This window comes from Micromonospora sp. DT81.3 (genome assembly GCF_049847225.1).
GTDB lineage: Bacteria > Actinomycetota > Actinomycetes > Actinomycetales > Microbacteriaceae > Microbacterium.
Genome location: NZ_JBNCNY010000013.1, coordinates 4,885 through 62,555 on the forward strand (window position 1 = coordinate 4,885; position 57,671 = coordinate 62,555).

Here is a 57,671-nt window from a genome sequence, read left to right on the forward strand (position 1 = left end):
GTTCGGAGCACCGCCGTTCGTGATGTCCCAGTTCCCGTCGCCGCGCGCGAACGCCACCGGGATCGTCCCCCAGCCCGCCTGCTGACGCACCAGCGCGATGTCGGTCAGACCGTTCCCGTTGAAGTCACCGGTCACCACCCGCACACCCGGAGTGTTCGCCCAGGCACCGATGAAGTTCGGAGCACCGCCGTTCGTGATGTCCCAGTTCCCGTCGCCGCGCGCGAACGCCACCGGGATCGTCCCCCAGCCCGGCAACTGACGCACCAGCGCGATATCGGTCAGACCGTTCCCGTTGAAGTCACCGGTCACCACCTGCACACCCGGAGTGTTCGCCCAGGACCCGATGAACGTCGCGGCAGCACCGTTGGTGATGTCCCAGTTCCCGTCGCCGCGGGCGAATGCCACCGGGATCGTCCCCCAGCCCGGCGTCTGACGCACCAGCGCGATGGCGTTGTCCTGGGCGTGAGCCACCACGGCGGGAGTGGCGAGGATCGCGGCATTGGCGTCGATCCGCCCGTGTCCCATTTCAGCATTCCAGGTGCCGTTGGCGTGGCCGGGTGTCTCGGCATACGGAACAGTCCCGACTCGTGCAGCCGTGGTCTCGATGATGGCGCGCACCTCGGTGTTGGTGAGAGAGGGGTTCCTGGACAGAATCAGGGCCGCCAGACCCGCCACATGAGGCGTGGCGGCTGATGTGCCGTTGAACGTCATGGTGTAGTCGTCGCCGGTGTAGCCATCGGAACCGGAGCGATCCGGAGCCGGGCACAGCACTCCCGGTGCCACGACGGACACCTCTGGCCCCCAATTGGACCCCCACCCTTCCCCGTCGGGGCTCGACGGGGACTTTCGATTGTCCGCTTGATCGCTGGCTCCGATGGCCATGACGAGCGGGTTGGTCGCCGGATACGTCACGCCGTTCTCCGTGTTGTGGTTGTGCGTCGCGACGCACATGACCAATCCGGCGTCGTGGGCCTCGGTGATGGCGGGATCGATCACCGCATGGTCCCAGAGATCCCAGCCGAAGCTCATCGAGATCACGCGTGCGCCCTGACCTGTGGCGTGCCGGATTCCTGCTGCCACCTCTACGTCGGTCCAATTCTGGAAGGCGAGGGGAAGGATCAATGCTCCTCCGCCTACACCGGCCGTACCCGTGGAGTTGTTGAGAGGCGCGCTGGCGATGCCGGCACACGGCGTCCCATGGTTGCCTGTGGGAGCGCCGGTGCCCGACATGCTGCCGAGGTTGATGCCGTTATTGAGGAACGCGCCCACGAGGTCGGGGTGGCCGAGATCCACGCCCTCGTCCAGAACCGCCACTGTGATGGTGGCTGAACCCTGCTGCACATCCCACGCGGTGGTCCCTCCTCCACCGGCGCCGATCTGCACCATGTCCCACTGTTGCGCGAACAAGGGGTCATCAGGCTGGAACGCCACTGGTGTGACGAGGGGCACGAACTCCAGCCGGACTTCCGCGCCGAGCCGTGCGGACAGCTCGTCACGGATGTCGTAGGCCGCAGGATTCTCGGACGAGATCTCGTAGACGTCGAAGGGGCCCAGCAGGGCGCTGCGGGCGTCATTGCGGACGAGGCCGTACTCTTCGAGCACCGGCTTCGCGCTCTGATCCTCAGCGACAGCCGACGGAATGATGAGGCTGTTGGCCAAGGGAGCCAGCATCTCCTCGTGACCGCGGACCTCGGCGCGATAGACAGGGGCGGTCCACTCCACGCCGGAGCTCGCTGCGACCACATCGCGGTCGACACTCCTGCCGTCGCGAGCACTGGCGAAGCGGAGATCCGCGCTTTCGTTCACGACGGCATGAGGCAGGTCCGTGCCGGGAACCGACCGAGCAGAAGAATCTGCGGTCGGACCCGACTGAAGGGGAACAAGCCCCGCTTCGTCGAGGACGTCGCTCGTGGACGCCGCCCGTCCTGGGACGACCTTGACGAGCACCATCTCCGGAACGAGAGCGAGCTGAGCTCCTGAGGGGTGCGCGATGGAGTCGGGGTAGGTTGCCATTAGTGGTGCCTCCGGATTCTGACGGAATTTGCTGACCTAACAGTGAGCCGGGCGTCCGTCCGTGCTCAGTTCAAAAGTGGCCTCGTGCCCCGAAGAGGCAGGCGTTCTTGATCCCTTTTGGGCGACGCCAAACAGCCCTCGAGAATCCGGGACGCACTTGCCTTGTGGATGGCGAGCTAGCGAGGAGGGCTTTCCCCAGGCATCAGGCCGCGCACGCTCCGCGCTGGCGACTGCGCATTGGCAATGACGCCTCGAAGGGGTTCCCACTCGAGCCAGGTCATAGCCGTTCCTCTCGCCGACGAGATGCGAGCTCGGCTGCACTGGAACCTGCATCAGAAACAGTCGAGCGACGTGCTATGAGGTCAGGCACACTCGCTTTCCGTCGATCCCCCAATCGAGCAGGGTCCGGCCTCGTGACGGATCATTCCATGAGCGATACGCCCTGTCAATATTGTGTGCCAAGGTGCCTGCTCGAACCCAGCAGCGCAAACCGCTTCCGCGCGAGGACTGCGACGAGACCGATGAGCGCACGAAGAGGTATTGCGATCATTTCGCTCGAGGAGTAGACCCAGAGCATCGGTAATCAGCTACCCAGGGCGGTTGACCATGCCTGATTTGCGGCGTCGCGACTGCCGGCCGCGGCAGCCCCCCGCGCCGGCCGTCACTACCCACGAAACAGCGGTGTACAAGAGGCATTCACGCGCAACCTGACCCAGGAGGCAATCGAGCCGCTCACTCCGACGGGTACGAACTCGTCCCCGCATTCACTCCGGTCGGTGCACCCCCTCGGGTGCGAGGGTTCATCAATGTGGTTGAGGCCCCATCAGCGTTGGCCGCTCCACGTGTCACGCCTCGTCATTCGCTGAGGAGGAATGTTGTGAACAGATCCAAGAGTCCCTGGTGTGTCAGTGGCTCGAGGAAGAGAAATTGGCCTTGTGGGTTGACCTCGAACCACACCAGTTCGCCGTCCGGGGTGATCTTGAGGTCCATGATGCCCATTGCCAGGCCCAGCGTTTCAAGCAGCAACAGGAGCTGCTTCTGCACATCAGGTCCTAAGGTGTAAGGCGTCACCGGGACGTTGATGTTCGGCCGCCAATCCAGCTCCTCTGTATCTATGGAAGCGGTGCGAATGTTTGTGCCGAAGCAATTCACCCGTAGATGACGTGTTCCCGGAATACGCTCCTGATACATGCTCGGAACGACAGCGAGTTGCTCGTTCGTGACGTCCTCAACATGGAACTCGCGAGTGGCAAGAAATCTGCGACCAGTGTTATGGGGCGCTTTGACGATGACGTTCCGATCGTGAAAGTCGTAGAAACGCTGAACGGCGACTGGATCGCACGAAATCAGAGTGTCCGGGACACGCAAACCGCATTGCGATGCGCATCTGAGCTGGAACAATTTGTCTGATGCGCGTTCGGTAGCGTCAGGCGCGGATATCCATCTGCCGTTGAAATGGTTGACGAGCGTCGAGCGCAGAGTCACCTTCGAGTTGGAGTTGATGTAGTCATCCTGCACGTCACCGTGGCGCTCTTGAAGAACTGTCTGCGCCAGGGACGGACGACGCCACCAAATGGTTGATATCTCGTCTACAACGACTCGCTCATCACCGATGCAGAAGTGCGCGTCTCCAGAAAGAAGGCTCGTAAGTCGCGTGTTCGAGATTTCATCGGAAGGCAGCAAGTACGCACGCTGCCCCCGTTTCTCGACCTCGCGCTGCACTGCTCGCCCGTGAAGGTCGCTTGAGCCCGTAACGATGAGTACTGGCGATGCAGACATCACTGAATAGAGCGCGAGAAACTGCCGAGGGCTCAGGCGCCTCTAGTCTTCGCCGCTATCGCCGTCCTTCGTTGTTGTCCCGGCCGTGCGGAGTTGCACATCGCCGAGTTCGATACCAAACTGCGCCGCGAGGTCCGCTTCGTAAGCGTCAACTTTGGGATTTGACTCGCCGCTCTCTGTGACTGGTTGGAGCGCGAACAGGGCCGGCGCAACAGTTGTTGATGATTGCATGATCGGTCTCCTTCTATTGGCGGGTCACGACAGTCGTGAGACCCGCGGGTGATGCACATGGAGCCGCAGCCACCTCACAGCGCATGACCCCTGGGTACGTAATAGCCTCTGCCAGTCGCCATGTCAATACCGCAACGAGCTTCGGCACAGCGCTCGCCGTCAACGTGGCGACTCATCCGATTGGCGGTCGCGGACCCACTGCGCCTTTCCCTCACCGTCGAGGGCGGGCATTGCCGTGAATCGCCCAGCACCCGTCTAGGGTTCCCTTCGGCGCATCCCGGGCGGCAATCCGCGTGTCACTCCTGATGGCGTGGATGCACGACAGCTGCGTCGCGGAAAGCCTGCCAGGACGCGCGCGAGAAGAGGTTGTCACATCGCGTCGCTGCGTCCCCGCCCGGATGGTTGGGCGGCGTCGAGCAGCTCGGCGGCGAGCGTCTCGGTGAGCCAGGCGCACCACGTCGAGACAGTGCGCCAGTGGTCAGCGATGACGTCGTACGCGTCGGGCGTCCACATCCAATCGGCTGGAGGCTCTCGCCTGCCGACCGCCAGCCGTTTGAGCTGCAGCAGCGGCAGGCGCGGGTGGTCGGCGCGGTAGCCGCGAGGCGCGGTCTTGAGTGCATCGTCGCGGAGGAGCTCAAAGCCGGCGCTGCCGAGCTCCGCGAGCAGCTCGTCCAGGTCCTCGGCGCTGCGCGGATCGTCGACGGCTTCGCGGAAGCGCGCCAGCGCCGCGGACGGCAGCTCATACATCCCGCCACCCAACATCAGACCGTCCTCGCTCAGCTGTAGATAGTGCTTCACGGTGGTCTGCGTGAGCATGCCGATGTGCAGCTTGTAGGGCGTCTTGTCGGCGCTGAAGCGGACGTCGCGATACGGGCGGAAGATCTTGACCGCGCCGAACTCGGGCTCCAGTTCCGCACCGAGCGCCTCGAACGGTTCGCGAACGGCCGAGTTGTAGCGAGCCTTGTTGGCCGTCCACCACGTCTTCGTGTTGGCGGCGCGGAGCTCGGCGTAGAACGAGACGGCGTCGCGATCGAGTCCTTGGAATCCCCCCACGACGTCCATGCTCGCAGGTCGACCATCGAGCCGCACGCTGCGGGATCTCTGACCGCGACAGCCCGAGACGCACAAGCGGATCGGTCTCCCGCACTCACTGGCGGATCTCGGCCCGGCTTCTAGTCGCCGAACCCGGCCTCGGTTTCAAGCGGCGTGGGTTCGAACGCCCCCCTCGATGTCGCAAGCTCGCCTTCCTCGAAATAGAGCTCACGTATCTGGCCGAACTCGAGGGTGAGGAACTGGTGCGCGCCCGTGACGTGCCCACGGGCCGTTGTCCTCTCCCCGGTCCTCAGTCTCGCCTCCGCCGTGTTGGCACGACCCATGAACGCGACCTGGATACCGGCCTCCAGGTCTTCATCGTCCGGGTGCGGACCTGCCAGCTCGACCGACAGGATCTGGTCGAAGTCAGGAGGCTCGCTGATCACGTGGGCGAGGAACATTTCGCGGTTTCGTCCCACCAGCAGATATGTGAGGTCATCCGGCCTGCCACGCTTGTCGAATTTGCGGGCATAGACAATGTCGGTGATGCGGACGTTCACATCAGACAGCTCCGGGATGGGTACGCCACCCCGCTCGAGGTGGCCGCGGAAAAATCTCGCACGAAAGGAGTCCCGCTCTGGCGGATCCGTCGCGTACAGAGTGGCAAGCGCGAACAGCTCAGGCATCACCGTGTAGAGGTGCTCGTCTGGGTGGTCCGCACGCTCCCTCGACCAGGCCTCGGTGAGACTGCTTCCGTCCCTTTCCAAGGTCACCTCGAGCAGGAGTTGCGCGTCGTGCGGCAGCATGAACATCGGGAGGTGGGAGAGGAATACCGTGTCCCGTCCGAACGCGAACATGTTGTGGCGACCGAAATCGGGCGGCGGTTCGGCGCTTGTATCGCTGCTCATCGCTTCAGGAGAACTCATCATCGATCTACTCCTCTTCTCTTTCTCGTGCTGCAATCGCAAGCCGGTGGGTGGTGTCCCCGTTCTACAGACGTTGCCGGCGACGAGGAACCGCGACGCGACTCTCCTGCCGGTTCGGGCGCCGGCATCCGGTCGGACCGCTCCCCGACACGGACCTGCTGAGGATGGCGGACGCAGCCAGGTTGGCTGCACCGACTGCCGCCACTTCCGCCGAGTACACTGCTCAGCCTCCTGCGAGTCTCGGGAGGCTCGATTGGCCCCGTGGTATTCCGACTCGTCCCCTTGATGGTCCACCCGATCACTCCGCGAATCAAGTGGTCGGCGCCGCGCCGTCCCCGGGGAGGTGTATCAGCTTGGCCAGATTGCGTTCTTCTACGAGGAGGGCACTCTTGCCCTACCTGTCGGTGCACGGGGATTCGAGGAGGTAGTCATGGTGCAGCAGAGCATCCGGATTGCGTCGTACAACGTGGAGAATCTGTTCTCCCGGCCACGCGCGATGAATCAGCCCGAGGACGTCGCCGGAAAGGTGTTGCGGGCCCATGCGCGCGTGAACGAGCTCTTCGAGCGAGAGGTATACACACCCGACGTGAAGGCCGAGATCCTGGTGCTGCTGAAAGAGCTGAAGCTGCTCCGTGACGACGGCGACGTGACCCGAAGGTCAACGTTCGCGATCCTCCGACGCATCCGAGGGCGGCTGCTCCGACGGCCCCAGAACGATCCAGACGGGTCTGAGGTCACCGTGGTCGCGAGCGGGCGGGGCGCTTGGACCGGTTGGGTGGAACTGATCACAGACCGCATCGAGGAGAAGGCGATCAGCAATACAGCCCGTGTCATCCGCGAGGTGGGGGCGGACATCGTGGGAATCATCGAGGCTGAAGACCGCATCACCCTCGCGCGGTTCACCGACTCGCTCTTGTTGCATCCGGTCGAGTCAGAACCGCTCTACCCGAACGTCATGCTGATCGACGGGAACGATCCTCGTGGCATCGATGTCGGCATCCTCTCGACCGGCGCCTACCCGCTCGGTGTGATGCGGTCGCACACCACCGACGGCCCGTTCGGTGATCGAGTGTTCAGCCGGGATTGCCCGGAATACTGGTTCACCTTCCCGGCCGGGTCCGCGCTGGCCGGGCAGCGGCTTGTCGTGCTCGTCAACCACTTCAAGAGCAAGTTCGGCGGCAATGATCCCGCGAGCATCGCACGGCGCAAGCGGCAGGCGAAACAGGTGGCCGACATCTACGACGATCTGCGCGCCGCGGGCGTCGACCATGTCGTCGTCCTCGGGGACCTCAACGACACGCCCGATAGCGAAGCACTGCAGCCGCTGCTCGCGGACACCGACCTGACCGATATCGCGTCCGTGCGACCGTTCGACGATGGCGATCCGGACGAGGACCGGCCCGGCACGTTCGGCAACGGCACCAAGTCCAGCAAGATCGACTATCTGCTGCTCTCACCCAGTCTGCTTGCCCGGGCCACCGGCGCCGGCATCTTCCGCAAGGGCGTGTGGGGCGGCGTCAACGGCACTCTCTTCCCCCACTTCGAAACCATCGAAGCCGACCATGAGGCCGCATCCGACCACGCCGCACTCTACGTCGACATCACCCTCGACTAGTACCGGGCACAAGAAGCCCGACATGGAACGGCGCCCGTACCAACGCTAGAGATCCGGCCGCGGACATTCTCAAGTGCCGATCGTCGAGACCAGCACGCCGCCCTCGGTCGGCACCACCCGCCAGACGCTGCCCTTGCCCTCGACCCTGAGCGCCCCATCGCCCACGATCAGGGCCGTGCGCTCGTCGACGCCGAGCCCGCCCGCGACCAGCCCCGACTCCACGGCGGCGACCAGTCGGGACAGCATGCCGCGCTCGGCCACGTGCACCTCGATGGCCACGTCGACGAGGCCAATGCCGGCCTCGATCTCCAGCTCGTCGCCCGCTTCGCCCGGGTCCTCGGGTGAGACGACCACGCCGCCGATGCGCGAGCCGCTTCCGAGCGAGCCCTCCGCCGCGATCATCGCGCCGGCCGAGACGCCGAGGTAGGGCACACCGTCTGCCACCTGCCGGCGCAACTCGCCGAACACCGGCTCCAGCCCGGCGCGCACGTCCTCGACGACGCCGCCCCCCACCGCGATGCCGTCCACATCGGCGATCGCGCCGAGCCCGATCGGCTCGCCGGGCCGCCCCGCGGTCAGGTGTACCTCGATTCCGGGTCCCGATCCGGCCTCGGCCAGAAGCTCGCCAAGCGCCGCCGCCTTCTCCTCGGCCTCGGGGTGCAGTGAGATCACGGCGACGCGCGGCCGCGTGCGGCCCGCGTGGCGCGCTCGCAGCGCCGCTTCGGCGACGAACGGCGCGTAGAGGGGGGCATCCGCACCCGTGGTCGCCCCGCCGCCGATGAGGTGCACGCTCACGCGGCATCATCCCCAGCTGCGACGGCGGGCGATGGTGCCGCATCGCCGAACTGATCCCAAACGAGGATCTCGCGGCGGATTCCGTCGATGCCGGTGTCCGCGTTGTTCGCATCGAAGGCCATCCGACGAGCCTACGCGCGTTGGAATCCAGGCGGTGCCCGCGCCTTCCCAGGGTCGGTGCCTACGTGTAGAAGCCGCCGCAGTTCTGGCCGAGCTGGTCGGCCCACGGCACACGTGTGACGTCGGGGCCTTGATCGAGGCGCGTGGCCCTCATGCCTGGCGCGGGGAGGAACTCTTCGCAGGGTGAAATTGACGCTTCAGTAACCGACTAACACCGTCAAACCGCGGAAATCACACACTCCAAACACTCCAGACTTCGCCAGGATCGGCATTCTCAGGGCGCTCGGGGTCACCTCGGGGTCACCTGGGGGTCGGGCGATGTTATGAGTTGAATGCGACGGCGCGTCGGCGACGAGGAGCGCCTCTTGGCGGTGCCGCAGGCAGCACCCAGCGCTGGACGGTCTCTGGCTGATCGCGATCGCGCAGTTTGCGAAGAGTTCCGCCGATCGAGTTGTCAGTTGGGCCGTTCAACGAGACGAGCCTGGTCCCCGGGCGCGCCCTACTCGAAGTTGCGATGCCTCGCCACGAGGTCCTCGAACCGGGCGCCGGTCCGGCGGACGAGCATGAGGTAGAGAACATCCCAGAAGATCCAGAGGGATTGTTCGAAGAGACTCCCCATCGCCTGGATCGTGTCAACCACGTCGCCCTCGGCGCCGTAAGTCCTCGCAGGAATGGTCAGGACGATATCCGCGATCTGCGCCGTCTCGCCATCCGGCACCGCCGTGGCGACAAGCAGCGTCGCACCGGTCTCCTTCACCTTCTGCGCGATGTAGTGCAGGTGCGGGATGTTCGCTGGACCGGTGGGCATGATGAAGAGGTCATCCGATGTGACGGCGGGAGTGGTGTCGTCCCAACCCCAGTGCACCGTCTTTCCGAAGTGGGTGAGGCGCATCGCGAAGGCCTTCGACCCGAGGCCCTCGCGGCCGATGCCCAGTACGAAGATGCGCTGATGGCTCTCGAGCGCGTCGAGCGCGGCCTCGATGTGGTCGAGGGGAACTCGGCGGAACACCTCGTCCAATTCGGCGACGACGGTTGAGCTGATGTCTCTGAACTCGGACATGCGTTGTCCTTTCGATGTCGTGGCGGTTGTCAACGTCGGGTGCGTGCGCCCCAGCGCCCGACCAGCAGGGCGAGCAGGATGACGGCGCCGTAGACCGCGTTGATCCAGAATGTCGGAACTCCCGCGAGCGTCAGCACATTCGTGAGAGTGCCGAGCAGCAGCACTCCGAGGAGGGCACCGATGATGCGCCCCTGCCCGCCCGTGAGCTGCACACCGCCGATCACTGCTGCGGCGAGCGCGCTGAAGATCAGGTTCTCGCCCATGCCACTCGTGACCGAGGCAAGGCGACCGGCGAGCATGAGCCCCGCGAAGGCGGCGAGCGTGCTGGCGACGACGAACGCGCTCATCACGATGAAGTCGACACGGATGCCGGCGGCACGGGCGGCTTCGGCATTGCCGCCGATCGCGTAGAGCGCCCGCCCCCACGAGGTGTAGCGGAGTACGAGACCCGCGATCAGGAAGAGGATGGCGGTCACCCAGATCGCAGCCGGAATTCCCAGCCAGCGCGCCGAGCCGATGTAGCGGAACGAGTCGGGGAGACCCGCCAGGGTCTTCCCTTCGCTGATGCCGAGTGTGATCCCTCGAAGGAGAATCAGCATGGCGAGCGTCACGATGAATGGATCGAGCCCGAGCTTCACCACGAGGAACCCGTTGAAGAGACCAACGGCGAAACCGATGGAGAGGGCGACGAGGATCGCGAAGAACGGGTTGATCTCGGTGCCGAGCCCGCCGACCGCGAAAGGCACCAGCAGCCAGGCCGCGACCATCGGCGCGAGGCCCACCGTGGACTCGAGCGAGATGTCGAGCTTGCCGGTGAGCAGGATGAAGGTCAGGCCGATCACCACGATTCCGAGCTCGGCGGACTGCCGCAGGATTAGGGTGAGGTTCGCCGCCGTGAGGAATGCGGGGCTGACGATCGCGCCGATGACGATGACGATCAGCAGCCCGGGCAGCACACTCAGCTCGCGGACGTTCTGTATCAGTCCCCGGCCGAAGCCGCCTTTTTTCGCAGTCGTAGAGATAGCGGTCGTTCGGTCAATGGTCATGTTCACGATGGTCACTCCATGCCTTCGATGGCTCTGACGATGTCTTCTTCGGTGGGATCGGTGAGCTCTGCGCCGATCTGCCCCTCGCGCATGATGAGCACCCGCTTGCTGACGAGCAGCTCCTCGATGTCGTCTGAGATCAGCACGACGGCGACCCCGTCATCGAGTGCGCGGAGGATGAGTGCGTAGATCGCGTCTTTCGCGGCGATATCGACGCCGGCGGTGGGCGAGATGAGCACGAGCACGCGGGGATGGCGGGCGAGGGCTCGAGCGAGCACCACCTTCTGCTGATTGCCGCCGCTGAGGCCGGACACCGCGAGTCTGGGATCCGGCGGCACCAGGGCCACGTCCTTGATGAGACTCTCGGCCATGCTCGTCTGGCGACGGAGGGACAGGAGGCCGGCGGGGGCGAGCTGGTCCATCACCCCCATCGTCATGTTCTCGGCGACGCTGAGCTGCGGCACGTATCCGTCGCGGTGGCGGTCGGCGGGCACGAAGCCCACGCCGGCGCGCTGGCTCGCCTTGACGTTCCCGGCTTTCACCGCAGCACCGGTCACGCGCACCTGGCCCGAGTCGAGGCGGCGCAGGCCCGCGATCGCTTCTCCCACCGAATACTTGCCCGAGCCGCCCACACCGCCGATGGCGAGCAGCTCTCCTGGTGCGATCTTGAACGAGACGTCGGTGAACGCGCCGGCCTTGTCGGTGATGGACGCCACCTCGAGGGCGACCTCACTGGTCGGTTCGGCGGTCTCTTCGACCCGATGCCGACGCTGCTCCTGGCCGGCGAGCAGCGACTCGACGAGGTCATCCGACCGGATCTCGTCACCCAGTCGCGACCACAGCACCTGACCGTCGCGCAACACGGTAGCCGAGTCGCAGATCTCGTTCACCTCGCGCAGGAAGTGGGAGACGAACACGAACGTGACGCCGGCATCCTGCAGTTCTCGCACCTTGTCGAAGAGTCGGCGGATCGCCGCGCCTTCGAGCTGTACCGTCGGCTCGTCGAGCAGCACGATTCTCGTGCCGGCGCTGAGGGCCTTGGCGATCGTGAGCATCTGCCGCTCTTCGATGGGTGCGTCGGAAAGCAGGCTCCGCGGATCGAGTTGGATGTTCCACTCACCGAGGATGCGGTCGGCTTCATCCCGCATCTGCCGCCACGAGACACGGCCGCCGTTCTGCGGCAGCCTGCCTGCAAAGAGGTTCTCGGCGATGGTGAGGTTGCCGAACACCGATGGCCGCTGGTAGACGCACGCGACCCGGTGCTGCCATGCCTTCGGGTCGGAAGCTGGTGGAGCGTCCTCTCCGAAGAACTGCACTGCCCCGACATCCGGATGTTCGAGACCCGTGATGATGCGCAGCAGAGTCGACTTGCCGGCGCCGTTTCGTCCGATCAGCCCGTGCACCTGCCCGGGCAGGATCGAGACGGAGACATCCTGTAGAGCTCGCGTCGCCCCGTAGGTCTTGCTGACGCCCTGAACTTTGATGGCGGGTACAAGTTTCGTGAGGGTGGTGCTCATCGACATCTCCGTCTCGATCTGTTGCGACTGGCCGTGTGCTGTCTGCGCGAGCTGTTACTTGGTGGCGCCGAAGGCCTCGAGGGCGAATTCCTTGTTGCCCCAGAGCTCGGGATCCTCGACGTTGTCGATCGTGACCACGGGGGTGGGCAGCAGGTCGACGAGGTTGCCGTTGCGCTCTTCCACGACGCTGTCGTGGTCGGTGTCGCCGGCCTTGAAAGTCTCGCCTGCGATCGCGCGGGTGAGGTAGTCGACGCCGTAGTCGATGTAGTCGGTCATCGGCTGAGCGATGGCGGCATCGAGCCACCCGTCGCGGATGGCGGTCATCGCCATCGGACTGGCATCCACGGACACCTGCACGATGTGACCGTCGTCACCGACCGGGGTGAGCTTGCCCAGCGAGTCGAGGGTGTCGAGGATCGTGGGGAAGAACGTGGCGTCGCTCTGGTTGTAGATGCCGGCGACGTTGTCGTACTGGTTCATCGCGGTCTCGATACCGGCGGCGGCCTTCGCCGGGTCCCACTCGGTGGCGACGTTCACGAGTTCGACGTCGGGGTAGTTCTCGGCCATGCAGTCGTTGAAGCCGTTGGTGCGGTCGCGTCCGTTCGAGGTGACAGGGTCTCCGTCGAGGGTGATCACGGCGCTGCCGGCTTCGACGCGGGAGCCCATCTCCTCGCACGCCAGCTCGCCCATGTGGACGTTGTCGGCTCGGACGATCATGGCGATCTTTCCGGAGGCGGGTGCCTCGTCGATTGCGACGATCGGGACGCTGGACTCGTTCGCGAACTCGATGGCAGGCACGATCGCGTCGGCGTCGCCGACAGAGATCACGAGGCCTTTCGCGCCCTTGTTGATAAGGGTCTGGATGTCGGTGATCTGCTGCGCCGCATCGCGGTCCGCGTTGGTCGCAGGGATCGTGGCGTAGCCGAGTTCCGCGAACTTCTCCATCGAGCCGACGTTCTCCGCGTTCTGGAACGGGTCGGTGTGCGGCTGGGAGTAGCTCAGTGAGATGTCGGCGGGAGCGGCTGATTCGCCGTCAGCGGGAGTGTCACCGGCGCCTGCCGCGCAACCTGCGAGGAGCATCGCGCCCGCCCCGAGGAGCACTGCTCCCTTGATAGCTGTGTGTCGCATTTCAACTTCCCCTCTGAAGTGGCAGGACATGCCATCTGCATCGATGATCGTACGGCTAGTACGTCTTGTACGTACAGACAGTACCGTATTGGGCGCCAAAGTAAAGACGGAGCGCAAGATTCTCATCCGCGACGGCCTCGGGGTCTAGGCGGCTTCCGCGCGCGAGTGCGAAACGTCAGCACTCTCGGAGTGCTTCATGGTCCCATCCGGGGCGTTCGATGAGAACCCTTGACCGATCGGCCGGCTCGCGGCGGCCGCCTGCCGGAGAACGCAGCGACTAGAGCGAGTCGTCCAACCAGCGCTCCGCGAGGTGGTCGGCGATCACGCGCCGGATCGTGCCGGAATGAGAACGCAGCACGATGCTCTCGGTCCTGATGATGTGCCCGCGGCGACGAACGCCGCTGACCAGGTTTCCATCGGTGACGCCGGTGGCCACGAAGAAGGTGTTGTCGCTCGTCACGAGCTCATCCGCTTCATATACGTGATCGAACTTGAGCCCGGCGTCGAGGCCGCGCTGGCGCTCCTCGTCCGACTGCGGTGCGAGCCTGGTTTGGATGACGCCACCCAGAGCCTTGATCGCGCATGCGGTGGCGACTCCCTCCGGGCTGCCGCCGGTGCCGACGCAGAGGTCGAAGAGACCTTCCATGCTGGCGGCATCGATGCCGCCGGCGACATCGCCGTCCAGCAGCAGGCGCGTGCCCGCGCCTGCGGCCCGGATGTCCCGAACGAGATCCGCATGCCTCGGCCGATCGAGCACCGCCACCTGCAGTTCCGAGACCCTTTTGCCACGCGTTGCCGCGATCGCCCGCAGATTCTCACCGATCGGCAGCCGGATGTCGACGACGCCCACCAGGTCCGCACCCGCTACAAGCTTCTCCATGTAGAAGACCGTCGACGCGTCGAGCATCGACCCCCGGTCGGCGGCCGCGATCATCGAGATGGCGTTGCGCCTGCCGGCGGCGGTGAGAGATGTGCCGTCGATGGGATCGACGGCGATATCGCACGCAGGACCGCGACTGTTGCCCACCACCTCGCCGTTGAAAAGCATGGGCGCCTCATCCTTCTCGCCCTCGCCGATCACGACGGTGCCGGAGAAGTTGACGGTGCCGAGAAACTTGCGCATCGCGTCCACGGCGGCCCCGTCCGCGCCGTTTTTGTCGCCATGCCCGATGAAGGGTGTGGCTCGGATCGCAGCAGCCTCGGTCGCACGCACCAGCTCGAGCGCGAGGTTGCGGTCGGGATTCTCGAGGAGGGGCGCGTGCTCAGTCATGGGAATTGTCCTTTGTCGCCAGTGACGCTCGTGGCCAAGGTATCGCGAATGTGAAGGATTGTCGATACTGTACGTACAGTCGGCCTTGTCGCAACCGGGCGTGCAAGTTGTACGATGGCCGCCAGAGGGAGTGTGGCAGTGTCGCAGACAATCGAACGGGTATCGCCCGTCCCCTACTACGAGCAGTTGTTCACGATCCTCCGAGACCAGATCGTCGGGGGTGACATTCCCCCTGACGAACGCCTGCCGAGCGAACTCGAGCTGTGCCGTGAATTCGGACTGTCCCGAGCCACGGTCCGCCAGACGCTGTCGAAGCTCGAAAGCGAAGGGTACGCCCGCCGCGTCGCCCGGCGTGGAGTGTTCGCGTCAGCCCCGGAGCTGTCGACCGGCTGGATCGTGCAGGACACGGCGGGCTTTCTCGATTCGCAGCTGAGTCACGGGCGTACGGGGATCGAGACGACCGTGATCGATGCACAGTTCATCGCGCCACCTCAGCACGTCTCCGAGGCGCTGCGTGTCGGACCCGACGAGGAGGTCTTCGCCCTGCGAAGGCTGCGGTCGCTCGACGGCAAGATCGCCGTGTTCAGTACGAACTGGTTCTCCAGCGAGGCAGGCAAGACGGTGGCCGGCGCCAACGATGTGCTCGACGGCACCGGCTCGCTGAACAGCACGCTCCTCCGCGCCGGGTTCGTCACGGCCGGCGCCCGCCGGGTCATCCGCGCGATGCATCCGCCGGAAGGTGTCGCCACACACCTGCAGATCGGTCGCGACGATGCCGTGCTGCGGGTTCGCTCGCTCTCATGGGATCAGCACGAAGCACCGTTCGACTACTACGAGACGTGGGTGCTCACGGATGTCGTCCCGCTCGAAGTGAACGTGACCGCGAGCTGATCGCGGCACCGGCGTCGCATCCTCCTACCTCACCGCATCACTCCGACAGCCGATCCGCTCAGCGCTTGCGCGGGATCCGGCTCCCACCCGCGGGCCTGTGCGGCGAGCAGGGCAGCGCCGACGGCGGTGACCTCGGGTTCCAGGATCGGCGCCGGAGCGTAACCGTTGACGGCCGACTTGATCGCGAGCCAGCCCGGCGAGCGCACCCATCCCCCGGCCAGCCAGACTCCGCTGCGTCCACCCGCGCGCTCGCTCACTGCGTCGACGGCCTGACGGCCCGCGACCGCGAGGGCTCCGAGCACGGCCGACGCGAGCGCGCGCGGGTCGACCGGAGCGTCCGAGGCATACCGGGGTATGCCTCCCCCACGCCGGCCAGGGACGAAGTAGCCGGAGTTCAGCACGGGCTCCGGTGCGATGGTCCCGTCGAGGAGACCGGCGATGTGCCGCGCGACAGCTGGATCCTGCGCGGCCCATGTGACATTGCGCGCCAGCTCCTCGACGCGCAGCAGCGTAAGGCCGCTGGATCGGATGCCCGGCGACACATCCACGTAGGCAGGTCGTCCGGTCGATGGTCGGGCCGACTGCGCCACGACGACCTCGGCGGTGCCCATCGAGTCGAGCACGGCACCGTGCTCGATCTGTTCCACTCCCCACCCGCCGATCGGATGGTCATGACCGCCTGCGACGGCGATGGCATCCGTGGCAATGACGCCCGCCGACCGCAGGCTCGGCGAGTCGACGTGTCCGACGGTCTCGCCCGCCGACACGACGGGCGGAAGCAGCTCAACCGACCCGAGCGTCAGTTCGACCCGCTCTTGCACCCACTGCCGGTCACTCGAGCGCCACGCCGCCGTTCGCGACGCGAGGGTGTCGCTGATGAACGTCCGGCCGGTCCAATAGACGCCCGCGAGATCGGTGAGGGCCACCCAGCTGTGCGCAGCCCCGGCAGTTGCCTGCCGCCGTGACCACTCCCAACCGACGAGCGTGCGGACGGGGTCGCTGTCGACGTCGAATGTATCGTCGTCGTGCAACCGGGGTCGAAGAGCCCGGAAGATCTGCTGCCGGCGCGGGTCGAACCAGGCGAGCGCCTTGGTGAGAGGCCGGAGTCGGTCGTCAACGAGGACGCCATCCTCACCGACACCCGCCGCGCTGACGGCGTGCACTTCGAATCGATCGCCGCACACTTCGCGCACCATCTCTTCAATAGTCCCGAGCAGCGCCATCGCGTCGATGGAGAGGCCATCCGCGTCGCGGGGAGTCGGGCACGACGCCCGGGCGACGACCGTCCCCTCCGCCGTGAGCGCGACGACTTTGACGTTGGTGCTGCCGATGTCGACACCGCACGCGACGGGGGTGCGTTGGCTGTTGCGCACGACGGCCACCCCTCCGGTGCTCGATCACACACCACATAGCCGGAACGGGGTCCGGGCGCCGGCGTTCGAACGCTTCCAACCTACTCGCAGCGGCGAGGGAAGCGATCGCTGGCCGGCGTCCGCCGGTGCCTGAATCAGCCGGTGCTGTACCCGAGAAGGGCCTTGGCCGCCGTATGCTGCTCTCCGATGCGCGGCTCGAGCGCGGCGCCGGGCAACTCGGTGCTGGTCACCGACCACGACGGGAACGACCCGGTGAGAGCGGCTCCGGCCTGCATGCCCGCTCCCTTAGCCACGTACTCGTCGAGGACAGGAACGAGGACGGGAACGTCCACCAACTGCGGGAGGATCGTCTGCACTGCGGCGCTCTGAGCCGCGCCGCCGATGAGCAGCAGCCTCCTCACGGTGACGTCGCACGCCCGCAGAGCATCGAGCATGACGACCTGGCTGGCGAGGGTTCCCTCGATGACCGCGCGGGCGAAGTTCGGACGCGTGAAGTTCGTCAGGGAGGCGTGATGCAGCGAGCCTCGCGCTGCGGGGAGGTCGGGCGTCCGCTCGCCCACGAAGTAGGGCAGCAGAGTGAGGCCCTCGGCTCCGGGCGGCGACTGCAGAGCGAGTTCGGAGAGCTCCTCGTGGGTGACGCCGAGCACCGTGCCACCGATGTCGAGGTTGCGCGCGGCATTCAGCGTGGCCACCAAGGGAAGATGGTCGCCGGTGGCATCGGCGTAGCTGCACACATAGCCCGCGTAGTCGTGGACCGGCGCCGATGCCCGGGTGTATACGACTCCCGAGGTGCCCATCGAGAGAACGGCATCGCCTTCGCCCAACCCCAGCGCCAGCGCCGCGGCCGCATTGTCTCCGCTGCCCACGCCGATCGCGATTCCGGCGGGAACGCCGGGGATGCCGGCGCCCGTCACCCCCGCTTGCTCGAGGGGGTCGAGGATCGTCGGCAGGACCGCGGACTTTCCGAACGCATGCTCGAACAGGTCCAGGCAGTAGTCGCCGGTCTCCCCCGACCAGTACGCCGTACCGCTCGCCTCCGACCGGTCCGTGGTCAGCCGATCGATGCCGCCGACGCCCGGGCCGAAGCCCATCAGTCGCCAGGTCAGCCAATCGTGCACCACCGCGACCGCAGCCGTACGCCGCACCGCGTCGGCATCCACCTCTTGCAGCCACCTGAGCTTCGTGACCGTGTCGGAGAGGGTCAGCGGCAGCCCGGTGCGACGGATCCACTCGTCTCTGCCCAGTTCGCTGTTGAGGTCGACCATCTGCGCGTGGGATCCGGTGTCATTCCACAATGGTGAGTCGCAGACCACCTGGCCGTGCGCGTCCAGGAAGACCGGCGTGTGCTGCTGACCACTGACCGAGACGGCGGCAACGTCATCCAGCCCTCCCGCGCGATCCACCGCGGTGAGCAGCGCGCCCCACCAGGCGTTCGGATCTACGATCGTGCCGGGCGGATGTGAGGCCTTGCCCTCTCGGATCGAGGCGCCCGTGGAGAGATCTCGCACCGTCACCTTGCAGGCCTGCGTCGACGAGTCGATCCCCGCGACGAGCGTCATGCCGGCACATCCTTGAGGTACTCCCATTGCGGCCGGATGTCGTCGCGCCACTCGGAGAGCATCGCGTGACGGCCAGGGTCGACGAGCACATCCGCGGGTTCGCACGAGTCCCAGTCGCCTTGCTCACCTGATGCCAGCGACTGCGCTCCCCGGGAGACGACCTCGGGAAACCGCGACGCGCTGAGTGGTATGCCGAGCAGGTCGGCCTTCAGCTGAAGCCAGAGCGGATTCGCGCTTGCGGGTCCGATGACCTTGAGACGGTCTGGCCGCGTTCGAAAGAGTTCGAATACGTCCTCGAACTGCAAGGCGAGCCCCAGGAAGCAGCCGAAGACGATGTCTTCGCAGGTCGTGTCGGGCCGCAGGTTCGCGATCACCCCGCGCGCCGATGCGCGCTTCGTAGGCGGCGGGCTGCCACGGAACTGCGGCAGCACGAGCGGGATGTCGCGCAGATCAACCGCTCCGGCGAGATAGCGCTCGTGAAGGAGCGAGATGCAGTCCGACAGCTGCGAGGCCGTTATCCCCAGCATGCTCTGCAGGGTCGCGAACGCCGAGCCACCGGTGGGTATTGAAGCGAACAACGTGAAGTCCGAGCCGGCACACGAAATCCCGTTCGACAGCTTCGATCCCTCGGAGTGCTCGTCGACGCTGGGCATGTCGCGAAGGAACAGCAGACCCTCTGTGGTGCCGGTGGAGTTCAGCAGCTCGCCACGGCTCAGCTCGGCACCGACCGCGCCGACCATGTGATCGTGCCCTGCGACATGGACCTGGAGGTCTCTCGGCAGTCCCACTTCGCGGGCGAACTCCGCCGTGATCGCGAAGCCGTCGACCGCTGTGCGCAACGGCGGAAAGACGTCGACGTCGAGACCGACAAGCGCGCAGATCTCGGGCGACCATGCCCTTCCGTCGAGGTCCAGTGCCATGGTGCGGCTCGCCAGGGAGTATTCCGACCACCGACGGCCCGTCATCCTGGCCGCCAGGTATTCGGCGATGTTCAGCCACTGCGCACCCTCGGCAGCATCCGCATTCGCGACCGCCCACGCGACCTTCGACAGGCCGTAGTTGGCGTTCACCGGCAGACCGGTGACCTGATAGATCTCCTGGCGCTCGATCGCGGTCAGATGGGCCAGATAGTCCGCGCCCCGGTGATCGTGCCAGAGGATCATCGGCGAGGCGAGTGAAAGATCGGAGCGGACCAGACCCCCCGACTCGCCCACGCCCGTGATCGCGATGCGCTGCGCAACAGCGCGGTGTTTCGGGTCGAGACCTCTGATGAAGCCTTCGATCGCAGCCGTCAGCGCGTCCATGTCGTAGACGTCACCCCAGGCATCGGTCTGGGTGGGAGTGGAGATACGCGCCGACGCTCTGAGACTGCCACCGGCATCGAACATGCAGAGCTTGACGCTGGTGGTGCCGACGTCGACAGTGATCGTGGGGAGCACCGGGATACCTCGGCTATGCGACGGACGGATTGAACACGCGGATGCGGCGCTCGACGACATCTGCGATAGCTGCAACGGCGTCCTTCGAGACGCGGATCAGCGACACCTCGTTGGAGTTCGCCGCGTACGCCTCTCCGAACGTGCGGATCATGGCGTTGCGCAGATCGCTCGCGACGTTGACCTTCACCACGCCGAACTCGTGCAGTCGCCCGAGCTGCTCCTCAGGCAGTCCTGACCCACCGTGGATCACCAGTGGAACGGGGCTGGCATGGCGCACCTGGTCTAGCAGGTCGAAGTCGATCCGCGCATTCGGCACGTACCCGTGCGCGTTGCCCACCGAGACGGCGAGCATGTCGCAGCCCACAGCATCGACGAAATGGGCGACCTGGTTCGGATCCGTGGTGTCGGCGTGATCCGGGCCCACTTCGTCCTCCTTGCCGCCGATGCTCCCCAGCTCCGCCTCGAGGGCGATCTCGGACGCGCACAGTCGCCGCGCATGAGCGGAGGTCGCGATGTTCTCGTCAAAGGAGTACTCCGAGGCGTCGATCATGATCGACGTGAACTTGGCCGCCAGCGCGTCTTCGACGGAGGCGATGGTCTTGCCGTGATCGAGATGCAGCGCGACCCGGACATCGGTGTGCGCCAGCCGCCGGCTCACCATGTCGTATATGTACTCATATCCCGAGAGCGCGACATTGGTGGGGGCGACTTGGATGAAGGTCGGCACTCCGACCCGCTCGATCGCTTCGACGATGCCCATCGTCGTCTCGATGTTTGTGGTGTTGAACGCTCCGGCGACGAGGCCGCGCGCGGCGCATTCGTTCACTACATCGATGCCGCTGACCAAACCCATGAGGCGTCCTTTCGAACTGGAGAACCTGAAATCGCGGGGACTCACTCGCCCCGAGCCGATTCGGAAAGTGCGCTCAACGTGAGTTGCCCCTGAAGCGCTGAGAATTTCGGTGCGTTATGCGATGCGCCGCTTCCCCGCTCCGGCGGTCGCGCCCCGAATCGTGTCCCCATCATATCCGATTCCGTACGTATTGTCTAGTCTGTACGTACAAGCAAGCGGTCGGCACCGGGCCTGCGAAGTGCGAGCGGCGGGATGGCGCGATGGAAAGCGGGGGGACACCTCGGGGTCACTTGGCCCCAAAAGCGCCGACAGACACTTGGTCAGGCAGGAGCACACAGCCGAACGGAAATCTCATCCGTCCGAATCGGGGCCCCGATCCGCGCCAAACAGAGATGCTCGAAGTCCTTCAACCGGACGCAATTGAGACGCAAGCACTTCACCGGGGCGCATCCTGCGTGCGTAGCGCTTCTGGGCCTGCGCAAAGGCGTCGGCAACATCGTGCATAGGCGGCGTCCGTATCAACGTAGGCATGGATGCCACGGAACACACCGCAGACCCCACTCCACCCCGCAGCCGCCGTCGGCTGCGCAACAGCCTAGTCGCGGGCGGCCTCGTCGTCGTGCTCGCCGCGGGAGGCGGGGGCGCATGGGCTGCCGACCGCTTTCTCGTCGAGCATGTCGAGATCACCGATGTCAGCGCCTATGAAGCCGCCAACTCGACGGCCCCGGCCGAGGACTCGTCCGACGCCACCGATAGCGCATCGGACGCGACGACGGATGCCGGCGCCGTGCTCACCGACTCCAGCTATGTCGACGGCGAGACCTCCGTCACAGTGACTCAGGTGGTCACTGGGTCAGGCGACGACACGGTGACCTATTACGTCGCGGACGTCCTGCTCGACGATGCCACGACACTCCGCTCCGCTTTCGCCAAGGACCAGTTCGGCCAGAACATCACCGAGACGACGAGCTCGATCGCCGCGGCGAACGGCGCTGTCTTCGCCATCAACGGGGACTACTACGGGTTCCGCCACACCGGCATCGTCATCCGCAACGGCGTGATCTATCGCGACGCGCCCGCGCGCACGGGTCTCGCCTTCTACACCGACGGCACCGTCGAGGTCTACGACGAGACCATGACGTCCGCGGCGGATCTCCTGGCGAACGGAGTCTGGAACACCCTGTCGTTCGGGCCTGCGATCATCGAAGACGGCGCGGCGATCGCCGGCATCGAGGACCTCGAGGTCGACACGAACTTCGGCAACCACTCCATCCAGGGCGAGCAGCCGCGCACGGCGGTCGGGCTCATCGACGAGAACCACCTCGTGTTCGTCGTCGTCGACGGGCGCGCGACCGGCTACAGCCGGGGGGTCACGCTGACGGAGCTGGCCGACATCATGTTGAGCCTCGGCGCGACGACCGCCTACAACCTCGACGGCGGCGGTTCCTCCACGATGTACTTCGGGGGCGAGGTCGTCAATCAGCCGTCCAACGGCGGCGAGCGTGGTACCAGCGACATCCTCTACGTGGCGGGATGACCGGCGATGATCATCGTCATCCCGGCCTACGAACCCGGCGAACGGCTTCCGCAACTGGTCGGGCAGCTCAGTCGGGTGCCTGAGACCACCGTCCTGGTCGTCGACGACGGTAGCGGTGAGCCCTTCGACCGACACTTCAGGCGCGCGAGGGAGCTCGGGGCGCAAGTTGTGCGGCACGAGCGCAATCGCGGAAAAGGAGCAGCGCTGAAAACCGCGTTCCGGCACGTGGCCACCAACCACCCGGGTGCCGCTGTGGTGACAGCGGATGCGGATGGGCAGCACACAGTCGGCGACATCTTGGCCGTGGCGGACGAGCTGAGAGCGGATGCCGCGGCCGGCCGCCGCGAACTCGTGCTCGGGTGTCGTTCCTTCTCCGGCGATGTGCCGGTGCGGAGCCGGTTCGGCAACACCGTCTCCAGGGCGCTCTTCCGTTCGGCCGCGGGGTGGAGGCTCTGCGACACGCAGACCGGTCTTCGTGGGGTGCCCGCCGAAATGCTGCCGTGGCTGCTCGACGTGCCCGGGGACCGATTCGAGTACGAACTGCAGATGCTGCTGCGATTGCACGGCGCCGGGTTCTCCGCTCGCGAGCTGCCGATCCAGACGGTCTACCTCGAAGGGAACGCGTCGAGCCACTTCCGGCCCATCGTCGACTCGGTGCGGGTCACCCTGCCGCTCGCGGTCTTCGCGGGATCTTCATTCCTGGCCTTCCTCGTCGACGCCGCGGTCCTGTTCCTTCTCACGTGGCTGACGGGCTGGCTCACGGCATCCATCATCGGGGCACGCGCCGTCAGCGCGAGCGTCAACTTCGCAATCAATCGCCGGTACGTGTTCGGAAATCACACCGAACCAGGCGACTCCGCGGTCCGCGCACAGGCGGTGCGATACGCCGTGCTCGCGCTCGCGCTGCTCGCCTCGAACATCGTCTGGCTGAGCGCGCTGACCTCCTTCGGGGTGCCGCTGGTGCCCGCGAAGATCGTCACCGAGGTCGTGCTGTTCGTCACGAGCTACAACGTGCAGCGCACCTTCGTGTTCGGTGCGGGGCAGAGGAATGCGCGACCCGCGCAAATCGTAAGAGGCGCACACGCCTCGCATAGCAGACGCATAGCGACGCCGATTGGGATGGAATCCAGCCCACGAAACCCCAGGAGCTCCACATGACATTCACCCTCATCGCGATCGACCTCGCCGCCGCATTGATCCTCAGCCTCGCCCTCTACTACCGTCGGCACCGCCGTCGCGACCTCGTCGTCGCGTTCCTCGGCGTCAACGTCGGCGTGCTGGCCGTCGCCACGTCCCTCGGCTCGGCGGAGGTGGCGCTCGGCCTTGGACTCGGACTGTTCGGGGTGCTCTCGATCATCCGGCTGCGCTCCTCGGAGATCTCGCAGCGCGAGGTGGCGTACTACTTCTCCGCCCTCGCGATCGGCCTGGTGGCCGGGCTCCCCGCGGCGGACCCGCTGATCGCGGGCGGCCTCATCGCGCTCATCCTCGCCGTGATGTGGGGCGCTGACCACCCCCGCGTCCTCTCCCGGAGCCGGCACCAGACGGTGCTCGTCGACCGGGCGATCGCCGACGAGCGAGAGCTGCAGGAGGAGCTCGGCGCGCGGCTCGGCGGCGCGACCATCACCTCCTGCACCATCCAGCACCTCGACATGGTGAATGACACCACGCTGGTGGATGTCCGCTACCGCGCGGCCCCTCCGTCGACCCCCTCGCCATCGCGGCGGGCCACGGCGTCGGCCGCGCTCGCGGGGAGCGTGCGCTGATGCGGCCGCCGTCGCTGGACCGGTTCGCCCCCATCGGGCTCGAAGAGCTCGTCGCAGAGTCCGCCCTGCTGACCCGGGTCGACCGCAAGTACGTCGTTCCGCTGGCAGAGGCGTCGATGCTCCTCGAGCGGCTGAATGACGGCATGCGCGTGCTCGAGCTCGGCGGGCTCCGCGACTTCGCGTACGAGTCGATCTACTTCGACACCCCCGACCTGCTGAGCTTCCGGATGGCCGCGCAGCCGCGGCGGCGCCGGTTCAAGCTGCGCACGCGCACCTACCTCGACACGCAGGCATCATTCCTCGAGGTCAAGACCCGCGGGGCTCGCAGCGCGACCGTCAAGGACCGCATCCCGTACGAGCTCTCCGTGCGCGATCGGCTCACGGGCGACGCGCGCGACTACGCCGCCGACGCCCTCGCCGCCATCGGCGTCGAGCCCCGACGAGCCTCCGGCCTGGGCGCCACCATGACGACCCGCTACCGCCGCGCAACACTCGTGACCGCCGACGGCTCGGCCCGCGCGACGGTCGACACCGGCCTGCGATGGGACGACGCGTCCGGTGCGACCCTGTCGCTGCCGGCCCTCGCGATCATCGAGACCAAATCCGGTGCCCGCGCCTCCGAGGTGGACCGCGTGCTGTGGCGCGCCGGTCACCGCCCCGCGACCGTCAGCAAGTACGCGACAGGGCTCGCGGCCCTGCATCCCGATCTCCCCCGCAACCGCTGGTCGCGTCTGCTGCGCGGACCGTTCTCGGATGCCGCGGCATCCACGCCACCCGCATCCACTGCACACCCCACCTCCCTCCACCAGCCCGCACCCCACCCCGAGGAGTCCTCATGCGTCGCCGTCTGATCCTGTCCGCCACCCCGCTCGTTCTCGCCGCCGTCGTGCTCGCCGGGTGCGCGACCACCGCCATCCCCGCGCCGGCGTCGACCGCGACGACCTCCGCCGAATCGACGCAGACCGAGGTCGTCGCCGCGATCGACACCGAACTGACATCGGCCGCCGTTCTCGCGGCCAACGAGGACGCCACGGTCGTCCGCGACGACGAATGGTCGGATGCCGACGCCGTCGACATCGCCCTCAGCGGGTCATCGGCCACGACCGATGCCGAAGGCGTCACCGTCAACGGATCGACCGTCACGATCACCGCGGCCGGCGTCTACCGGCTGTCGGGGTCGCTCGAAGGTCAGGTTGTCGTCGCCGCCCCCGATGACGCCCTGGTCGTGTTGCTGCTCGACGGTGTCGACATCGCGAACACCGATGGCGCGGCCATCGAGGTGCAGACGGCGGACGATGTCGCGATCGCACTTGCAGAGGACAGCGTGAACGCGCTGTCGGACGCGTCGGCCTACGCCGAGGACGCTGACGTGAACGGCGCCCTCTTCAGCGAGGCCGACCTCACGATCACCGGCACCGGCCGGCTCACCGTCACCGGCAACGGAAACGACGGCATCACCAGTGAGGATGACCTCGTCGTCCTCTCCGGCGACATCACGGTCGAGGCCGTCAATGACGCCCTGCGCGGCAAGGACTCGCTCACCGTCGAGGGCGGCACGCTCGGGCTCACCGCCGGCGGAGATGCGCTGAAGAGTGACGAGGACGAGGACGCGACGCGCGGGTACATCGCCGTCTCCGGGGGCACCATCACAGCGGATGCCGGCGATGACGCGCTGTCGGCGACGACCGACGTGCTACTGACCGACGGATCCCTCGAGCTCACCGCGGGCTCGGGGACGACCACCTCGGCCGACGCGTCACCCAAGGCCGTGTCGGCCGGCATCGTGATCGTCGTCGAAGGCGGGTCCATCACCGCCGACGCGACCGACGACACGCTGCACTCCGACGGGTCCATCGGCATCTCCGGCGGCGAGCTGATGCTCGGCTCCGGCGACGACGGCGTGCACGCCGAAGCCGCCCTCCAGATCGGCGGCGGCACCCTCACCGTGACCGAGTCGGTCGAGGCGCTCGAGGCCACCGACATCACCATCAGCGGCGGCGATATCGACGTCACCTCCAGCGACGACGGCGTGAACGCCTCCGGCCCGAGCGCGACAGCCGAGGGCGGCGGATTGGGCGGCGGCGGCATGCAGGACAGCGGCGAGACACTGGTCATCACCGGCGGCACCCTTGTGGTGGATGCCGGCGGCGACGGACTCGACTCGAACGGCTCCGTGACGATCAGCGGCGGCGACAGCACGGTGTACGGCCCGACGAACGAGGGGAACGGCGCGCTGGACGCGAACGGCGAGTTCACCGTCACGGGCGGCACCGTGCTCGCGATCGGCAGCGCCGGGATGGCAGTCTCCCCCGGTGCGTCCTCGACGCAGCAGTGGATATCGGCGACGGCATCCGGAGCGGCCGGGGACGACGTGGAGATCACGGATGCCGCAGGCCAGGTCGTCGCGTCGTTCACCTCGCCGGAGGCATTCGCATCGGTCGTGTTCTCGTCGCCCGCCGTCACGGACGGCGCTCAGTACTCGGTCGCCGTCGGAGGCGCCGTCGTGGCCACCGTGACGGAGGGAACCGCGACCGCTGGTAGCGGCATGGGTGGCGGCGGCGGGGGCCGCCGCCCGTAGCCTCCCCACCGGCAGCGAGCCCGCTCGAGATGTCCGCGCAGCGGCCTATCCGAGTGTGAGAGAAGCCCCGGGTTCCCAGCGTTGCGTGGGATCTCGGGGCTTCCACGATCCAGACGCGCGTCAGTGGCGGACCGACGCGCGGTCGACCCTCACCTATGAACCTGCTGAGCGTCGCGGAATCTTGGACTCAGCTTGGAACGTGCCGCGAACAGTGAAGGCATGGCAAATCACGACTCGCACCCGACCGACCCTGACAGCACGCCCACGGGACCGTCCGACGGAGGACAATCGCAGGGCATTCCCACCTCGCCCACCGATCCAAACCACCAGTCGACGGTGCCGGCGGCGGCGCCACCGACCTCTCCGGTTTCGACCGCTGCCCCTGCCGCGGTCGCTGAGCCCACGCGTCCGGAAGAGCGCCCCTTCCTCCAGCGCACTTGGGTCCGCATCGCGGCAGCGGTTCTCGCGGCACTGATCCTGCTCGGCGCCGGATACGGCATCGGCTGGGCCGCGTCGCAGGGGTCCGATGGCTCCGACCGCTCGGGGACGGACGGCGACCGCCGGTCGAGCGAGCGTCACGGTGACGGCTCGAGCGACCAGCGCGAGCGCCGAGACCGTGAGGAGGCTGACGAGGACACGAACTCGACACCCACACCCACACCGACGCCGACGCCGTCCTCCACGAGCACCTCCTGAGCGGCCTGGGACATGCCGCACGAACTCGCAGCGCCCTCGGAAGACTCCGGCGTGGCACGCCGCGGACGGGGCACACATCGCACACCCCACAGGGGGCTGTGGGGGATGATCTCCGCGATGACATCCGTCTCCCTCGTGGTGGGCGCCGTCGTGTACGGAGTGACCCTCGGGAGCAATGGGCCCGCCCTATCGCCTGTCTCGGCACCCGCAGCCGAAGCGCCTCCATTGCGCGTGCCTGCTGAGACAACGACTCCGCCGACGGACAACAGACGTGATCGGAGCGAGCACGGACACGGGGACGGGCGCATACATGGCCGTGGCTGAGGCGGCGCCCCCGCGCGCCAGCCTCCCACGCTCCCGGCCCCTCGCGCCGACGACGACACCCCACCTGCTCACGACACGGATCGTTCTCGCCGTGTTCGGGCTCGGTGCTGCGGCCGTCATCGGGTTGGCCGTCGCGCACGCCCCGCAACCTGTCATCCTCAACCTGCCCCTTACGGCGCATATCGCCGGTCTTCTGGCCGGGTACGCGGTGACCGCGATGATCCTGATGATTGCGCGCACGCCGCTCCTCGAGCACAACATCGGCGCCGACAGGATGTCGCGCTGGCACGGCATCCTCGGCCGATGGACGATCGCACTCATCGTCGTTCACGCGGTCGCCGCCACGCTGGGTTGGGCGGAGGCACGGAACCTTCCCATCACCCTCGCAACAGGCCAGGTGCTTCAGATGCCGGGACTCCCGGCCGCGGCCGTGTCGACCGCACTGTTCCTGATCGTCGGAATCGCCTCCGCTCGCAGCGCGCGCCGTCGACTCCGCTACGAGACGTGGCATGCCATCCACCTGCTCACCTACGTGGCCATCGCGCTCGCGTTCGCGCACGAGCTCGCCGGTCCCGACCTCGCCGGTCACCCGGAGATTCAGATCGCGTGGAGCATTGCGTACACCCTAAGCTTCGCGCTGCTCATCCGCTACCGGGTCCTCGCACCACTTCTTCATGCGGCCCGGCACCGACTGCGTGTCACCGCCGTCGTTCCCGAGGGCGAGGGGGTGGTGAGCATCTTCATCAGCGGTGTCGCCCTGAGGGATCTCGACGCTCAGCCGGGTCAGTTCTTCCGCTGGCGATTCGTCACCCCCCGCACCTGGTTGACAGCACATCCGTTCTCGCTCTCGGCTCCCCCCGCTGATGGCAGCCTCCGCCTCACCGTCAAAGCTGTGGGCGACGGGACTCGCGCCCTGCGCTTCTTGAGACCGGGGACCTTCGTTGTGGCTGAAGGTCCCTACGGTGCCATGACCGAGCGTCGGCGTACACGACGGGGAGTGCTGCTCATCGCAGGTGGCGTCGGCATCACCCCCATGCGAGCCCTCTTCGAGTCGCTGTCGCACCGCGGTGGACCGCTGACTCTCATCTATCGCGCACCCACGATCGAGGACATCCTGTTCCGTCGGGAGCTCGAAGCGATTGCCCGGCAGCGTGGGGCGGCGCTGATCTATTGGACAGGTCGGTCCGCCGACCCTCGCAGCGCCGTCACGCCCGCGAATCTGCTCGCGCAGGTGCCGGACCTCGCGGGCCGGGATGTCTATCTCTGCGCCGGCCCGGCGCTGACCGCAGCGACGACTTCGGCGCTGCGCGCTGCGGGACTGCCTCGCCGCCACCTGCACTGCGAAGAATTCAGCTTCTGAGCCCCGGCGAGGGGGGAGATCTGCCGCTCGCTAGGCGTAGCCTATGAGCTCGCCGTGATGGGTCGATTCTTAGCCGTCCCTCAGAGCGCTGCGTCGACGATCGGGTCATGACCACCTTCGCTCCTGGCACCCGGCCGGTCGGCCCGAGTCCGACGACACCGACCGTACCCACACCGGCGTTCGGAGAGCGCGGCGCTCGAACCGCGCTGTGGCACGCCGCGGCGACGACCGTCATCTGGCTCACGAGCCTGTTCGTCGTGGCGCTCTGGGTGGCGGGCGGCGGGGTGACCGCCACGCTCGGCGTGAACGCCGAAACGCTGACGACCCTGGGCCGCCTGACGGGTCTGGTGTCGGCGAACCTGCTGCTGTATCAGGTGCTGCTGATGGGGCGCATCCCCCTGTTCGAGCGCGGGTTCGGCCGCGATGCGATGACCCGCATGCACCGATTCGTCGGGTTCTGGTCCTTCTGGCTGCTGGTCGCCCACATCGTGCTGCTCGTGCTCGGCTACGCGGCAACGGCCGCGATCAACCCGTTCGTGCAGCTGTGGGAGTTCATCTGGAACTACCCCGGCATGCTGCTCGCCGCCGCCGGCACCCTTCTGATCGTGCTGGTCGTCGCGACCTCGATCCGTCGTGCGCGCAAGAAGCTGTGCTACGAGTCGTGGCATCTGCTGCACCTCTACGCCTACCTCGGCGTTGGCCTGGCCCTCCCCCACCAGCTGTGGACGGGCGCAGACTTCCTGTCCTCACCAGTGGCCACCGCCTACTGGTGGATCGTGTGGGCGGCGGCAGCGGCATCCGTCCTCGTCTTCCGCATCGGCGTGCCGCTGGTGCGTTCGGCTCGCCACGGGATCCGAGTGACCGCGATCGAGCCCGATGGTGACAGCGGGGTGACGGTGCGAATGTCGGGGCGCGCGCTGCACCGACTCGGCGCGCGCGCCGGCCAGTTCTTCGTCTGGCGGTTCGTCGACGGCGCCGGCTGGACCCGCGGCCACCCGTTCTCCCTCTCGAGCGCACCCACGGGTCGCGGCCTCACCGTCGCCGCCAGGATCGGCGGCGACGGCACCCAACGGCTCACGACGCTGCGCCCGGGCACACGCGTGCTGATCGAAGGACCTTACGGACACATGACAGGTGCCGCGCGGAAGGGCACCAAACTGCTCATGATCGGCGCCGGCGCCGGAGTGGCACCGCTGGTCGCCCTCTTGGAGGAACAGGCCTACGCTCCCGGCGACGCAACGCTCGTGACACGGGATCACACCGAGGCCGCCGCCCTCCGGCAGGACGCGATCCGGCACCTCGCCATCCACCGGGGCCTGCGTCACGTCGACCTGTCGGGCCCCCGGGCCCGCACCGCCTCACCGTGGCTGTCTGCGAGCCACAGCGCCTGGCGCGGGCCCGACGTGATCCGTTACCTCGCACCGGATCTCGACACGTACGACGTGTACTTGTGCGGGCCGGTCGCCTGGATGAAGGCCGTCGACAAGGACCTGCGGACAGCGGGCGTCGCGGGCGACCGCATCCATTCCGAAGCGTTCACCATCTGAATCCCAGGAGTCGTGAGAAGCCACCATGAAGAAGATCGTCTACGCCCTGCTCGCAACAATCAGCGGGATCGTGCTGCTGTTCAGCTATCGCACCTCTCTCGAAGCGGTCGAGCCGATCGCCTCGACCGGACCAGCAACCTCGAGTGACGCGACGACGACCGCTCCCGTAACCCCCGACGACTCATCGTCTGACGGCACATCCACCGGCTCGTCCTCCACCGGATCAGCGACGGAATCATCTGACGGGGCGTCGAGCGACACGACATCCGAAACCACGTCCGGCCTGGTCGACGGGACCTATACGGGGGCCGCGGCCGACACCCGCTATGGGCCGGTCCAGGTCGCGATCACGGTGTCCGCGGGTCAGATCAGCGACGTGCAGGTCGTCGACTACCCGAACAGCGACCGGCGCGACCAGCAGATCAACCAGCGAGCCATCCCGATCCTCGTCTCCGAAACGACGCAGACCCAGAGCGCTCAAATCGATATGGTCTCGGGTGCGACCTACACGAGCGATGGGTACATCGCGTCATTGCAGAGCGCGATCGATCAGGCGCAGAGCTGATGCGCAGCCTCGCGGCCCGGCTTCCCCGAACACGGCCCACTCGGTTCGTGCGCATAGAGGAGATGATGGGGATGCCGATCAGCATCCATGTTCTCTCGCACGCCGACGAGCTCGGTCCGGTCTCGGAAGACGCGATCGCCGCCTGCTTCGCCGAACTGAGCGAGATCGACCGCGTCTTCTCGACCTACCGCGACCACTCCGACATCCGCCGCATCGCGCGAGGCGAACTCCGGCTGGTCGATGCGGATCCCCGAGTCGGGGAGGTCGAGGCCGCGTGCCGCAGCGCTGCGGTCCAGACCCGGGGGCTGTTCTCGGCGATGTGGCGGGGCTGGTTCGACCCCACCGGCTACGTCAAAGGGTGGTCCGTCGAGACCGCCGCCCGCCGGCACCTCGCGCCGCTCCTCGGCCGGGATCGGGTCGCGGGCACCGGGATCGGCCCCATCGCCGTCGGCATCAACGCGGGCGGAGACATGCAGCTGTTCACGGTCCGTGGCACGGGGTGGCGCTGGAATGTCGGGATCGCCGACCCCCGGCGCCCCGGCGAAATCATCGCCAGCCTCCAGATAGAGAACGGGGCGGTCGCCACCTCCGGCACCGCCGAGCGGGGCTCCCACGTCATCGACCCCCGCACCGGCGAACCCGCGCGGGGCGTCGTCAGCGCGACGGTCGCGGCCGACAGTCTCACCCATGCCGACCTGTGGGCCACCGCGGCCGTCATCGGAGGCCTCGACGACCGATCGTGGCTCCCCGGTGTCGGCGAGAGTACGGGCCTCCTGATCGCCGACGACGGCCGAGTGACCCGGTGGCTCGACGGCGTCTCGATCGACGTCGTCGACGAGGACGACACCTGGACCGGGCTCTCACACGGCGATCGGCAGCCTCAGCAGGAACGTCGTTCCTTCTGACGAGGTGCTCTCCACCTCGACGCTGCCACCGGCGCGGACGGCGACATCCCGCACCAGGGAGAGCCCGAGCCCGAATCCGCGTCGCCTCCCGCTCTCGGACGATCGGGCGAACCGCTCGAAGACGGCGTCGTGAGCGATCCCGTGGATGCCCGACCCACGATCTCCGACCCGGATCGCCACCTGACCGGCCTCCACGTCGACACGTACCGTCACGGGCGAGTTGCTCGGCGAATGCTGCACCGCGTTGTCGACAAGTGCGACGACGAGCCGCACGAGCGTGACGGAGGGCAGCAGCACAACGGCATCCCGGCGGACATCGACAGCGAGCGGGACCCCGGCTTCGTCGGCGAGCGGCCGGAAGGACTCCACCGCGATCCGCACGGCTCCCGCGACCGACGTCGGCTCCCCCGCAGTTCCGGCCCCACCCTCGGCCGCGAGCAGCAGGTCGTTCAGCACGTCGTTCATCATGGCGGCATCCGCCCGCAGATCGACGATCGTGTCATCGATCGGTTCGCCGCGCTCTTTCCTCCGCTGCAGCAGCTGGATGCGACTGCTCAGCGTCGTGAGCGGCGTGCGCAGTTCGTGGGATGCATCGGCGACGAAGTTGCGCTGCAACCTCAGCGCCTCGCCGAGCGGACGCACCGATCGCCGCGCTGCCAGCCATGCGACCAGTGCCAGCAGCAGCACACCGACGATCCCGAGCACGATCACGAGCGGCAGCACCCGATCGGCGTCTATCACTAAAGCGTCGCCCGATGCTCGGCCCTGGCGGGTCTCCCCACCGCGCCCGCCCCCCTCTGGTCGCCTGCCGATCAGGATCACCGCGATGAGGATGCCGACCCCCGCGGCGATGACGATCGCCGACGCGGTGGCGACGTAAAGGCCGATCGAAAGCGCCGCCCGCTGCACGCGGCGCTGGTCCTCCGCGTCGCTCACGAAGGATTCCCGGCTCGGTAGCCACGCGCACGCACGGTCTCGATCATGTCCCGTGTGGACTTGCGCCGCACGTAGTGCACGTACGTGTCGACGGAGCTGGTCGTCTCACCTTCCCGGAACACCGCCTTCAAGATCTCCTCGCGACTGAACACGTGCTCGGGGCTGCCGCTGAGCAACTCGAGCAACGCGTTCTCCGTCGCCGTCAGCGCAATGCGATAGCCGCTCGGGTCGTACAGCGCCTGCGAATCGGGAGCGTAGGCCCACTCACCGAGCCAGCGTCGCCCGGCATCGGCCCGGAACGCTCGCCGAAGCGCCCGCAGCCGCGCGAGCAGCTCGTCGAAGTCGAACGGCTTCACAAGGTAGTCATTGGCTCCGCCGTCGAGGCCCGAGACGCGATCGCTGACCGCACCGAGCGCGGTGAGCATGAGGATCGGCGTAGTGATGCGGGCGGTGCGCACGGCGCGGACGAACTGCACGCCGTCCATGCCCGGCAATCGGCGGTCGACCACCATGGCGTCGTAGCGGCCGCCCAGCGCGAGCCGCAGGCCGGCCTCGCCGGTCGGCGCGTGATCGACGTCGTAGAACTCGGAGAGCACCTGCACCGTCATGGCCGCGATGCCGGCGTCGTCTTCGACGTAGAGCAGCATGCCGCGCGCCAGGTCACCACTGTCAGACACCGTCTTCTCCCCCGTCGTTGTCCGGGCGAGCTTACGGCGACACCTTTTGCGTGACCTGGATGCGGCATCCTCCCGCCGCACCGCCCCCGACTGCGGTCCAGCTACGGGGTGACGGTGACCCGCGCCCGCACGATGTTCTGCACGCGCGCGTGCGGGTCAGAGGCATCGCCGCCGGTCTGCGCACTGACGCGCACGGCGATGAAGTGGGTGCCGGGGGCGTCGAACGTGCGCTGCTGCTCGAACACGACGGAGCCCGCCGGAGCGAGGACCATCGGCTCACCGAGCCGCTCTTCGCCGCCGATTTCGGTCACGACATCGACCAGCTCGACGATGACACCCCCCGCCGTGGCGTCCGCCTCAACCCGCACCGACACCGGTTCGCCGACGCGCACGGATGCGCTCGATGACCCGTTGACAGTGAGCGTCGCGACGGGCTGCACGCCGCGACGCTCCGCTGCGCCTTCTGGGACGACGACCTGGCCGTCGACAATCTCATAGGCAGTGGTGGGCGAGGGCTCGACGCCGTCCTCGACCCAGGCGGCGAGCTGACGCAGCGCGGTCTCGAGCGCACCGACGTAGGCGACGCTGCGGGCGGGGAACTCCTGCGGATCGTCGTCCCCGTGCAGCGCATTGTCGACGTACCACAGGCGGAAACTGTCATCGACGGCGTCACCGAGGTGCCCGGTGACCCGTGCCCGGTACCAGTCCGCCTGCCACGGGAACGCCTCGCGGTCGAGCAGGCACGCGACGACGATCATCTTGCCGGTGATCCGCCCCGACGGGACGGTTCCGGACGCGCCCTGGGTCATCAGGGGCCCGAGCAGCATCGGCCGCTGCGGAAGAGCCAGGGCTCCATCGGCATCCCGGAACTGGTCCCAGGCGGCGTACTCGGGACCCGGAACCTGGTGTCGGTGATAAGTCTGCGCCGCGAGGAAGCTGGAGTTGTCGAGTGCCACGGTGTCGCCCGTCGCGAGCGCTGCGAGGAGCTCGCCTTGACCGGGCTCGACGAGGGCAATATCGCCGTCGACGCCCGACAGGCGGAGAACGGCTCCCGTGGCAGCCCCCGAGAGCACGGCGAGCTGGGCACCGAGGATCCACCCGGTCGGAGCCTCCGCAAGCCGGAGTCCGGAGACCTGCAAATCGGATGCCGCGTGCAGGAACGACTCGTCGACACCACCCGCGACGAGCTGTTCCTCACGGGTCGCGGTCTCGGCGAGCAGTTCGGAGATCGTCGTCGTCAGCTGAACGCGGTCGCGGTGCACCGAGGATGCCGGGTCCGCACCGAGGTAGCCCTCCACCCTCCAGAAGTCGTCGGCGAAGGTCGGATCCATGTACATGACGCCGGGGTACAGCACGCTGAAGGCGTGCATGCCCATGGTGCGCCACCCGAACCAGGACCTCGGGGGGAAGCCCATGCGCGTGACCTCGTCGAGGGCCTCGCGCTGCTCGGCGGTCAGGTCGAGCGCCGCAGGGTCGCCACCGACGTCGTACGCGTCGACGATCGACGGGAACACGTCGCGGAGGATCCGCTGCGCGTGCATCCGCACGCTGAAGACGTTGGGCATCGCCATGGGGCTGCCCGGCACGTACGGCACGAAGCCGTCCCACACGCCCTGGGTGTTCTCAGCCGATCCGATCGTGCGGTACGCGCCGCCGCTGCCGCCGTAGAGGTAGCCGTAGGGTCGCGCGGCACCGTAGAGCTCCCCTGCGACGACGCGCGAGAAGCGGGCGGCGGCGGCGCTGGCGCGGAAGGCGCCGATCGTCGGGTCGATGCCGGACATCGGATTCGCGGCATCCGGACCCCCGCCGTTGGTCTCGACGAAGTACGCGCCGCTGTCGATGGAGAAGGCGATCTTGTTGAACGCGTCCAGCGACTCGTGCGCGAGGTTCTCGCTCTGCGCAACGGGCGTCACGTGCTGGAAGAATCGCCCGCCGTACGCCTCCGACTCGGGGTAGTAGAACGAGAAGCGGGTGTCGGTGCCGTGGAAGCCGCCATGGACATAGCGGTGACGCACCGGCGCGTTGCGCCACTCGTCGACGTCGATGTAGGGCTCTCGGAAGAGCTCATCCGGCTCGTCGGTGACCCACGCGGTCTCGGTGAGCAGTGCCGCAGCGGTCTGATCGATGCTCATAGTTCCACTCTCTCTCCGGGCTGCGCGAGGCCGTTCCGGCCATCGCCGCCCTGATAGGCGAAGTCGCGGAAGCGGACCTCGCCCGACTCGGCGAACGGGCCGATGACCCGTCCGGTGAAGGATGCGGCGGTCTCGGCCGACCAGAAGCGTCCGTCCAGCTCCGCCACCACGACGTCGCGGCCGTCTGTTCCGACGGCGGTGATGACGATGCGGTCGCCGCCGGCGCCGTCGTTGGGCATGAAGCGGCGTGGGCGGCGGGTGCTGATGCGAAGCATCACCTCGTCGCCGGGCACGTCCTCATGGAAGGACTGCCGGATGCCGGGGAGGGCGGCGACCACGGTCACGAGGGTCCGTTCGGCGGTGCTGCTGCGTGCGGTCGCGGTGATGTGGAATCGCTCGTTGTAGCGCAGGCCGAGTCCGCCGATACCGTCTCGTGGGCGCACCCGGATCGATGTGTCGCTGTCGAGGTGTCGCTGTCGACGGCCGATGAACGCCGGCCGGCGCGCGTCGAGAGAGACACCGGGACCACTCATCGCCAGGCATCCGTCGATGACCGCCGCGACATCCCCTACCAGTTGGCCGACCGCTAACCAACCGGGGTCGGCCAGTTCAGCGGCGGACGACAGCCCGAACCGCTCCGCGCAGACGCCGTCATGCGGCGCCAGTTCGATCGGGGCGACGACCGGCCAGCCGTCCACCCACTCCACCGGCGTGGCGAACGTCTCGCGGCCCAGCGGAGAGAAGCTCAGGCCGGTGCCCAGCGGGCGAACACCGAGCGCGACGAATACATCGGTTCCGTCTGGGCCCTCGACCAGGTCGGCGTGACCGGTGTTCTGGACGGGGCTGGAGGTTCCGGCGGCCCGCAGGAGGGGATTCGCCGGGCCGCCGCTGAACGGCCCCTCGATGGAGGCACCGCGGGCGATACTCACCGCGTGGCCGCGCTCGGTGCCGCCCTCCGCGATCAGCAGGTACCAGAACGCGCCGCGGCGGTAGAGGTGCGGCGCCTCGGGAAACTGCAGACCGGTGCCCGACCACAGCGGGCGCGGCGACTCGAGTGCCTCACCGGTCGTCAGGTCGACGCGGAACTGCTCGATGCCGTCGTGGCGCCCTGGTTCCTCACCGGCCATGCGGTAGGCGGAGTAGGTGACGTACGCGTTGCCGGCGTCGTCCCAGGCCAGATCGGGGTCGATGCCGTCCACCGACGGGATGGGGGTCCCTTCGCTCCACGGTCCGGCGGGATCCGACGCGGTGAACACAACGCAGCCGCGCGGGCTGGCGGCGATCACCACGATCACGTAGAACACGCCGTCGCGGTGGCGGATCGTGGGAGCCCAGATCCCCATCCCCGATGGCGTCTCGGCCACCCCGCTCTGCGACATCCGCTCTGCGATGTTGCCGATGTGCTCCCACGAGACGAAGTCGGTGCTGCGGTAGACGGGCAGCCCGGGCATGTACTCGAACGACGAGGTCACGAGGTAGTAGACGCCGTCCACGCGGACGCACGAGGGATCGGGATTGAAGCCGGGCATCAGCGGGTTCGGATAGGACGAGGCCATGACGCGTCTACTTCACGCCCTTCAGCGGGAAGATGGCGACCGCGCCGAGCAGCACGAGTACGCCCGCCGCAACCCAGATTCCGACGTAGCCGCCCGTGACGGCGACGACCGTGCTCGCAAGGATCGGGCCGAGCGCCTGTCCGAGGTTCGAGCCGAGGCCGGCGACACCGAGGTCGCGGCCTGCGGCGCGCTTGTCGGGCAGCACGTCGATGAACAGCGCCTGGTCGACAGGGAGGTAGATGCCGAACGCGATGCCGCCGACGATCGCCTGGATGAACAGACCGGGGACGGTCGGCATCGCGATCGGGATGAGCATCGAGAGGGCCATCAGCACCGAGGCGACGATGACGAAGATGCGACGCTTGCCGAGCTTGTCGGAGAGCTTGCCCGCGATCAGCACCGCCAGGATCGTCACGGGAACGCCGGCGAGCAGCAGCAGCGGCGCGAGCGCAGTGGCCTCCGTCTGGCTGAGGGCGGGGTGCACATAGCTCTGCAGCATGTACAGGCTGAGCGCCGTCGACACCGTGTAGCCGAACGTGAGCAGGATGCGGGCGACCCACACCCAGCGGTAGTTGCGGTCACGAAGGGCGATGGTGAACCCGATGAAGAACTGCTTCCAGTTGAACGGCGTGACCTCGAGGTCCTTCGACGACCGGTCGCGGGCGAAGATCAGGAACATGACACCCGAGAAGGTGACGAACGCGGCGACGATGAAGTAGAAGTCCAGGCCGATGGTCGCGAAGAAGGCGCCGGCGAGCAGACCGCCGAGAAGGCCGCCGAAGAAGTTGCCGAATCCGCCGAGCGCCGAGGCGACACCGCGCCGGTTCTCCGGCATCCGGTCCGCGACCGTGGTGGCCAGCGGCCCGCTCGCCGTGTTCAGCACGGCCTGCGCGAGCATGAAGACGATCGCGAGGACGGCGATCGACGGCGCGAAGCGCATGAGCACGAGCAGCAGCGAGCCGACCACGGTGCCGAAGAGGATCCACGGAGCGCGGCGGCCCCACTTGCTGCGGGTGCGATCGGCGAACACGCCCACGATGGGCTGCACGAGCATCGTGAGGATGACGCCGATCGTGCTGATGATCGCGAGGGACTGGGCTCGGGCGGCGTTGAAGCCCGTGAGCAGCTCGAGCTGTCGCGCCTGCTCGGCGGTCGCGGTGGCGTTGCCGGCGTCGATCGACTGCTGCAGGATGGTGAGCTGCTGCAGATCGATGCTCGCGTCGGCCCCGGTGAACCAGTTGCCCATCTCGAGGATCTGCACGTGGTTCGGAAGCAGGATGCCGGTGACCGCGCCCCACACCGACGTGATTGCGATCGTCAGGATCGTGAACCAGGTGAGGTAGGCGCGTGACTTCACCCCACGGATGTAGATCGAGGATGTGCCGGGCTCGGCCGGCTCGAGGACGACGTCGCCCTTGGGTCTGGGCTCGGTGGCCGTTTCGCCGCTCATGTGTCTTCCCATCGTCAGTGATGTCCGACAGCGGGTGAACGTCCGTGTTTCTGGTGCTGCGTGTCGGTTGAAACCAGCATGCCATGCGGGATTCATTGTGCGCAAGTCGAAATCCGCATATCATGCTGTTTTATGGCAGCAGCACGCGGACCGTATGCGAAGGGCAAGGCGAAGCGCGCCGAGATCCTCGACGTCGCCCTCGAGGTGATCGCACGCGAGGGCTACACCGGTGCGACCGTGAAAGAGCTTGCGGATGCCGTGGGCCTCAGCCAGAACGGCCTGCTGCACTACTTCGGCTCGAAGGACGCCCTCTTCGCCGAGATCCTCCGTCGTCGCGACGAGATCGCCGAGATCGAGATCGACTTCGAAGAGCCGGACTTCATCGACGGACTCGTCGACCGGATCCTTTCCGCGGTCGACGAGGAGACCTCCTCGCCCGGCATGGAGCAGCTTTCGCTGCGTGTCACGGGCGAGGCGACGGAGCCGGACCATCTCGCGCATGACTATGTGCGAGATCGATACACCGGCATGAGGGCCGTCATCCGCAGCGGGCTGACGCGGCTGCAGTCGGAGGGACGGCTTGCCGCAGAGATCGACCCCGATATCACCGCGGCGCTGGTGTTCGCGTCGTGGGACGGTCTGCGGATCCAGTGGATGTACGACAAGTCGATCGACATCCACTCCCACATGGCCTATCTGCTGACCGCGCTGGGGATAGACCTCTCAGATCGCTCCAGCGCTGCGACCGGCGCATGACTCGTGTTCGGAAGAACTGCACGGCGCGTTCGGCTTCGCGCAGCCTCCAGGCGGTGCCGATCGGTTCTCCGCCGATCAGGTGGGGTCGGCGTTCATCTCCCATTGTTTGGGTGAGCGCCAGAGGGCGCTGGTGGTGAGGGAGCGGATCATCTCCATCTCCTTGGGGAGGCGGTTGTAGAGCTTCATGAAGAGCTCTTCCACGTCGAGGAGTTCGGAGGTCCAATCCCGGCGGTTGATGGCCATGCAGGCGAAGAAGTCTTCTTCGGAGAAGTCCAGGCCGTCCCAGGTGAGGTCTTCGTAGCGCGGCACCCACCCGATGGGGCTCTCGATCGCGAGGGCGCGGCCGCGGGAGCGGGCGACGATCCATTCCAGGACCCGCATGTTCTCCCCGAACCCGGGCCAGAGGAAGTTCCCGTCCTGGTCGCGGCGGAACCAGTTCACCTGGAAGATGCGGGGCGCGTTGCGGACGTTGCGTCCCAGTGCGAGCCAGTGGTTGATGTAGTCGCCCATGTGGTAGCCGGAGAACGGGAGCATCGCGAACGGGTCGCGGCGCACCACGCCCTGCTCCCCGAACGCCGCCGCGGTGGTCTCGGAGCCCATGGTCGCCGCCATGTAGACGCCGAACGCCCAGTTGAAGCTCTGCGCGACGAGGGGGATGGTGCCGGCACGGCGGCCGCCGAACAAGAACGCCCGGATCGGCACCCCTTGGGGGTCGTCCCACGCGTCGTCCAGCGCCGGGTTCAGTATCGCGGGCGAGGTGAACCGCGAGTTCGGGTGCGCCGCTTTCGTCCCCGACTCCGGAGTCCAGTCATTGCCCTCCCAGTCGATCGCGTGCGCCGGCTTCGGGCCGTCCATCCCCTCCCACCACACGTCTCCGTCGTCGGTGAGCGCCACGTTCGTGAAGATCGTGTCGGAGCGGATGGATTCCATCGCGTTGGGATTCGTCGCGTAGGAGGTACCCGGCGCGACGCCGAAGTATCCCGCCTCGGGATTGATGGCGAACAGGGTGCCGTCTTCGCCCGGTTTGATCCAGGCGATGTCGTCGCCGACAGTGGTCACCTTCCATCCCTCATCGGCGAAGGCCGGCGGCGGCACGAGCATGGCAAAATTCGTCTTGCCGCACGCGCTCGGGAAGGCAGCGGCGACATAGGTCTTCTCCCCCGCCGGATCCGTCACCCCCAGGATGAGCATGTGCTCGGCGAGCCAGCCATCGTCGCGGGCCATGGTCGAGGCGATCCGCAGGGCCAGGCACTTCTTCCCCAGCAGCGCGTTGCCGCCGTACCCCGACCCGTACGACCAGATCTCCAGCGTCTCGGGAAAGTGCACGATGTACTTCTCGCTCGGGTTGCAGGGCCACGCGACGTCCTGCTCGCCCGCGCCCAGCGGTGCCCCGACGCTGTGCATGCACGGGACGAACTCGCCGTCGGCGCCGAGCACCTCAGCCGCCGGGCGGCCCATCCGCGTCATGATCTTCGTGCTGACGACGGCGTACGGCGAGTCGGTGATCTGCACCCCCAGCTGGGCGATGGGTGAGCCGAGCGGGCCCATGCTGAACGGGACCACGTACATCGTCCGGCCGACCATCGACCCCGAGAAGAGGCCGCGGAGGATCCGCATCATCTCCCTCGGCTCCATCCAGTTGTTGGTCGGCCCCGCATCCTCCTCGCTGCGCGCGCAGATGAAGGTCCGCTCCTCGACCCGTGCGACATCACTCGCGTCGCTGCGGGCGAGGAAGCTGTGAGGTCGCTTCTCGGGGTGGAGCCGGATGAAGGTGCCCGCGTCGACGAGCTGCTCGCAGAGCGCGTCGTACTCCTCATCCGACCCGTCGCACCAATGCACATCGGTCGGCGTGCACAGACGCACCATCTCCTCGACCCAGTCGACAAGCCCCTGATGCTGGATCCAGTCCGGTGCGCTCATGTTCCGATCATCCCCCGCCGACCCGGCCTGCACTCCACGATGCTTATCCTCGACATATTCACTCCCTTTTGGCCAACGGAAACGTGTCGTGGTGCAACGGCATGGACCGAGGGGGAACCTCGAGCTGGACGCGCGCTGGCTCGATGTTCTCGGGGACGATGGTTGGAGAGATGAGGCCGACCGCTGCCCGTCCCCATCGCACGGCACGCGTCAGCGCATGCTCGAGTGCTTGCTGCTCGTCTTCGCCCCGCCACAGTGTTATCAATCCCGCCAAAGCAGCATCACCCGCCCCCGTGGTGTTGACGACGCGCGACGGAGACGTGCGCGCCCAGATCTGCCGGGTCGGCGTGACGATGACGGCCCCTTGACGCCCCAGGCTGACCAACACAGCGCGCAGTCCGTGGTCCACGAGTCGGGAAGCAGCGTCCACCGCATCCCCCAACGTGTCGATTGACCGTTCGACGAGCTCTTCGAGTTCGTGGATGTTCGGTGAGATCAAATCGATCGGAATCCCGCGACGCAGCCAATCCGCGACGACCGAGCCCGGCGAGTCCAGGCACAGCCGACCATCGGTCCTCAGCGCGATCTCCAGGAGCGCGGACGGATCGACTCCGTGACCATTGCTGGTCGGGGGCAGACTCCCCCCGACGACGACCCACTCGGCGCGCAACTGGTCCGCGGCCCGCCCTACAGCGTCGTGCAGACCATTCCAGTCAATGTCACTCAGCGCATGTGCGGCCTGGTTGATGTTCGTCGTAACGCCGTCGGCGCCGATAACGACCGCGTTCACCCGGATGGATTGCGGCACCGGAACGACATGGAACATGTCGATGTCTTCGACGAGTGCGCCGGCATCCTCCAAACTGAGCGGGAGCACGGCCGCGACAGCATTGCCAGCGGCGCTCAGGTCGCGGGCGAGATTGACGCCGTTGCCGGCGATGTGTGCCTCGATATGCCGAGCTCGATTGACATGCCCTGTCTTGAGCCCGTCGACCACATAGACCCGGTCGACGGCTGGCGCGGGAGTCAGCGAGACGACCCGCGTCCGGACTCCCGAATCCTCAATCCGCGGAATCATCGTCGTAGCCACGAGGGACACGATTCACCTGGCAGTGACGTGCAGGCTCGCCTTGACGCTCTGCGCGACGCGCTCCGGTGAGAGTCCGTACTTGTCCAGCAGGAAGTCATTCGGGGCAGACTCCGACCAGCGGTCTTCAAGCCCGATTCGGGTCAATCGAATGCCGCCGACTTCCGAGACCACCTCTGCGACGAGTCCTCCGAGGCCGCCGATACGGCTGTGCTCCTCGACCGTGATGACGTGATCCTCTTCGCCTATCAGGTCGAGCAGGGCCTTCTCATCGAGGGGCTTAAGGGTCGCGAGATGAATCACGCGGGCATCGATCCCCTCCTCGGCGAGCAGGTTCGCCGCATCGACCGTGCGAGAGCTTTGGACGCCCGTTGAGATGAGCGTCACTCCCGTGCCTTCGCGAACCACCACCGGCTTTCCGGGCTCGAACACGACATCCGCGGTGAAGAGCGGGGTCACGGCATCGCGCGCGAATCGTGCGTACACGGGCCCCGGGTGCTCCGCCGCCCACCGGATGACGGCTGCTGCCTCGTACTCGTCTGCCGGGGCGATGACGGTGATGTTGGGCATCGCCCGCATGATCGCGAAGTCCTCGATGTCCTGATGGGTCTTGCCGCTGGAGCCGTTGAGCAGCCCGCTGTAGGCAGCGGCGATGCGGACCGGAGCCTTCGTCTGCGAGACCAGCATGCGAATCTGGTCGATCGCGCGGTGAGTGAGGAAGACACCGAAGGTCGACAGCCAGGGGCGGTAGCCGAGCGTGCTCAGCCCGAATGCCATGCCGACCATGTTCTGCTCGGCGATGCCGATCTCGATGAAGGCATCCGGCTGCGCATCGGCGACGATATCGGCACGTGTCGAGGTGGCGAGATCGCCATCGAGCACGACCAGGGTGGGGTCCGTAGCGGCGAGCTTGGCGAGCGTCTCGCCCCACACCACGCGTTGGGCCTTCATTCGTTGTGTCCTTCCTCGGCGAGCTCTGCGAGCTCGGTGCGGGCGAGTTCAAGCTGCTCGTCGGTGGCGATGCCGTTGTGCCATTTGTAGGTGCCGCTGGTGAAGGAGATGCCGTGTCCCTTTGTCGTGTTCGCAATGATCACGGTCGGAGCACCGGCCTTTCCGCGGTTCTCGGCAACGGTCGTGTACGCCTCGAGAATGGCGTCCCAGTCGTGACCGTCGATGGACAGCGTGTTCCATCCGAATCCGCGGAACACGGCCTCGAGGTCGACATGACCCATCGGTTCGCTTCGGTCGAATCGGTCGCCTTCGGCAGCCGGCCAGCCGTACTGCTGCAGCCCGTTGAGATCGATGATCAGTGTGAGGTTGTCGAGCTGGAAGCGCGGTGCGGAGATCACGGTCTCCCAGACCATGCCCTCCTCGATCTCGCCGTCACCCACCATGACCCAGGTATGGAAATCCTTGCCGAGGCGCTTGGCGGCGAGCGCCATGCCGGCACCGACGGCCAGGCCCTGACCGAGTGAACCGGTCGATGAGTCCACGCCCGGAGTGAGCAGCATGTCGGGGTGACCCTGCAGCCGAGAATCTCCGTGGTCGAAGGTCGCCAGTTCGGCCTCGGGGAAGTATCCGCGCAGGGCGAGCACCGTGTACAGGCCGATGGCCGAGTGGCCCTTCGAGAGGATGAACCGGTCGCGGTCGGGCTCAGACGGGTTGGCCGGGTCGATCCGCAGCTGACGGAAGTACAGCGCGATGAGCAGATCCGTTGCCGACAGCGGGCCCCCGATATGGCCGGCCTTGCTTGCGGCGACGGTGTTCACAATGTGCCAGCGTGCGCGGCGAGCCAGAGCGTCCAGCTCGGTCGACTCAACGCTGAGGTGCTCGAGAACGGTCATATCTCCCCTTGCAGAAGTAGTAGGTGGGTCCAAAGTATCATTCAACGGACGCGGTGTCTAGTGAGTGATATTGTCGTGATTGACAGGATGCGTCCACGACGTGAAAATCAGCCCATGACAGTTGACGGCGATGCGGGTGGGATGGAGATCCTGCAGAAATCGGGCGCCATCGTGTCCGCCTTAGAGGAACTCGGAGAAGCAACCGCGCAGACACTTGCCGCTCGTACGGACGAGCCCGTGAGTTCTACGTACCGATTGCTGTCCTCTCTGCGAGAAATCGGCTGGGTTGACCCTGCGCCGCGGCGAGGCTATTTCCGTCTCGGTGTTCGGCTCGTGCGGATCGGCAGCCTGCTCGAGGACCAGGTGAATGTTCGCGACGCGTGCAAGCCCGCGCTCGAGGAGCTGCGCAGACGAACCAACGCCACCGCCTTCCTGTGCTTCCTCCGCAGCGACACCGCCGTCTGCGTCGAACGTCTGGACGGACGCGACGTCCATTCCCTTGCCATGCGACTGGGTGACTCGCTCCCCCTCTTTCGAGGCGCCGCGCCACTCGCGATTCTGGCGTTCGTCGCTGAGAGCGAGCGCGAGGCCATTTTGGCGCGGCTGTCGGACCGCCGTCGCAATGGAGAAGCCATCCCCTCGGATGCGTCACTTCGCGAGGCGATCGCCTCCACGCGCTCGCGCGGCTACTCCTTGTCCGATGAGGACGTCACACCGGGGATCGGAGCGATCGGCGCGCCCGTCTTCAATCACAGAGGGGAGCTCGAGGGAGCGATCTCGGTCAGCGGCCTCCGGAACCAGATTCTTTCCGGCCAACTGCCCGTGCCTCAACTCACCATGCAGGCCGCCGATGACGCCAGTCGCGCACTCGGCTACCGGAAGGAGCTGATTGCCGGATGAAGCCGATCAAGGTCCTGGTCAACGCGGACGACGTCATCGACGCACTGAGCAAGGAGGGCGCCCTGACTCCAGCGGAGATCGCCGACCGCGTGGGGATCCCGCGACCCAGTGTGTATCGCCTGCTGGATGGCCTGAACGCTGTCGGATTCACGGAGGCGCTTCCAAACTCCAAGACTCAACTCAGTCTGCGATGGCTTCACCTCGCGGATCACGCACGAGCTGGGATGCGCGAGTGGACCGATGCGCGCAGCGTCCTGGCAGACCTTGTCGAGCGCACGGGCCAGACCGCCTACCTTTCCGTCCTCCGCAACAACGAAGCCGTCTGCGTGGAATGGGAGCAGGGCAGGGGTATCGGCGTTCTCGTGCTCAAGCCGGGTCGCACCCTTCCGCTGAATGCCGGGGCTGCCGGCCGCACGCTTCTCGCGTTCGGCGCCGATGTCGAGGCCTACTTGGAGCGAACGAGTCGGAAGCGATTCACGAAGGCGACGCTCGTCGGTGAAGATGAGCTGCGTGCGGATGTCGTGGCGACGCGGGAGCGCGGGTACGCAGTGTCTGACGAAGATGTCACGGACGGGATCGGAGCATTGGGAGTGCCCGTCGGCAGCCCCACGGTGAAAGCGATCGGCGCCCTCTCGTTGGCAGGGCTCGCCCCCGACATGACGGCTCGACGGGAAGACTTCGTCGACGAACTGCGACGTGCAGCGAATCGGCTCTCCCCACGCCCCGCCGCTGACGGCGAGGAACCCACGACCACCGGGTGAGCAGTCAGCCGGAGCGTTGGTTCAACGACGTCGGCTGGAGTGTCAGCCTCGATGAGTCAGCTCACCAGGAGACGGCGATGTACTGGCTCTCCATGTATTCGAGAAGGCCTTCGGCACCGCCCTCTCGTCCGATGCCGCTCTGCTTCATTCCGCCGAAGGGCGCGGCGGGATCCGAGACGAGGCCTCTATTGATCCCGACCATGCCCGATTCAATCTGCTCGCTCACGCGCAGCGCGCGGGCGAGGTCCCCGCTGTAGACATAGGACACCAGCCCATACGGCGTGCCGTTTGCGAGGTCGATCGCTTCCTGCTCGGTCTGGAACGTCACGATCGGCGCGACCGGCCCGAACACCTCGTGATCCAGGATCTCGGCATCTGGCCGCACGCCGGTGAGAACCGTGGCGGGATAGAAGAAGCCGTCGCCCTCGGGCACTAACCCTCCCACCACCACGGTGGCACCCTCGGCGACGGCTCCGGTCACCAGGCCATGGATGTCGTCGCGGGCTCGCTCGTTGATGAGCGGACCCAGCTTGACGGCGGGGTCCAGCCCGTTCCCGAGGGAAAGTGCCCCCATCTGTGCCGAGAGCTCGCGGCTGAAGGCCTCGGAGACCCCCGCCTGCACATAGAAGCGGTTGGCAGCCGTGCACGCCTCTCCGCCGTTGCGCATCTTGGCGATCATGGCGCCGGCGACGGCGTCCTTCACGTCCGCATCGTCGAAGACGATGAACGGGGCGTTGCCGCCGAGTTCCATCGACGTCTTGAGGACGTTGTCCGCGGCCAGCCTCATGAGGTCGACTCCGACCTCGGTTGAACCGGTGAAGGAAAGCTTGCGAGTGCGCGGGTCGTGGATCATGGCGCTGACGACGGGCCCGGAGCGGCGGCTCGGGAGCACGTTGATCACCCCCGCCGGGACGCCTGCCTGCTCGAAGATAGTCGCGAGCGCGAGGGCTGTGAGCGGAGTGTCGCTCGCGGGCTTGAGTATGACTGTGCACCCGGCAGCCAGCGCGGGACCGATCTTGCGCGTTGCCATCGCCGCGGGGAAGTTCCACGGTGTGACGAGGATGGCGATCCCGACCGGACGGTGGGTCACGAGGATGCGGTTCGCTCCCGAGGGAGCCGTCTGGAGTGCTCCCGGGATGCGGACCGCCTCCTCGGAGTACCACCGCAGGAACTCGGCAGCGTAGAGGACCTCGCCGCGAGCGTCGGAGAGGATCTTGCCGTTCTCCGCGGTGATGAGCGAAGCCAGATGGTCTGCGGCCTCGATGATCAGCTCGTAGGCGCGCAAAAGGATCGTCGCACGGGTGCGCGGCGGTGTCGACGCCCATTGAGCGGCTGCGGCATCCGCAGCATCGACCGCGGCGAGGGCGTCCTCCGGGCTCGCGCTGGCGACGGTCGCCAGAACGGTGTTCGTCGCCGGGTCGAAGACATCGAAGGTCTGACCGTCGCTCGCCGCACGCTCTTCACCACCGATGATGAGGCCGGTCGGAACGGTTCGGAGGAATGTGGCAACGGAGTCGGTGGTGAGTGTCGGCACAGCGGTCTCGTTTCAGGTGATGGAGATGGTTTCGCGCCCGCCGCAGGCAAACAGCTGGAGAGTATGCCGCGGCGGCGACGAATCAGAGGTAAAGGTGCTGCGCGGCGCGCTTCTCTTCGTAAGCAGCGCGAGCGTTCTGCGTCGACTCGAGGGTGGACACTTCGGCGACGGGCACATCCCACCAAGCGCCGGACCCGCCGAAACGGGCCTGGGCGTCGACCTGTACGTACACCACACTGGTTCCGTCGTAGGCCTTGGCCTCTTCGAGTGCGCGGGTGAAGTCGGCCGCGTTGTCCGCCGACCAGACCTTCGCCCCGTAGCTCGCCGCATTGGCCGCGAAATCTACTTCGAGCCGTGCGCCGTTGTGCATGGACCCGTCCCCGCGCTCGTTGAACCGAGTGCCGAAGGTCTGGGAGCCGAGCGTGTCGGAGAGCGCCGCAATCGATCCATAGCCGTAGTTGTCGACGACGACGAACGTGATCTTCAGATGCTCCTGCACAGCGGTGAGGATCTCCTGCGACAGCATCAGGTAGGTGCCGTCGCCGATCAGGCCGAACACGTGGCGGGACCGATCCGCGAGCGCGTTGCCGATCGCGCCCGGGATCTCGTACCCCATGCAGGAGTTGCCGTACTCGATGTCGTAGCCCTTGCTGGACCCCGGACGCCACAGTCGATGCAGGTCGCCCGGCATCGAGCCGGCCGCGTTGACGATGACGTCACGCTCGCCAGAGACCGCATTGAGGATGCCGAGCATCTGCGCCTGCGACAGCGTGCCGCCGTCATCCACCTCGATGATCCGATCGATCTCTGCCCGCCATTCGGTCGCACTCGCAATGGCTGCCTCGCGGCCGGCGTCGGCCACGCTCCACCCGCCGAGCGCCTCGAGCAGGTCGTCGAGGGTCTCGCGGGCATCACCCACGAGCGCCGTCGCGGCCTCCTTGAGAGCGTCGATCTCCGCGACGTTGATGTTGACGAATCTGACGTCCGGGTTGGCGAACAGCGTGTTCGACGCGGTGGTGAAGTCGGTGTAGCGGGTGCCGATGCCGATGACGACATCCGCCTCCCCGGCGATGTCGTTGGCGAAGCGTGATCCGCTCGCTCCCAGGGCGCCCAAGGCGAGTGGGTGCTCGTGCGGCATCGCCGCCTTGCCTGCCTGCGTCACGCCGACACCGATCCCGGTGGCCTCTGCGAACCGGACCAGCTGGTCGATCGCATCCGAGTAGATGACGCCGCCACCGGCGATGATGACCGGGCGGCTGGCCGCCTTGATGATGTCGGCGGCACGGTGGATCGCTGCCCGGTCGGCGCGGTTGCGCGCCACGTGCCAGACCCGGTCGGCGAACAGCGCCTCCGGGAAGTCGAACGCCTCGGCTTGCACGTCCTGTGGCAGAGCGATCGTGACCGCACCCGTGTCGGCAGGACTCGTCAGCACGCGCATCGCCTCGAGCAGAGCGGATGCCAGCTGCTCCGGTCGCATGATCCGGTCGAAGTAGCGCGACACCGGACGGAACGAGTCGTTGGCTGTCACATCCATCGAATAGGGCATCTCCTGCTGCTGCAGCACGGCGCCGGTCGCACGTGTGGCGAACACGTCCGAGGGCAGGAGCAGCACGGGCAGATGGTTCACCGTCGCGGTCCCGGCGCCGGTCACCATGTTCGTGGCACCCGGGCCGATCGACGTGGACACCACGAGCGCGCCGAGCCGGTTGCGCATCTTGGCGTAGCCGATGCCGATGTGCACCATGCCCTGCTCATTGCGGCCCTGGTAGTACGGGAACTCGTCCTGGTACTGCAGCATGGCCTGCCCGAGGCCGGCGACGTTGCCGTGTCCGAAGATGCCGAAGCCGCCGCCGAAGAACTTTTCGGTGGTTCCGTCGCGCTCGACATACTGCGCCTGCAGAAAGCGGATGACGGCCTGGCCTACGGTGAGGCGGATGGTGGGGTGAGACGTGTTCTGCGTCATTGCATTCAGTCCTGTTCGTGGGAGGAGGAAGGCTGGGGATAGCGGGGGATGAAGGGCACGCGGGAATCGGTGCCCAAGATGGTCCACTCGTCCTGCAGTGGCGCGAGGGTCGGATCCTGGAACGCCTGCAGTGTCCTCTCGGGAGCGGGCCCCGCCAGGACATTCAGGTAGTAGAGGTCGTGCCCGTGCGCCGCGACGGTGGTGTGATACGACCACGGCAGCACGCAGATGTCGCCGTCGCGCACGGTCTCGGCAAGGTCGAAGCCTCGCTCCGGGGAATAGGCGCGCTGGATCGCCCACCCCTTCTCCGGATCCCGGAGCCGGTAGTAGTAGGTCTCCTCGAGCTCGGATTCGCCGTCATGGTCGTGTTCATGCTTGTGCGGCGGGAAGCTGGACCAGTTGCCGCCAGGAGTCCATACTTCGACGACCAGCAGCCGATCCGCCGGGAAGCCAGGAGGGATCGGCGTCGCCACCTGCCGGGTGGCGTTGCCGCCCCCGCGTGCCTCGACGCCGAGATCGTCGGGAGTGACCAGTCGGACTTCGTGCCTGGTCGTGGCGGGGGCAGACGCGATCGCGACCTCGGCTCCATCCGGAGCGGTGATCAAGACCTCGGTGTCCCGTGGCACATACAGGGTGTAGCCCAGACCGTCGAAGACGCTGCTGCGCCCACCGAAGACGATCTCCTCGCCGTCGATGATCGCCGTAACGATGCCGGAGAGGGGAACGAGTGCTCGCTCCTGCTCGTCCGCGGCGATCGTGAGGCTCTCACCCGGCGAGAACGACTTCACGGAGAAGCCGACGTATGTCCAGCCGGCCAATTCGGGCGTGATCGTTTCCCACTCCCCGGCCTTAAAGATCTGAGGCTGCGACATTGAAATCCCTTTCCTGCTCATCAAGATACTATCAGACGGACGGTTCGTCCATTAAGTGCGAACTTCTGATGTTTCCGCCGCGAGTTCGAATGCGCGGAGTGCGGACTCGCGGGCGAGATGGAGACCGTCGACGAGAGGGCGGCCGCGGTGCTCGACGGAGAGGATCTCCACGCCCCACGCGCCCTGATATCCCATGTCTTGAATGGTCCGGATGAAGCCGACGACGTCCTGGTCCCCCTCGGTGAGCAGGGTGCGCCGGTCCCGCGTGTCTTCGAACAGGGTCCCGACTATCCGCTGTCGAGCATCGCTGAGCTCGACACCGAAGATGCTGTCGACCGGGACTCGCGCGGCGAGTTCTTCCAGAGACGTGTCGGCGCGAAAAACGTGCCAGTAGTCGACGACGAGTCCGGCGGATGAGTGGTCGACCGCGCGAACGAGATCTGCACCCTGGGGCATTGATGCGACCATCGCGAAGGGCAGAGGTTCCAGGGCCACACGCGTTGCCGCCGTCGCTGCCTGTTCCGCGAGGTGGCGCATCGGATCAACAAGGGGTGTGATGTCATCCATCGGGGCGCCGAACGCGGTTCCGAGTTTGATGAACTGGGCACCCAGTTCATGGGCCGCCCGAAGGAGCAGGTCCCACGTGGGTCTCCACAGGCGATCATCCGATTGCCACCAGCCGCCCGCGATCTCGACCTCGATGTGTGTCAGACCGAGCTCGATGGCGACTTGTCGCAGCGCAGCGAAGCCGATGGTGTCATCGACGTGGCGCAGGTCGTCCTGCCCGAGGCCGAAGCCGTTCCAGCCTGTGGCCGCGATTGCACGCAGTCGATCGAGCGGATCATGAGGGCTGCGCTCACTGGGATCCAGAGGTGCGACCGCCCCCGCACTGGTCCAGCAGGTCGCTACCAGAGGTGGCGCGGTCATGCGCGCAGGTCCACTGAGACGCTCGCGCCGGTCCGGGCCGACTGCTCGGCGGCATCGGCGAGGACGAGGGCGGCCCGGCCGTCCTCGAAGCCGGGACTGGTGGATGCTTCACCGCGCACAGCCCGCAGGAACTCGATGAGCTCGAGCCGGTAGGCGTCGACGTACCGTTCGAGGAAGAAGTTGTAGTACGGGCCGACTGCCTCCACCGTTTCGCCGGTGAAGGCCCGAACGACATCGGGGCCGACGTTGCCGACCTGCAGCAGGCCCCGCTCTCCGAAGGCTTCGAGCCGCTGGTCGTATCCGTAGGCACTGTGCCTCGAGTTGGTGATCGAGATCAGCTCGTCGCCGGCACCACGCAGCACGAGCTGAACGGCGTCGTAGTCGCCGAGTTCTGCGGCGGAAGAGTCGAACTGGTTTGCGCCCCGGGCGGTGACCTCGACGATGTCAGGGACGAAGAAGCGCGCCATGTCGAGGTCGTGGATCGTCATGTCCCGGAAGATGCCCCCGGAGACAGCCACGTACTCCTTCGCCTGCGGGGCAGGGTCGCGGCTGGTGATCGTCAGCTGCTCCAGTCGGCCGATCTCTCCGGCCGCAACCCGGCGGTGCACGCCGGCGAAATGAGGATCGAATCTGCGGTTGAAGCCGAGTGCGAACGGAACCGATGATGATGCGGCACGAGCTCGCAGACTGTCCACCTTCGCGAGGTCGAGGTCGATGGGCTTCTCGCACAGCGTCGGTATGCCGGCATCCAGAGCGGCGGCGATGAGCGACACATGTGTCGGCGTCGGAGAGGCGATGATGACCGCGTCGACGTCGCCGGCGGCGAACACGTGGTCGGGGATCGTCGTGACCTGTCCGCCGTACCGTGCGGACAACGAGGTTGCGCTCTGCTCGAACGGGTCGCAGACCCACGTCAGCTGAGCATCGTCGATGGCGGCGATGCTGCGCGCGTGAACCTGGCCGATGCGCCCAGTGCCGATCAGACCGATCCGAGTCGGGGTACTCATGAGACAGCCTCCAGAGCCTCTTGGTCGATGTCGACGGTCTGTCCCGTCGCGAGTGATCGCGCCGCGGCCAGCGCCACTCGTAACGCGTCTATCCCGGCGCGGGGTGGGCTGGCGTTCTCGCCGCGCCCGGTGGCGAGGCTGATGAATGCATCGACCTCGTGACGGAACGCGAGCTCGAACCTGTCGATGAACTGCTGGTACGGCGCCACGGGCGGGCGCCCGCCGGCCTCTGTAGATGTCACCGGTGTGCGATCGCTGATTCCGGTTCCGTAGGTCCCTGCACTGCCGAACACCTCGAGGCGCACGTCCTGCCCGGCGTCGTTTCGGCGCGTGCCTGACACCGTCGCGATGGCGCCGGATTCCAACTCGAGTACGGCCACCGCTGTATCGATGTCGCCATGACGCGCGTGCGCGGCGGCATCGAGGACCGTGCCCTGCGCGTGCACGCGAACGATCCGCTGACCGGTCACCCACGGGATGATGTCGAAGTCGTGAATGAGAAGGTCACGCCAGATGCCACCGGATCGGGGAATGTAGTCCACGCTCAATGGCAGCCGGTCATGATCGACGGCTGCGACGACGCGCAGAGTTCCGAGATCTCCACTTCGCACATGGTCGCGGAGGGCACGGTGAGCAGGGTCATACCGGCGGTGGAAGGCGATCATGACCGGCGAGCCCGTCGCCTCCAGTCGTTCACACGTCGCCTCGAGCGTGGCCAGATCCAGTGCGAGCGGCTTCTCGACGAGGGCCGGCACCCCGGACTCCGCAGCAAGGACGGACAGTTCGGGGTGCGTTTCGGTGGATGTGGCGACGATGACTCCGTCCAAGTCCGGCAATGCTGCCGCGAACGGGGCGGCCGATGCCGTCACCCTGCCGGGCGTCCGCCCGCGTCGCGCATGCTCTCCGGCGAGTTCGTCGGGCGCGTCATCCGCTATCGACGCCGTCACCAGCTCCACGGCTGCCTGCGTCCTGCCTGCGTCGCGGCCGATCAGTACGACCTCGTCGACGCCATCGGCCTGAGCGGCGTTGCGCGCGTGCATGATGCCCACACGGCCGAGCCCGACGACACCGATGCGCATGCCTGTCACGACGCCTCCGCAGCGAGCTCGGCGAGCACCCCACGCAGATACCGCACGCTCTCGCGCGCATCGGTGAGCGGCCCCTCGCCGGCACCCGGCATTTCCTGCACGACTTTGTCCTGCTCGAGCACGAACCAGCCCGTATAGCCGCTGTCCATCAGACTCTTGACGATGGCGCGAACGTCGACGTCTCCCTGCCCCAGTGGTCGGTAGAGGCTGTCGGCGACGATCGCGTCGAAGTAGCTGATCCCGCCATCCTTCACCCTCTGCATGCCCGGGATGGCGACATCCTTGAGGTGAGTATGGGCGATGCGGGCGGCGTGGGCCTCAGCGAAGGCGACCGGATCGGTGCCGCCGATCATCAGGTGTCCGGTATCGAAGCAGAACGGGATCGACGAATCCGCCAGCACCCGATCGACGTCTTCGGCGGTCTCCACCATCGATCCCACATGCGGGTGCAATGCTGCGGTGACGCCTCGGTCTCGCGCGGCATCGCTGATTCGATCGAGGTTGCCGAGCAGCGTCTGCCACTGCTCATTTGTCATCTCTTCGCGAGTCGTGTCGTAGCCGTCGAGGCCTGTCACCGCGCAGACGATGAGGATGTCGGCGCCCGCGGCGGCATAGTCGTCGAGCTCGCGGAGAATGCGAGGCAGTGGATCGACATCCGGCTGGTGCATCACCACCGGGACGAAGCTGCCGACAGCCGTCAGGTCGTATGAGGCGAGGGTGCTCGCCTTGTCGGCGGGAGCCGGCGGGAGAAAGCCGTCGGGACCGATCTCGGTCGCGAGCAGGCCCAACTCTCGCATCTCCGACAGCACCCGATCGGGGGAGAGCTGCACGCCCCATTCGGCCACTTCACTGATGCCCCAGCTGATCGGGGCTCCTGCGATCTTTGCGGAAGTGCTCACGCGCTGGTCTCCTTCGTATTGCTGGTGTTGCCCGGTACGACAGGAGTGTGCACCCAGTGCCCGGATGCCGCCGATTCTTCTGCAGCGCTGAGGACCTGTGCCGAAGCGAGCGCGTCTGAGATGTTCGACCCTTCAGCCGGTCCGCCGGTGGCCGAGACGAGGAACCTCTTCGCCTCGATGATCTTCAGGTCGTCGTATCCCATCCCCGTACCGGAGCTGGGCTGGAAGCGGTCGTATTCGGGAAAGGTTCGGTCGGCGAAGACGCGGGTGTACCCGACGTGGGATCCGGCCCGTCCGATCGCGACCTCGATCTCGTTCAGCCGTTCGAACTCCCAGCGCAGTGAGCCTTCGGTGCCGAAGATCTCGAACCCGTACTCCGACTTGGGCCCGACCGCGATGCGGGATGCTTCGAGGCTCCCAAGGGCGCCTGCCGCAACCGCGGAGTCGTCGAAACGGATCAGCATGGTCGCGTAATCTTCGTTTTCGACGGGCACGCGCTTCCCTTCTTGCGGGGTGCCTTTGAGCCCAGGGCGTTCGGTCAGGTAGGTCCCCGTGACAGCGGTGACCGAACCGATCGGGCCGAGCAGGTAGTGGATGAGGTCGGCGAGGTGACCCATGAGGTCGTTGAGGACACCGCTGCCACTCTGCTCCCGCTCGAAGCGCCACGTGAAGGGGTCTTCGGGGTTGGAGGAGAACCCGCCGAAAAAGCGTCCCCGTACGTTGGTGATGGTTCCGATCGTGCCGTCGTTGATCAGCTGCCGGGCGTGTTCGACAGCGGGGACGTGGCGGTAGTTGAAGCCGATCGCCGTGGGAACACCGGCCTTGGTCGCAGCGTCGCGTACCGCTGCTGTCTCGGTCGAGGAGCGCCCGACCGGCTTCTCGACCCAGAACGGCTTGCCCGCTTCGGCTGCGGCGATGGCGATCTCGGCGTGGAGGAAGTTCGGCGCGCAGATTGAGACCACGTCGACCTCGGGGTCGGCGAGCACTTCACGGTAGTCGCTCACGGTGCGGGCGAAGCCGAGGACGTCTGACGCGTAGTCCCGGCCGGCCGCCGCGGTGTCGGCGGCGGTGACGAGCCGAGTCCGGAGCCCCAGTTCGGGATAGAAGAACGGCAGTACAGAGTAGGCACGGCTGTGCAGTCGCCCCATCCAGCCGACGCTGATGAGGCCGACACCGACGGTGCGGGGGGTTTCGCCTGAGGCGGTCACGGACATCTCCTGAAAGGGTAAGAGCGGGTAGGCCGCCGGTGTTCTTGGGATTCGAGGCGCTGGCCGGCACATGATTTGCCGAGCCGGCCAGCGCGCCGGTTACTTCGTCGTGGGCCCGGTGGCTCGTTCGATAGTCCGGTCCAGGGTGACGGCGAGGACCAGCAGGACGCCGGTGACGACCAACTGCACCTGCGTTTCGACACCCATCAGGTTGAGGCCGTTGCTCACCGTTCCGATGACCAAGGCGCCCAGCAGTGCCGAGGATGCACGGCCTCGGCCACCGAAGAGACTGACACCGCCGATCACGGCCGCGGCGATGGAGTTCAGCAGCAGTGCGCCGCCACCGATGCCACCGCCCGAGGCAACCGACACACCGAGAAGCCGCGATGCCGCGATCACCCCTGCGAGTGCCGCGAGGCCGCCGCTTATCCCGAAGGCGATGACCTTGATGCGCCCGACGGAGATGCCCGATCGCGCAGCCGCGTCGACGTTGCCGCCTACCGCGTACAGATGCAGACCGAAGCGCGTCTCACTGAGGAGGTAGCCCGCGAGGCCCAGCAGCACCATGAAGATCACGACCGGCAGAGGGACGCCCTGGCTGCTGTTCAGCGCGAGGACGAGGATCCCCCCGATGATGGTCATCGCCGCTACGGGGAGGACGACCACTCGAACCAGTGATGTGTCAATCCCGAAGGCACGATTGCGTCTGTAGCGACTGAGCGCGAGCACTGCGACGGCGACGACTGCCACGAGCAGGAACCCCCACGACCAGATTCCGGTCAGGTAGGTCCCCGCGATGTCCTCGATGCCGGTGCCGAGCAAGCTGTACCGACCGGATTCTGGTAGCAGTGCCAGCTGGATTCCATTGAGCACGAGCCCGAGCCCGAGGGTGACGACGAACGTTGGTACGAGGAATCGGGTCGCCCATGTTGCGGTCAGGATGCCGATGAGGACACCGACCGAGATTGCGGACACGATTGCGAGCCATCCTGGTAGTCCCGACTCGACAACCAATTTGGCCATCAGGACCGAAGTCACGCCGCTGATCGCCGCGACCGACAGGTCGATCTCCGCGACGAGAAGGATGAACACGAGGCCGAGGGCGATGGTTCCGGTCACCACTGTCTGCACGAGCAGGTTGGAGATGTTCCGGCTTGAGAGGAATACATCCGACTGGGTGGAGAAGAAGATCACCAGTGCGAGCAGCGCGACGAGCACCGGCAGGGCGCGGAAGTCGGTCGCCAACGCCGTGAGCATCTGACGGCGGCCCGGTGGCGTCGGGGTCTGGATCGTTCCGGATGGAGTTTCGATTGCGATATCTGTTTCGGGATCGCCTACGCCGGTCGTGCCGGCAGGCCCCGTGATGTGTGCGTTCATCCTGCTGAGTTCACTCCCTCGTTGCCGCCGACCATCGAGTTCACGATGGTCTCGCCGCTGACTTCCTTGGAGTTGAAGCGCGCGGCGACCCGGCCGAGCCGGAGGACGTAGGTGGTATCTGTGACATCGACGACGAACTGGTGGATGTCGTGCGAGACGACGAGGACCCCGAGTCCGTCGGCGGCGAGGCCCTTGATGAGCGCGCCAACTTGAGCTGCGGCGCTGTGGCTGAGGGCTGCGGTCGGCTCGTCGAAGAGGACGAGCTTGGGCTTCCACAGGATCGATCGGGCGATCGCGATGTTCTGGCGCTGACCGCCGGACATCGCTCCGACCGGGCGCGTCAGTGAGATGCTGTCCAGCCGCAGCTGTCGGAGCACCTCTTTGGCTCGCTTCTGCGACTCGGCCCGCTTGATGCGCCGCCCGAACATCGGCGCGCCGGCAAGCTCGCGACCCAGGAACAGATTCTGCACGGCGTCGAGGTTGTCGCACAGGGCGAGGTCTTGGTAGACCGTCTGGATGCCGAGCGATGTCGCGTCGTTCGGAGACTTTATTTCGACCTGCTTGCCGTCGAAGAAGTACTCTCCCTCGTCGGGCCGGACGATGCCGGCCACCGTCTTGATGAGGGTGGATTTGCCGGCGCCGTTGTCACCGACGAGCGCCACGACTTCTCCCGGTCGGATCTGGAGGTCCACGCCTCGGAGCACGTTCACGGCGCCGTACGACTTCTTGATCCCTGTGAGGCTGAGGATGGGGGGCAGGCCCTCGAATTCCCTCGGTCGCCTGACCGCCTGGGCGGTGTTGTCGCTCATTGGAGCTGCTCCTTGCAGATGTCGGTGTCCTCGGCGCCCTGGCAGA

At 66.8% G+C, this 57,671-nt stretch carries 51 protein-coding genes (1 of these 51 running past the window's edge); 15 read left to right on the forward strand and 36 right to left on the reverse strand.

Annotated features, from left to right (window positions below; translation table 11 throughout):
• The 5 genes from ACPW96_RS20470 to ACPW96_RS20490 form a co-directional block, all read right to left on the reverse strand.
• The coding region (locus tag ACPW96_RS20470) for a S8 family serine peptidase (RefSeq protein WP_425885335.1) at positions 1–2,013 on the reverse strand (2,013 nt) is incomplete at its 3' end.
• An 855-nt stretch (positions 2,014–2,868) separates the two neighbouring features.
• Positions 2,869–3,735: a hypothetical protein gene (locus ACPW96_RS20475; RefSeq protein WP_425885337.1), complete on the reverse strand. Its 867-nt coding sequence runs from the start codon at positions 3,733–3,735 to the stop codon at positions 2,869–2,871.
• Between the two features lie 99 nt (positions 3,736–3,834).
• Positions 3,835–4,023, reverse strand: a complete 189-nt coding sequence (locus tag ACPW96_RS20480; protein WP_425821639.1) for a hypothetical protein — start codon at positions 4,021–4,023, stop codon at positions 3,835–3,837.
• Between the two features lie 369 nt (positions 4,024–4,392).
• Positions 4,393–5,076, reverse strand: coding sequence for a DUF2461 domain-containing protein (locus ACPW96_RS20485; RefSeq protein WP_425885339.1), 684 nt, complete (start codon positions 5,074–5,076; stop codon positions 4,393–4,395).
• Positions 5,077–5,195: 119 nt separating this feature from the next.
• Entirely contained in the window at positions 5,196–5,984 is a 789-nt protein-coding gene (locus tag ACPW96_RS20490; protein ID WP_425885341.1) for a hypothetical protein, read from the reverse strand.
• A gap of 427 nt (positions 5,985–6,411) precedes the next feature.
• Between ACPW96_RS20490 and ACPW96_RS20495 the strand changes: the two genes are divergently transcribed.
• Entirely contained in the window at positions 6,412–7,596 is a 1,185-nt protein-coding gene (locus tag ACPW96_RS20495) for an endonuclease/exonuclease/phosphatase family protein (RefSeq protein ID WP_425885343.1), read from the forward strand.
• Between the two features lie 69 nt (positions 7,597–7,665).
• On the opposite strand, the gene ACPW96_RS20500 is transcribed toward ACPW96_RS20495, so the two are convergent.
• The 7 genes from ACPW96_RS20500 to glpX form a co-directional block, all read right to left on the reverse strand.
• Positions 7,666–8,391, reverse strand: coding sequence for a Type 1 glutamine amidotransferase-like domain-containing protein (locus ACPW96_RS20500; RefSeq protein ID WP_425885345.1), 726 nt, complete (start codon positions 8,389–8,391; stop codon positions 7,666–7,668).
• Positions 8,388–8,513 carry a hypothetical protein gene (locus ACPW96_RS20505; RefSeq protein WP_425885347.1) on the reverse strand — a complete coding sequence of 42 codons (126 nt, stop codon included), beginning with the start codon at positions 8,511–8,513 and terminating at the stop codon, positions 8,388–8,390. The genes ACPW96_RS20500 and ACPW96_RS20505 overlap by 4 nt, the downstream gene beginning before the upstream one ends.
• A 497-nt stretch (positions 8,514–9,010) precedes the next feature.
• The gene (locus ACPW96_RS20510) at positions 9,011–9,571 is read right to left on the reverse strand and encodes an SIS domain-containing protein (RefSeq protein ID WP_425885349.1); all 561 of its coding nucleotides are present in this window, start codon (positions 9,569–9,571) and stop codon (positions 9,011–9,013) included.
• A gap of 29 nt (positions 9,572–9,600) precedes the next feature.
• Positions 9,601–10,617, reverse strand: coding sequence for an ABC transporter permease (locus tag ACPW96_RS20515; RefSeq protein ID WP_425885350.1), 1,017 nt, complete (start codon positions 10,615–10,617; stop codon positions 9,601–9,603).
• An 11-nt stretch (positions 10,618–10,628) separates the two neighbouring features.
• Positions 10,629–12,140 (reverse strand): sugar ABC transporter ATP-binding protein, encoded by a 1,512-nt coding sequence (locus ACPW96_RS20520; RefSeq protein WP_425885352.1) that lies wholly within the window; start codon positions 12,138–12,140, stop codon positions 10,629–10,631.
• Between the two features lie 48 nt (positions 12,141–12,188).
• On the reverse strand, positions 12,189–13,262 hold the full coding sequence (locus tag ACPW96_RS20525; RefSeq protein ID WP_425885353.1) for a sugar ABC transporter substrate-binding protein: 1,074 nt from the start codon (positions 13,260–13,262) through the stop codon (positions 12,189–12,191).
• Between the two features lie 277 nt (positions 13,263–13,539).
• Positions 13,540–14,532, reverse strand: a complete 993-nt coding sequence (gene glpX, locus ACPW96_RS20530; RefSeq protein WP_425885355.1) for a class II fructose-bisphosphatase — start codon at positions 14,530–14,532, stop codon at positions 13,540–13,542.
• A gap of 138 nt (positions 14,533–14,670) precedes the next feature.
• Here glpX and ACPW96_RS20535 point away from each other — a divergent pair, with 138 nt between their 5' ends.
• Entirely contained in the window at positions 14,671–15,423 is a 753-nt protein-coding gene (locus ACPW96_RS20535; RefSeq protein ID WP_425885357.1) for a GntR family transcriptional regulator, read from the forward strand.
• A 29-nt stretch (positions 15,424–15,452) separates the two neighbouring features.
• Here ACPW96_RS20535 and ACPW96_RS20540 read toward each other — a convergent pair whose 3' ends face one another.
• From ACPW96_RS20540 to ACPW96_RS20555, 4 genes are all read right to left on the reverse strand, one after another.
• Entirely contained in the window at positions 15,453–16,796 is a 1,344-nt protein-coding gene (locus ACPW96_RS20540) for an FGGY-family carbohydrate kinase (protein ID WP_425885358.1), read from the reverse strand.
• A gap of 134 nt (positions 16,797–16,930) precedes the next feature.
• Positions 16,931–18,355, reverse strand: coding sequence for an FGGY family carbohydrate kinase (locus tag ACPW96_RS20545; RefSeq protein WP_425885360.1), 1,425 nt, complete (start codon positions 18,353–18,355; stop codon positions 16,931–16,933).
• Positions 18,352–19,794 carry an FGGY-family carbohydrate kinase gene (locus ACPW96_RS20550; RefSeq protein WP_425885362.1) on the reverse strand — a complete coding sequence of 481 codons (1,443 nt, stop codon included), beginning with the start codon at positions 19,792–19,794 and terminating at the stop codon, positions 18,352–18,354. The genes ACPW96_RS20545 and ACPW96_RS20550 overlap by 4 nt, the downstream gene beginning before the upstream one ends.
• A 13-nt stretch (positions 19,795–19,807) precedes the next feature.
• Positions 19,808–20,647 carry a class II fructose-bisphosphate aldolase gene (locus tag ACPW96_RS20555; protein WP_425885364.1) on the reverse strand — a complete coding sequence of 280 codons (840 nt, stop codon included), beginning with the start codon at positions 20,645–20,647 and terminating at the stop codon, positions 19,808–19,810.
• A gap of 529 nt (positions 20,648–21,176) precedes the next feature.
• On the opposite strand from ACPW96_RS20555, the gene ACPW96_RS20560 reads away from it, so the two are divergent.
• The 10 genes from ACPW96_RS20560 to ACPW96_RS20605 all read left to right on the forward strand — a co-directional run bounded on the left by ACPW96_RS20560 (position 21,177) and on the right by ACPW96_RS20605 (position 31,922).
• Complete coding sequence (locus tag ACPW96_RS20560; RefSeq protein WP_425885365.1) at positions 21,177–22,184, forward strand: phosphodiester glycosidase family protein; 1,008 nt, start codon at positions 21,177–21,179, stop codon at positions 22,182–22,184.
• Positions 22,185–22,190: 6 nt separating this feature from the next.
• Positions 22,191–23,342, forward strand: coding sequence for a glycosyltransferase (locus ACPW96_RS20565; protein WP_425885367.1), 1,152 nt, complete (start codon positions 22,191–22,193; stop codon positions 23,340–23,342).
• Positions 23,339–23,947, forward strand: a complete 609-nt coding sequence (locus ACPW96_RS20570) for a DUF4956 domain-containing protein (RefSeq protein WP_425885369.1) — start codon at positions 23,339–23,341, stop codon at positions 23,945–23,947. Before ACPW96_RS20565 ends, ACPW96_RS20570 begins: the two co-directional genes overlap by 4 nt.
• Positions 23,947–24,798, forward strand: a complete 852-nt coding sequence (locus tag ACPW96_RS20575; protein WP_425885371.1) for a polyphosphate polymerase domain-containing protein — start codon at positions 23,947–23,949, stop codon at positions 24,796–24,798. The genes ACPW96_RS20570 and ACPW96_RS20575 overlap by 1 nt, the downstream gene beginning before the upstream one ends.
• Positions 24,783–26,525, forward strand: coding sequence for a carbohydrate-binding domain-containing protein (locus tag ACPW96_RS20580; RefSeq protein ID WP_425885372.1), 1,743 nt, complete (start codon positions 24,783–24,785; stop codon positions 26,523–26,525). The genes ACPW96_RS20575 and ACPW96_RS20580 overlap by 16 nt, the downstream gene beginning before the upstream one ends.
• 219 nt (positions 26,526–26,744) lie before the next feature.
• Positions 26,745–27,221 carry a hypothetical protein gene (locus tag ACPW96_RS20585; protein WP_425885374.1) on the forward strand — a complete coding sequence of 159 codons (477 nt, stop codon included), beginning with the start codon at positions 26,745–26,747 and terminating at the stop codon, positions 27,219–27,221.
• Positions 27,222–27,492: 271 nt separating this feature from the next.
• A complete protein-coding gene (locus tag ACPW96_RS20590) occupies positions 27,493–28,905 on the forward strand; it encodes a ferredoxin reductase family protein (protein ID WP_425885376.1) in 1,413 nt (470 codons plus the stop codon).
• A 107-nt stretch (positions 28,906–29,012) separates the two neighbouring features.
• Entirely contained in the window at positions 29,013–30,452 is a 1,440-nt protein-coding gene (locus ACPW96_RS20595; RefSeq protein WP_425885377.1) for a ferredoxin reductase family protein, read from the forward strand.
• A gap of 25 nt (positions 30,453–30,477) precedes the next feature.
• Positions 30,478–31,017: an FMN-binding protein gene (locus ACPW96_RS20600; RefSeq protein ID WP_425885379.1), complete on the forward strand. Its 540-nt coding sequence runs from the start codon at positions 30,478–30,480 to the stop codon at positions 31,015–31,017.
• A gap of 71 nt (positions 31,018–31,088) precedes the next feature.
• Entirely contained in the window at positions 31,089–31,922 is an 834-nt protein-coding gene (locus tag ACPW96_RS20605) for an FAD:protein FMN transferase (RefSeq protein ID WP_425885380.1), read from the forward strand.
• On the opposite strand, the gene ACPW96_RS20610 is transcribed toward ACPW96_RS20605, so the two are convergent.
• From ACPW96_RS20610 to ACPW96_RS20630, 5 genes are all read right to left on the reverse strand, one after another.
• Complete coding sequence (locus ACPW96_RS20610) at positions 31,878–32,858, reverse strand: sensor histidine kinase (protein ID WP_425885382.1); 981 nt, start codon at positions 32,856–32,858, stop codon at positions 31,878–31,880. The two genes, ACPW96_RS20605 and ACPW96_RS20610, sit on opposite strands and share 45 nt — an antisense overlap.
• Positions 32,855–33,535 carry a response regulator transcription factor gene (locus ACPW96_RS20615; RefSeq protein WP_425885384.1) on the reverse strand — a complete coding sequence of 227 codons (681 nt, stop codon included), beginning with the start codon at positions 33,533–33,535 and terminating at the stop codon, positions 32,855–32,857. Before ACPW96_RS20615 ends, ACPW96_RS20610 begins: the two co-directional genes overlap by 4 nt.
• A 101-nt stretch (positions 33,536–33,636) precedes the next feature.
• Positions 33,637–35,667 (reverse strand): hypothetical protein, encoded by a 2,031-nt coding sequence (locus ACPW96_RS20620; RefSeq protein WP_425885385.1) that lies wholly within the window; start codon positions 35,665–35,667, stop codon positions 33,637–33,639.
• On the reverse strand, positions 35,664–37,223 hold the full coding sequence (locus tag ACPW96_RS20625; protein ID WP_425885387.1) for a family 43 glycosylhydrolase: 1,560 nt from the start codon (positions 37,221–37,223) through the stop codon (positions 35,664–35,666). Before ACPW96_RS20625 ends, ACPW96_RS20620 begins: the two co-directional genes overlap by 4 nt.
• A gap of 7 nt (positions 37,224–37,230) precedes the next feature.
• Positions 37,231–38,673 (reverse strand): MFS transporter, encoded by a 1,443-nt coding sequence (locus tag ACPW96_RS20630; protein ID WP_425885389.1) that lies wholly within the window; start codon positions 38,671–38,673, stop codon positions 37,231–37,233.
• Positions 38,674–38,805: 132 nt separating this feature from the next.
• On the opposite strand from ACPW96_RS20630, the gene ACPW96_RS20635 reads away from it, so the two are divergent.
• Complete coding sequence (locus ACPW96_RS20635; RefSeq protein ID WP_425885390.1) at positions 38,806–39,429, forward strand: TetR/AcrR family transcriptional regulator; 624 nt, start codon at positions 38,806–38,808, stop codon at positions 39,427–39,429.
• Between the two features lie 75 nt (positions 39,430–39,504).
• Here ACPW96_RS20635 and ACPW96_RS20640 read toward each other — a convergent pair whose 3' ends face one another.
• The 4 genes from ACPW96_RS20640 to ACPW96_RS20655 are packed head-to-tail and all read right to left on the reverse strand — an operon-like array spanning position 39,505 to position 44,280.
• A complete protein-coding gene (locus ACPW96_RS20640; protein ID WP_425885391.1) occupies positions 39,505–41,349 on the reverse strand; it encodes a phosphoenolpyruvate carboxykinase (GTP) in 1,845 nt (614 codons plus the stop codon).
• A gap of 58 nt (positions 41,350–41,407) precedes the next feature.
• Entirely contained in the window at positions 41,408–42,439 is a 1,032-nt protein-coding gene (locus tag ACPW96_RS20645; RefSeq protein ID WP_425885393.1) for a 1-phosphofructokinase family hexose kinase, read from the reverse strand.
• Positions 42,440–42,451: 12 nt separating this feature from the next.
• A complete protein-coding gene (locus ACPW96_RS20650) occupies positions 42,452–43,387 on the reverse strand; it encodes a transketolase family protein (RefSeq protein ID WP_425885395.1) in 936 nt (311 codons plus the stop codon).
• Entirely contained in the window at positions 43,384–44,280 is an 897-nt protein-coding gene (locus ACPW96_RS20655; protein WP_425885397.1) for a transketolase, read from the reverse strand. The genes ACPW96_RS20650 and ACPW96_RS20655 overlap by 4 nt, the downstream gene beginning before the upstream one ends.
• A 60-nt stretch (positions 44,281–44,340) precedes the next feature.
• Here ACPW96_RS20655 and ACPW96_RS20660 point away from each other — a divergent pair, with 60 nt between their 5' ends.
• Both ACPW96_RS20660 and ACPW96_RS20665 read left to right on the forward strand, forming a co-directional pair.
• A complete protein-coding gene (locus ACPW96_RS20660; RefSeq protein WP_425885399.1) occupies positions 44,341–45,180 on the forward strand; it encodes an IclR family transcriptional regulator in 840 nt (279 codons plus the stop codon).
• Positions 45,177–45,941, forward strand: coding sequence for an IclR family transcriptional regulator (locus ACPW96_RS20665; protein WP_425885401.1), 765 nt, complete (start codon positions 45,177–45,179; stop codon positions 45,939–45,941). Before ACPW96_RS20660 ends, ACPW96_RS20665 begins: the two co-directional genes overlap by 4 nt.
• A gap of 61 nt (positions 45,942–46,002) precedes the next feature.
• Here the strand turns inward: ACPW96_RS20665 and ACPW96_RS20670 are convergent, their stop codons facing one another.
• The 11 genes from ACPW96_RS20670 to ACPW96_RS20720 form a co-directional block, all read right to left on the reverse strand.
• Positions 46,003–47,475, reverse strand: a complete 1,473-nt coding sequence (locus tag ACPW96_RS20670) for an NAD-dependent succinate-semialdehyde dehydrogenase (protein WP_425885403.1) — start codon at positions 47,473–47,475, stop codon at positions 46,003–46,005.
• A gap of 82 nt (positions 47,476–47,557) precedes the next feature.
• Positions 47,558–49,438 (reverse strand): 3D-(3,5/4)-trihydroxycyclohexane-1,2-dione acylhydrolase (decyclizing), encoded by a 1,881-nt coding sequence (gene iolD, locus ACPW96_RS20675; protein ID WP_425885405.1) that lies wholly within the window; start codon positions 49,436–49,438, stop codon positions 47,558–47,560.
• 5 nt (positions 49,439–49,443) lie between these two features.
• Positions 49,444–50,310 carry a 5-deoxy-glucuronate isomerase gene (iolB, locus tag ACPW96_RS20680; RefSeq protein WP_425885407.1) on the reverse strand — a complete coding sequence of 289 codons (867 nt, stop codon included), beginning with the start codon at positions 50,308–50,310 and terminating at the stop codon, positions 49,444–49,446.
• A gap of 51 nt (positions 50,311–50,361) precedes the next feature.
• Positions 50,362–51,237 (reverse strand): sugar phosphate isomerase/epimerase family protein, encoded by an 876-nt coding sequence (locus ACPW96_RS20685; RefSeq protein WP_425885409.1) that lies wholly within the window; start codon positions 51,235–51,237, stop codon positions 50,362–50,364.
• On the reverse strand, positions 51,234–52,244 hold the full coding sequence (gene iolG / locus ACPW96_RS20690) for an inositol 2-dehydrogenase (RefSeq protein ID WP_425885411.1): 1,011 nt from the start codon (positions 52,242–52,244) through the stop codon (positions 51,234–51,236). Before iolG ends, ACPW96_RS20685 begins: the two co-directional genes overlap by 4 nt.
• Positions 52,241–53,323, reverse strand: coding sequence for a Gfo/Idh/MocA family protein (locus tag ACPW96_RS20695; protein WP_425885428.1), 1,083 nt, complete (start codon positions 53,321–53,323; stop codon positions 52,241–52,243). Before ACPW96_RS20695 ends, iolG begins: the two co-directional genes overlap by 4 nt.
• A 5-nt stretch (positions 53,324–53,328) precedes the next feature.
• Positions 53,329–54,231, reverse strand: coding sequence for a sugar phosphate isomerase/epimerase family protein (locus tag ACPW96_RS20700; protein ID WP_425885413.1), 903 nt, complete (start codon positions 54,229–54,231; stop codon positions 53,329–53,331).
• Entirely contained in the window at positions 54,228–55,439 is a 1,212-nt protein-coding gene (locus ACPW96_RS20705) for a Gfo/Idh/MocA family protein (protein ID WP_425885415.1), read from the reverse strand. Before ACPW96_RS20705 ends, ACPW96_RS20700 begins: the two co-directional genes overlap by 4 nt.
• A 99-nt stretch (positions 55,440–55,538) precedes the next feature.
• Positions 55,539–56,816: a sugar ABC transporter permease gene (locus ACPW96_RS20710; RefSeq protein WP_425885417.1), complete on the reverse strand. Its 1,278-nt coding sequence runs from the start codon at positions 56,814–56,816 to the stop codon at positions 55,539–55,541.
• Complete coding sequence (locus ACPW96_RS20715) at positions 56,813–57,625, reverse strand: ATP-binding cassette domain-containing protein (protein ID WP_425885419.1); 813 nt, start codon at positions 57,623–57,625, stop codon at positions 56,813–56,815. Before ACPW96_RS20715 ends, ACPW96_RS20710 begins: the two co-directional genes overlap by 4 nt.
• Positions 57,622–57,671: the end of a sugar ABC transporter substrate-binding protein gene (locus tag ACPW96_RS20720; protein ID WP_425885420.1), read on the reverse strand. The gene runs 1,162 nt beyond the window's last position; the window shows 50 of its 1,212 coding nt (coding positions 1,163–1,212); the start codon falls outside the window, past its right edge; the stop codon is at positions 57,622–57,624. Before ACPW96_RS20720 ends, ACPW96_RS20715 begins: the two co-directional genes overlap by 4 nt.

Bases quoted from the DNA above. Each gene is read 5' to 3' on its own strand.
- ACPW96_RS20480 (WP_425821639.1), bottom strand. From the start codon at position 4,023: ATGCAATCATCAACAACTGTTGCGCCGGCCCTGTTCGCGCTCCAACCA.
- ACPW96_RS20490 (WP_425885341.1), bottom strand. From the start codon at position 5,984: ATGATGAGTTCTCCTGAAGCGATGAGCAGCGATACAAGCGCCGAACCG.
- ACPW96_RS20495 (WP_425885343.1), top strand. From the start codon at position 6,412: ATGGTGCAGCAGAGCATCCGGATTGCGTCGTACAACGTGGAGAATCTG.
- ACPW96_RS20505 (WP_425885347.1), bottom strand. From the start codon at position 8,513: ATGGCCTTCGATGCGAACAACGCGGACACCGGCATCGACGGAATCCGC.
- ACPW96_RS20510 (WP_425885349.1), bottom strand. From the start codon at position 9,571: ATGTCCGAGTTCAGAGACATCAGCTCAACCGTCGTCGCCGAATTGGAC.
- ACPW96_RS20515 (WP_425885350.1), bottom strand. From the start codon at position 10,617: ATGACCATTGACCGAACGACCGCTATCTCTACGACTGCGAAAAAAGGC.
- ACPW96_RS20520 (WP_425885352.1), bottom strand. From the start codon at position 12,140: ATGTCGATGAGCACCACCCTCACGAAACTTGTACCCGCCATCAAAGTT.
- ACPW96_RS20525 (WP_425885353.1), bottom strand. From the start codon at position 13,262: ATGCGACACACAGCTATCAAGGGAGCAGTGCTCCTCGGGGCGGGCGCG.
- glpX (WP_425885355.1), bottom strand. From the start codon at position 14,532: ATGACTGAGCACGCGCCCCTCCTCGAGAATCCCGACCGCAACCTCGCG.
- ACPW96_RS20545 (WP_425885360.1), bottom strand. From the start codon at position 18,355: ATGACGCTCGTCGCGGGGATCGACTCGTCGACGCAGGCCTGCAAGGTG.
- ACPW96_RS20555 (WP_425885364.1), bottom strand. From the start codon at position 20,647: ATGGGTTTGGTCAGCGGCATCGATGTAGTGAACGAATGCGCCGCGCGC.
- ACPW96_RS20560 (WP_425885365.1), top strand. From the start codon at position 21,177: ATGGATGCCACGGAACACACCGCAGACCCCACTCCACCCCGCAGCCGC.
- ACPW96_RS20565 (WP_425885367.1), top strand. From the start codon at position 22,191: ATGATCATCGTCATCCCGGCCTACGAACCCGGCGAACGGCTTCCGCAA.
- ACPW96_RS20570 (WP_425885369.1), top strand. From the start codon at position 23,339: ATGACATTCACCCTCATCGCGATCGACCTCGCCGCCGCATTGATCCTC.
- ACPW96_RS20575 (WP_425885371.1), top strand. From the start codon at position 23,947: ATGCGGCCGCCGTCGCTGGACCGGTTCGCCCCCATCGGGCTCGAAGAG.
- ACPW96_RS20580 (WP_425885372.1), top strand. From the start codon at position 24,783: ATGCGTCGCCGTCTGATCCTGTCCGCCACCCCGCTCGTTCTCGCCGCC.
- ACPW96_RS20585 (WP_425885374.1), top strand. From the start codon at position 26,745: ATGGCAAATCACGACTCGCACCCGACCGACCCTGACAGCACGCCCACG.
- ACPW96_RS20595 (WP_425885377.1), top strand. From the start codon at position 29,013: ATGACCACCTTCGCTCCTGGCACCCGGCCGGTCGGCCCGAGTCCGACG.
- ACPW96_RS20600 (WP_425885379.1), top strand. From the start codon at position 30,478: ATGAAGAAGATCGTCTACGCCCTGCTCGCAACAATCAGCGGGATCGTG.
- ACPW96_RS20605 (WP_425885380.1), top strand. From the start codon at position 31,089: ATGCCGATCAGCATCCATGTTCTCTCGCACGCCGACGAGCTCGGTCCG.
- ACPW96_RS20620 (WP_425885385.1), bottom strand. From the start codon at position 35,667: ATGAGCATCGATCAGACCGCTGCGGCACTGCTCACCGAGACCGCGTGG.
- ACPW96_RS20625 (WP_425885387.1), bottom strand. From the start codon at position 37,223: ATGGCCTCGTCCTATCCGAACCCGCTGATGCCCGGCTTCAATCCCGAT.
- ACPW96_RS20630 (WP_425885389.1), bottom strand. From the start codon at position 38,673: ATGAGCGGCGAAACGGCCACCGAGCCCAGACCCAAGGGCGACGTCGTC.
- ACPW96_RS20635 (WP_425885390.1), top strand. From the start codon at position 38,806: ATGGCAGCAGCACGCGGACCGTATGCGAAGGGCAAGGCGAAGCGCGCC.
- ACPW96_RS20640 (WP_425885391.1), bottom strand. From the start codon at position 41,349: ATGAGCGCACCGGACTGGATCCAGCATCAGGGGCTTGTCGACTGGGTC.
- ACPW96_RS20650 (WP_425885395.1), bottom strand. From the start codon at position 43,387: ATGAAGGCCCAACGCGTGGTGTGGGGCGAGACGCTCGCCAAGCTCGCC.
- ACPW96_RS20655 (WP_425885397.1), bottom strand. From the start codon at position 44,280: ATGACCGTTCTCGAGCACCTCAGCGTTGAGTCGACCGAGCTGGACGCT.
- ACPW96_RS20665 (WP_425885401.1), top strand. From the start codon at position 45,177: ATGAAGCCGATCAAGGTCCTGGTCAACGCGGACGACGTCATCGACGCA.
- iolD (WP_425885405.1), bottom strand. From the start codon at position 49,438: ATGACGCAGAACACGTCTCACCCCACCATCCGCCTCACCGTAGGCCAG.
- iolB (WP_425885407.1), bottom strand. From the start codon at position 50,310: ATGTCGCAGCCTCAGATCTTTAAGGCCGGGGAGTGGGAAACGATCACG.
- ACPW96_RS20685 (WP_425885409.1), bottom strand. From the start codon at position 51,237: ATGACCGCGCCACCTCTGGTAGCGACCTGCTGGACCAGTGCGGGGGCG.
- iolG (WP_425885411.1), bottom strand. From the start codon at position 52,244: ATGAGTACCCCGACTCGGATCGGTCTGATCGGCACTGGGCGCATCGGC.
- ACPW96_RS20695 (WP_425885428.1), bottom strand. From the start codon at position 53,323: ATGCGCATCGGTGTCGTCGGGCTCGGCCGTGTGGGCATCATGCACGCG.
- ACPW96_RS20710 (WP_425885417.1), bottom strand. From the start codon at position 56,816: ATGAACGCACACATCACGGGGCCTGCCGGCACGACCGGCGTAGGCGAT.
- ACPW96_RS20715 (WP_425885419.1), bottom strand. From the start codon at position 57,625: ATGAGCGACAACACCGCCCAGGCGGTCAGGCGACCGAGGGAATTCGAG.